Origin of the sequence: Streptomyces flaveolus (assembly GCF_014648815.1) — a bacterium.
GTDB classification, from domain to species: Bacteria; Actinomycetota; Actinomycetes; order Streptomycetales; family Streptomycetaceae; genus Streptomyces; species Streptomyces flaveolus.
Window position 1 is genome coordinate 56,662 of the sequence record NZ_BMRV01000002.1, and the last position, 55,430, is coordinate 112,091.

Here is a 55,430-nt window from a genome sequence, read left to right on the forward strand (position 1 = left end):
GAGGGCGCCGGTGACGAGGCGGGCGTCTGGACCGTCGTCAACAAGGCGGGCGAGAAGCTCATCATCACGATGGAGGAGATCCTCCACGACTCCTCGCACGAACTGGGCGTGGACCCCGGCCTGATCAAGGACGGCGTGGAAGCGCACCTCCAGGAGCTGCTCGCCGACCGCATCGAGACCCTCGGCGAGGGCTACACCCTGATCCGCCGCGAGTACCCGACGGCCATCGGGCCCGTCGACATCCTGTGCCGGGACGCCGAGGGGAGGACCGTCGCCATCGAGATCAAGCGGCGTGGCGAGATCGACGGCGTGGAGCAGCTCACCCGGTACCTGGAGCTGCTGAACCGCGATCCCCATCTCGCCCCCGTGCGCGGCGTCTTCGCCGCCCAGGAGATCAAGCCGCAGGCCCGGGTGCTGGCCACCGACCGCGGCATCGGCTGCCAGGTGCTGGACTACAACGCGCTGCGCGGCATCGAGGACGACAAGCTGCGGCTGTTCTGAGCGGTACGGGCGTCGAGCCCGCGTGCGGGAGGGGCCGGGTCCGCGGTGCGGACCCGGCCCCTCCCGTGTCACCGCCTCAGATGATCTGCCCGGCCGCCGGAGCGGATCCCGTGCCGCCGGTCGCGGTGCCGCTCTGCGTGGCGGTCGCGGGGCTGCTGACGGGAGCGCTCGCGGTGGTCGGGGTGGTACCGGGGCCGGTCGCGCTGTTGGAGGTCTCCGGGGTCGACGGCGGGGGCGGCTCCGACGTCGGCGACTCGGAGGGCGGCTCGGACGTGGGCGTCTGCGACGGCGGGTCGGTGGGCGGCTTGGACGACGCCGACGGCTTCGGCGACGTGGACGGCCCGGGCGACGTCGGCGGCTGCGTCTTCGTCGGCCCGCCCGAGGCGCTCGGTTCGCCGGAGCCGCTCGGGCGTCCGGGCCCGCTGCTGCCGCCCGCGCTGCCCGACGGCCGGGGCGTCTGGCTCGGCGTCGGGTCGTCGGAGGTGCCGAGGGTGCCGTCCGGGCCGGGGTCGGTCGGCCGGGCGGTCGCCTCGCCGGTGTCCGCGGAGCCGTTGCCGTCGTCCTTCGGCCGGTCGGCGCCCAGGCTGCCGTCGTCGACGCCCTGGCTGGCCGACGGGTTGACGCCGACCTGGTCGGAGGGCGTGCCCGCGTCGTTCTCGGAGGTGGCGCCCAGCGTCACCACCGTGCCGAGCACGGCGACGAGCAGCGCGCCCGCGCCGGCGGCCACCAGATTGCGCCGCGCGAGCCCCTTGATGCCGCCTCCCGCCTTGCGGGAGGGCCCGGGGGACGCGTCCCGGCGCACGACGAGCGTCGGGGACTGCGGGGACGGCTGGAGCGGCGGGAAGGGCGCGGGCACACCGGCCGGCGGCGACGCCGACTCCTCGTGCCGGGCTTCGGGCACCTCCTCGCCCGCGGTCGGGCCGAAGGCGGTGCCGAGTCCCGCGCCGACGGCCCCGGGCGCGGCCCCCGCGGCGGGCGTGCCCGCGCCGGTACCCAGGCCGGGTGTGTCCCCGGAGCGGTCCGCCACCAGGGCGAGGGCACGGCGGCCCGCGACGGCGCCGCGCTTGTCGGAGAGCGCGCCGCGCAGCCCGATGGACGCCTCCAGCTCGGCGCGGGCCCGGTCGAGCTGCCCCTCGCACAGCGCGAGGACGCCGAGTTCGTGGTGGAAGTAGGCCTGTTCGGCGACGTCACCGGCGAGCCGGGAGGCCTCGGCGCCGGAGCGCAGGGCACGTTCCCAGGCGCCCCAGTGCAGCCCGGCGGCGAACGCGGGGGCCGCGGTGCGGGCCAGCTGGACGGCGGGGCTCTCCTCGTCCTCCCCGGGCGGGGCCGTCGCCGGCACCAGCACGGCGAGGGCGGCCAGGACGGCGTCGGCCTCGGCGCAGACGCGCTCGGGGGTGACCGAGGGGTGACCGGCCCACCAGGCGTAGTGCCGGGCGGTGGCCGGGGCCTTGTCCCGTGCGTCGTCGGCGTATCCGGCGCTCTCCAGCTGGGCGAGCACCCCGGCGGCGAGCCGGTAGCGGGAGCCGACCGGCGAGACCAGTCCGCAGTCGGCCAGCTCGCCGAGTGCGGCGTCCGCGTGGGTGTCGCCGACCAGCGCGGGCAGGTGCGCCTGGTGCGGCACCTCGCCGCCGAGGGCGACGGCGAGCTGGAGGGCGGCGCGGGCGGAGGCGCTCAGCCGGGCGGCGAGCAGCGGCGCGGGCGCGGCGGCCTCACCGACGGACGGCAGCGGTACCTCGTCGCTCTCGGCGGCGTCGTAGGGCGCCTCGTCGGCCGGGCGGGCGTCGGTGAAGACGCCGAACTCGTCGACGGCGTCGGCGCCGGCCCGCAGCCGGTCGCGCCGGCGCAGCAGCGCACCGGCCTGCACGAAGCGCAGCGGCAGGCCCTCGGACTCGAACCAGAGGTCGCCTGCCCAGTTGGCCTCCTCGTCGGTGAGGGGCCGTCCGGCGGCGCGCTCCAGCAGCTCCACGCCGTCCGAGCGGTCCAGGCCGGTGAGGAAGACCTCCTCGACGGCGGAGCCGGCGGAGGGGGCGGGCACGTCCGGCGTCGCGGCGATGAGGAAGGCGCACTCGGGGGTGGCGTCCAGCAGTTCGTCGAGGGCGGTGCCGCCGAACTCCGCGTCGTCCAGGACGACGACCGCGCCGACCTCGCGGACGAGGCCGAGCAGTTCCTCCCGTTCCGGCCGGTGCAGGGGTGCGCGGTACACGGCGTGGAAGAGGTCGTACAGCAGGTCGTCGGCCGTGCGGCGGAAGCCGTTGAGGCGGACCACGCCGTCGGGCGCGAGGTCGGCGCAGTCCTCGGCGACGACGTCGAGGAGGCTGGTGCGGCCGGAGCCGGCGGGGCCGGTCAGGCGCACCGACCGGCCGCGGGCGAGCAGTCGGGCCAGGCGTTCGCGTTCGTCCTGACGGGCCAGCAGCCCGAGTGCGGGCCGCGCCGGTCCCGGGGGGACGGGCGGCCGTGCGGCGCGGTCCAGTTCGGCGCGTTCGGCCGCGGTGAGCTTCTCCGGCCGGCCGGGCCGCTCGGCGGGCGGGCAGACCTCGATCTCGCTGCCGTCGACGGGGTTGACGGTGAGCAGGAAGTCGCCGGAGACCAGCTGCACGGTGCGGGCGAGCGCGGGTGTGTGCTGTCCGAAGTCGGGTGTGAGGGGGTCCCTGGGCGGGCGCGGGCGCGGCGTGCTGCCGTCGTGGCCGTGCTCCTCGGGTCCCCGGTTGTTCGGGTCCATAGGTCCAAGCCCCCCAAAAGCGTCGTGTGCCGGGTCCCCGGTCGGGACCACCCCTCCCGGCCTTGCCGCACACCGCGCTGTCGCTTCTGGTCCGGGCCCGCCAGTGGGTTGCGATGCGGCGGGCAGCCAGACCCTAAACCTTCGCTCAGTATGTCCGACAGTCCGGGGTGCCGGCCCGTCCGAGACGTCACAGTCTCGTGAGGATTGCGCGCGTCGGGCGTTTCGCCGGACCGTGTCCCGCGGGTCCGCGGCCGCCGGGGCGCACCGGCTCCCGGGGCGTCACACCCTGGGCAGGGTCTCCACGCCGATGCCGCCCTCGATGGCCAGGATCCTGTGCAGCCGGGTGGCCACCAGCAGGCGCTGCATCTGCGGCGGTACGCCGCGCAGCACCAGGCGCCGGCCGCACCGCCCGGCCCGCCGGTGGGCCCCCATGATCACCCCGAGTCCGGTGGCGTCCCAGGAGTCCAGCTCTGACAGGTCCAGGACCAGGTCGCCGACACCGTCGTCGACGGCGGAGTGCAGGACCGTACGGGCGTCCGCCGCGCTGCGGACGTCGAGGCGGCCCCCGACGACCAGCTCGACGTGGTCGCCCCTGATGTGCATATGCGCTCCCCGGCGTGCGTCTCGTCTCGACGGTGTGTCTCACGGGGTGATCTCTCGTCCCGCGAGGTGGTCTCTCGGCGATATCAGGTCATGCAACCTCTGACTGACCGGAACGATCGGAGGTTGCCGCCTGTAAGCGAACCGATACCGAATTCACCCCGGCGTGTGATGTGGCCCGGGCCGGGGGTGGACTCGGTGCGGACTCAGTGCTTGTAGAAGCCCTGCCCGCTCTTGCGCCCGATGTCACCGGCGTCCACCATCCGGCGCATCAGCTCCGGCGGGGCGAACTTCTCGTCCTGGGACTCGGTGTAGATGTTGCTCGTGGCGTGCAGCAGGATGTCCACGCCGGTCAGGTCGGCGGTGGCCAGCGGCCCCATGGCGTGGCCGAAGCCCAGCTTGCAGGCGAGGTCGATGTCCTCGGCGGTGGCGACGCCCGACTCGTACAGCTTCGCGGCCTCGACGACGAGGGCGGAGATGAGGCGGGTGGTCACGAAGCCGGCGACGTCGCGGTTGACGACGATGCAGGTCTTGCCGGTGGACTCGGCGAACTCCCGGGCGGTGGCGAGCGTTTCGTCGCTGGTCTTGTAGCCGCGCACCAGTTCGCACAGCTGCATCATCGGGACCGGCGAGAAGAAGTGGGCGCCGACGACCCGCTCAGGGCGCTCGGTCACGGCCGCGATCTTGGTGATCGGGATGGCGGAGGTGTTGGACGCGAGGATCGCCTCGTCCTTCACCAGCTTGTCGAGGGCGCGGAAGATCTCGTGCTTGACTTCCAGCTTCTCGAAGACGGCCTCGACGACGACGTCCGCGTCGGCGGCGGCGTCCAGGTCGGTCGTCGCGGTGATGCGGGCGAGGGCCGCCTCGGCGTCCTCCGCGGCGAGCCTGCCCTTGGCGACGAACTTGTCGTACGAGGCCTTGATGCCGTCGGTCCCCCGCCGCAGCGCCTCGTCGGTCACGTCGCGCAGGACGACGTCCCAGCCGGCCTGCGCGGAGACCTGGGCGATGCCGGACCCCATGAGTCCGGCTCCGATGACGGCGAGCTTCCGTGCCACTGTGCGACTCCCCTGATACAGGCCGTTTGTGTCCTCTCGGCCGGAGATTAGCGGGCGTGAGCCGCTGTGTGACCGGTTAGTAACGCGCGTCACGTCTCAAATGACGGACGTCACACCGGGGGGTGCCATTCGGGTGTCAGTCCGCGCCTCGGACGGCGTAGTTGAGCACCCGGTCGCTCAACAGGTCCTCCATCTCGTCCAGCAGCACGAGGATGTCGCGGGACACTTCGGCGGGTTTCCCGCCGGCCATCAGACGGCGGCCGATGGTGGCCATCACCGTGCCGTGCAGCCAGCTGATCTGACCTGCCATCAGCGCGGGGACGGGGTCGTCGTCCGGTGCGCCGGTCTCCTCGCGAAGGGTGCGCTCGAGGTCGTCCTGCACCTCCTGGCCGATCGCCCAGAGCCGGGAACGCAGCGCGGGCGAGGAGTGGATGACCCCCATGAAGCGCGCGTATCCGTCCATGAGGCCGATCCGGGGCGAAACCGACTCGACCTCCTCGCGCAGTTCCCGCAGCACGGCCTGAGCCGCCGACTCCCCGTCACGCCGCCCGCGCACCCAGCGGGAGAGCCGGTCGACCACCCCCTTGGAGCGGTCGAGGAAGAGGTCCTCCTTGGCCGGGAAGTAGTTGTAGACGGTGTTGACGGAGACGTTCGCGGCGTCCGCGACCTCCGCGACCGTCACGGCCTCGAAGCCGCGTTCCAGGAACAGGCCCGTGGCGACATCCGAGATGTACTGCCGGGTCTGCCGCTTCTTCCGTTCCCTGAGTCCCTCGGCCATGTCCGCATCCTAGCTTCGCTGGGGCCGCCCAAAACTTGGGGTCATTGCAAAAATACAGTGCCTCTGTTTTTCTGGACGCATGGCAATCATCAGTACGGCCGGTCTGGCCCGTACCTTCGCGACGAAGCAGGGCCCGGTCGAGGCCGTGCGCGGCATCGACCTGACCGTCCGCGAGGGCGAGATCCTCGGCTTCCTGGGCCCCAACGGCGCCGGCAAGACCACGACCCTCCGGATGCTCACGACCCTGCTCGCCCCCACCGGCGGCGCGGCCACCGTCGCGGGCCACGACCTGGCGACCGACCCCGCCGGAGTGCGCCGGGCCTGCGGATACGTGGCGCAGTCGGGCGGCGTGGACCCGCAGATCACCGTGCGGGAGGAGCTGGTCACCCAGGGGCGCCTGTACCGCCTGCCGAAGGCGCGGGCGGCCGAGCGCGCCGAGGAGCTGGCCCGCGACCTGGACCTCGGCGGGCTGCTCGACCGCAAGTGCGGTGCGCTCTCCGGGGGGCAGCGGCGCCGGCTGGACATCGCGATGGCGCTCACCCACGGCCCGGAGGTGCTCTTCCTGGACGAGCCGACGACCGGCCTGGACCCCGGCAGCCGCGCCGACCTGTGGCACCTGGTGCGCCGGCTGCGCGACGAGCACGGCACCACGGTCTTCCTGACCACCCACTACCTCGACGAGGCCGACGCGCTCTCCGACCGCCTGGTCGTCGTCGACCGGGGCGTGGTGGCGGCCGAGGGCACCCCCACCGCCCTGAAGCTGGAGTACGGCGGCTCGCTCGACGCCTCGCTCCAGGACACCTTCCTCGCCATCACCGGCCGCGGCGCCGCACCCGCGGACGCCGCCCCCGTAGCCGTATAGAACTCCGAGGATCCGAGGACCCCCGATGCTGCTCCACGACACCGGCCTCATCTACGGCCGCTATCTGCGCCAGTCCCTGCGCTCCCGCTTCGCGCTGCTGTTCGGCGTCCTGATGCCGCTGCTGTACCTGCTCTTCTTCGGCCCGCTGCTGACCGACCTGCCGCTCGGCGGACAGGGCAGCTCATGGCAGGTGCTCGTGCCCGGCCTGCTGCTCCAACTCGGACTGTTCGGCGCCTCCTTCGCCGGTTTCTCGGTCATCATCGAGAACGGCCAGGGCGTCGTCGAGCGTATGCGCGTCACCCCCGTCAGCCGCCTCGCGCTGCTGCTGGGCCGGGTACTGCGGGACGCCACGGTGTTCGCCTTCCAGGCGGTGCTGCTGGTGCTGGCGGCGGTGGTGATGGGCCTGCGGGCGCCGCTGCCCGGCATCCTGATCGGCTTCGCGTTCGTCGCCCTGCTCACGGTCTCGCTGGCCTCGCTGTCGTACGCGCTGGCGATGAAGGTGCGTACCCCGCAGGAGTTCGGGCCCACGATCAACGCGCTCACCATGCCGTCGATGCTGCTGTCCGGCCTGATGCTCCCGATGACGCTGGGGCCGCGGTGGCTGGACGTGCTGTCGCACCTCATGCCGTTCCGCTATCTGGTCGACGCGGTCCGGGACGCCTACGTCGGCAGCTACGCGACGGCGCACATGCTGTACGGCGCCCTCGTCGCCGTCGCCTTCACCGCGCTGGCCGTGACGGTGGGCACACGCGTCTTCCGGACCGCCGGAGCGTAACTACGCTGGCCCCATGGTCAACCTGACGCGCATCTACACCCGGACCGGAGACCAGGGCACCACCGCCCTCGGTGACATGAGCCGGGTCCCCAAGACCGACCTCCGGATCTCCGCGTACGCCGACGCCAACGAGGCGAACGCGGTGATCGGCACGGTGATCGCCCTCGGCGGCCTGCACGAGGAGGTCGTCAAGGTCCTCGTCCGCGTCCAGAACGACCTGTTCGACGTGGGCGCGGACCTGTCGACGCCGGTGGTGGAGAACCCGGAGTACCCGCCCCTGCGGGTCGAGCAGTTCTACGTCGACAGGCTGGAGGCGGACTGCGACCGCTTCCTGGCCGAGGTGGAGAAGCTGCGGTCCTTCATCCTCCCCGGCGGCACGCCCGGCGCGGCCCTGCTGCACCAGGCGTGCACGGTGGTCCGGCGGGCCGAACGCTCGACGTGGGCGGCGCTGGAGGTCCACGGCGAGACGATGAACCCGCTCACCGCGACCTACCTGAACCGCCTGTCGGACCTGCTGTTCATCCTGGCCCGCACCGCCAACAAGGAGGTGGGGGACGTGCTGTGGGTGCCGGGCGGGGAACGCTAGACGCTCCGCTGGGTGTGCCGGGGACCGGTGCCGTCGTTCGTCCGCGGCTCCGTCGTGGCGGGTCGCGCAGTTCCCCGCGCCCCTTCGGGGGCGCCCTTGCCTGCCCCGGTCACCGACGTGCCCGCCGGGGCCTTCTTCGGCCAGATCGCGTAGGTCAGCGCGATCAGGCCGTGGATGCCCACCACCCTGATCGCCGCCCACTGGAAGGCCCTCAGGGACGAGACGTCGCCCTCGTCGCCGACGTACCAGACCGCGCCCTGGAGGAGCGCGCACGCCACGGCCGCGCCCAGCAGGGTGCGCAGCCACAGCCGGCCCTCGTGGGCGGCCCGGGCCCTGCCGTGGCGCGGGGGCTTCACCGGGGGCGGGCCTCCGCCCAGGCGGTGGGCGGCGTGGCCGTCGAGCCAGCGGATCGTGTAGTGGCCGTACGCCACGGTGTAGCCGATGTACAGCGCGGCCAGACCGTGCTCCCAGCCCGGCTCGGCGCCGCTCCTCAGGTCGACCGCCGTGACGGCGAACAGCACCAGTTCGAGGAGCGGCTCGCACAGCAGCAGGACCACACCGGTGCGGCGCCACTTCAGCAGGTAGCGGGCGGCCAGCCCGAGCGCCAGCAGCACCCAGAAGCCGACCTCGCAGGCGATGATCAACGCGACGACCACGACGCACTCCCTTCGTTCACCCTTCCAGGCTCCCGTGGGAATCCGCCGCCTTCGTCGTCGCCGGTGACGAACCCGCGGTACATCGAAAGATGCAGTGCCGGACCCTTCCCGGGCATCAGGCGGGCGGGGCGCGGGCCGTGTTGGATGGTGGCATGGCCGTACGACTCCCCCGCCCGCGCCGCTTCGACGTGTACGCCGCGTCGGCCGGTCTGCTCGGCGGGCTGCTGCTGTGGGGCATCGGCCTGGGCGTCCGGCCGGCCGACGAGCCGATCGTGCTGTTCGACGGCCGCTGGCCGCTGCTGGTCCCGCTCGCCGTCACGGCGGGCTGCGAGCTGCTGCGCCGGGCCGCGCCGCGCACCGGCCTGCTGATCGGCACGGCCGCGCTGGTCGCCGACACGCTCACGCAGGGCAGCCTGGTCACGGTGATCATGTACACCGACCTGATGTACGCCGCCGTGCTCTACGGCCCGCCCGCCTCGGCCCGCCGCATCCCGTGGATCACCGGGCTGCTCACGGTGGCCGGCACGATCGTGCCGTTCGCGCTGTGGCGAGTGCCCGAGGCGCTGCTGATCGGCGTCGCCGTCGGCATCGTGTCGTTCGCGCCCGCGTCCACCGGCCTGATCGTGCGCAACCACCGCGAGGCCGCCGACGCGGCCCGGCTGCGCGCCGAGCAGACCGCGCTGCTGGCCGAGATGGACCGCGTCCAGGCGGTGACCGCGGAACGCTCGCGGATGGCCCGCGAGTTGCACGACATGGTCGCCAACCACCTCTCCGCGATCGCCATCCACTCCACGGCCGCCCTGTCCCTGGACGACCCGGCGACCACCCGGCAGGCGCTGGGAGTGATCCGGGAGAACAGCGTCGAGGGGCTGGCCGAGATGCGGCGGCTGATCGGCATCCTGCGGGACACCGGCGGCGACACCGGGCCGGCCGCCGCGCCCACCCTCGACGGCCTCGGCGCCCTGGTCGACGGGGCCCGCGCCAACGGCCTCGACGTCACCCTGGAGGCGGCGCCCGGCGACGGAGTCCCGGCGCCGGTGGAGCTGGCCGCGTACCGCATCGTGCAGGAGTCGCTGACGAACGCCCTCAAGCACGCGTCGAAGGGACCGGTCGGGGTGGCCGTCACCCGCGACGGGCACCTTCTGCGGGTCCGGGTCACCAGCCCGTACGGTGACCGGGACGCCCCGCGCGCCCCCGGCTCGGGCGCCGGTCTGGTCGGCATGCGGGAGCGGACCGCGCTGCTGCACGGCACGTTCGAGGCCGGACCCGAGACGGCGGACGGCACGAAGGTCTGGGCCGTCCGCGCCACCCTGCCCCTGACCGAAGGAGACCCCGCATGATCCGCGTCCTCGTCGCCGAGGACCAGTCCGCCGTCCGCGCGGGACTGGTGCTGATCCTGGGCAGCGCCCCGGACATCGAGGTGGTCGGCGAGGCTGCGGACGGGGAGCGGGCGGTGGAACTGGCCCGGGAGCTGCGCCCCGACGTGGTCCTGATGGACGTGCAGATGCCCCGCCTCGACGGGGTGTCGGCGACCCGGCGGGTGGTCGGCGAGGGGCTGGCCGACGTGCTCGTGCTGACCACGTTCGACCTCGACGAGTACGTCTTCGGGGCGCTCAGGGCGGGCGCCGCCGGGTTCCTGCTGAAGAACACCGAGGCGAGGGATCTGATCACCGCCGTGCGCACGGTGGCGGGCGGCGAGGGGATCGTCGCCCCGGCCGTCACCCGGCGCCTGATCGCCGAGTTCGCGGCGCGGCCGGTCCGGGAGGCCACCGTCGACCCGGCCGTCCTCGACAGCCTGACCCGTAGGGAGCGGGAGGTCCTGTCCTGTCTCGGCGAGGGGCTGTCCAACGCCGCGATCGCCGGGCGCCTGGAGATGGCCGAGGCCACGGTGAAGACGCACGTCAGCCGTCTGCTGGGGAAGCTGGAGCTGCGCAGCCGGGTGCAAGCGGCCGTGCTGGCTCAGGAGTTGGGGATCTAGCCACCTTGGCGAGCACTGGTCCAGACCTATTGACCTCTGGTCCAGACCTTTCTATTCTCGCGGCACTGCGGGCATGAGGCTCAGTCATGCCCACAACAACATCCCCACATAAGGAGGCGCAGCATGCGCTTCAGACACAGAGCCGCGGCCCTGGCCGCGACCCTGGCCCTGCCCTTCGCCGGACTGGTCGGGCTCGCGAGCCCCGCCCAGGCGGCCACATGGGGGTCCCCCCGCTCGAGCGCAGTCGAGAGTGGGGGAGCCACGGCCACCTTCACCAAGACCTCGGACTGGGGCACGGGCTTCGGCGGCAGCTGGACCGTGAAGAACACCGGCACCACGACCATCAACTCCTGGACCGTCGAGTGGGACTTCCCCTCGGGCACCAAGGTCACCTCCGCCTGGGACGCCACCGTCACCAACTCCGGTGACCACTGGACGGCCAAGAACGTCGGCTGGAACGGCACCCTCGCCCCCGGGGCGTCCGTCTCGTTCGGCTTCAACGGCACCGGCTCCGGCTCCCCGTCCGGCTGCAAGCTCAACGGCGGCAGCTGCGACGGCACCTCCGTCCCGGGCGACGCGGCCCCCTCCGCGCCGGGCACCCCGACCGCCTCCGGCATCACCGACACCTCGGTGAAGCTGTCCTGGGCCGCGGCGACCGACGACAAGGGCGTCAAGAACTACGACGTCCTGCGCGACGGCGCCAAGGTCGCCACGGTGACCGGCACCACCTACACGGACACCGGCCTCACCAAGGGCACCGACTACTCGTACACCGTCCAGGCCCGCGACACCGCCGACCAGACCGGCCCGGCCAGCGGTGCCGTCAAGATCCGCACCACCGGCGGGGGCGACGGCGGCAACCCGGGCGGCGGCGACGAGGTCAAGCTCGGCTACTTCACCAACTGGGGCGTCTACGGGCGCAACTACCACGTGAAGAACCTGGTCACCTCCGGCTCCGCCGAGAAGATCACGCACATCAACTACGCCTTCGGCAACGTCCAGGGCGGCAAGTGCACCATCGGCGACGCCTACGCCGACTACGACAAGGCGTACACCGCCGACCAGTCCGTCGACGGCGTCGCCGACACCTGGGACCAGCCGCTGCGCGGCAACTTCAACCAGCTGCGCAAGCTGAAGGCCAAGTACCCGCACATCAAGGTCATCTGGTCCTTCGGCGGCTGGACCTGGTCCGGCGGCTTCCCCGACGCGGTCAAGAACCCGGCCGCCTTCGCCAAGTCCTGCCACGACCTGGTCGAGGACCCGCGCTGGGCCGACGTCTTCGACGGCATCGACCTGGACTGGGAGTACCCGAACGCCTGCGGCCTCAGCTGCGACACGACCAGCACCAAGAACGCCTTCAGCTCCATGATGAAGGCGATGCGGGCCGAGTTCGGCAACGACCTGGTCACCGCGGCCGTCACCGCCGACGCCTCCGCCGGCGGCAAGATCGAGGCCGCCGACTACGGCACGGCCGCGCAGTACATCAACTGGTACAACGTGATGACGTACGACTTCTTCGGCGCCTGGGAGAAGAACGGCCCGACCGCTCCCCACTCGCCGCTGACCTCGTACGCCGGCATCCCGCAGCAGGGCTTCAACTCCGCCGAGGCGATCGCGAAGTTCAAGGCGACGGGCGTGCCGGCCGCCAAGCTGCTGCTCGGCATCGGCTTCTACGGCCGCGGCTGGACCGGCGTCACACAGGCGGCGCCCGGCGGCACCGCGACCGGCCCGGCGGCCGGTACGTACGAGGCGGGCATCGAGGACTACAAGGTCCTCAAGAACAGCTGCCCGGCCACCGGCACCATCGCCGGCACCGCGTACGCGCACTGCGGCACCAACTGGTGGTCCTACGACACCCCGGCGACCGTGAAGTCCAAGATGGACTGGGCCGAGAACCAGGGCCTGGGCGGCGCCTTCTTCTGGGAGTTCAGCGGCGACACCGCGAACGGCGAGCTGGTGAGCGCCATCGACAGCGGCCTGAAGTAACTCTCACGGGCCTGCGGGCCTAAGCGACATTGACGCTCCCCCAGACTTCGTCCGGGGGGACCCCCACCCAGCGAGTGAATGTGGCTACGCCACATTCACTCGCTGTCCGGGCGGGGCTGCTTCCAGCCACGCGAGGAATCCGGTCAGTGCGTCTTCGCTCATCGCCAGTTCGAGCCGGGTGCCCCGGTGCAGACAGGCCAGGACGACGGCGTCGGAGAGCAACGCCAGCTCCTCCTCCCCGTCCGGGAGACGGCGGCCGGCCACCTCGATCGCGGAACGCTCCAGGACCCGCCGCGGCCGGGGAGAGTACGAGAAGACGCGATACCACTCGACCCGGTCGCCGTTGTAGCGGGCCACCCCGTAGGCCCAGCCCTTGCCGCCGCCGTCGCCCTCCTCGGGCGCGTCCCAGCGCAGGGAACAGTCGAAGGTGCCGCCGGAACGCTGGATCAGTCTGCGGCGCAGACCGAAGACGAACAGTCCGACCACCACCAGGGCGACGACAATTCCGCACACGGTCAGAGCGAGGACCATCGGCACCGACCTCCTCGTCTCCTAGGTAACGGAACGGAAAAATCACCCTGATCTGCCTCAGCCGCGGCCGGGTCCGGATCGCTCCGGTCCCAGCCGCGGCTGAGTGACGTCATAGCACAGCGCCGTGGGTCAGCGCCCCGCCGCCGCGCGCAGTCGGACGTCCGCGCGGCGCTCGGCGTGGGCGTCGCCCTCCGCCTTCGCGCGCTCGAGCTCCCGCTCCGCGCGCTGGACGTCGATCTCGTCCGACAGCTCGGCGATCTCGGCCAGCAGCGACAGCTTGTTGTCGGCGAACGAGATGAAACCGCCGTGCACCGCGGCGACGACCGTCCCACCATCACTCGTACGGATGGTCACCGGGCCCGACTCCAGCACACCGAGCAGCGGCTGGTGACCGGGCATGACGCCGATGTCGCCGGACGTGGTGCGCGCGACGACCAGGGTGGCCTCGCCGGACCAGACCTCTCGGTCGGCCGCGACCAGCGCGACGTGCAGCTCAGCAGCCAAGGTGGCTCCTCGGGTCACCACCCGGCGGGAGAGCCGGGTGTTGGTTACAAGTCTAAGGGGCGTGCCGGAGGGGGCGGGACGTGCCCGCCCCCTCCGGTGTGAGCCCTGGGGCTCACGATGAGCACGAGGCTCAGGAGACGCCCAGCTCCTTGGCGTTGTTCTTCAGGTCCTCGATGCCACCGCACATGAAGAACGCCTGCTCCGGGAAGTGGTCGTACTCGCCGTCGCAGATCGCGTTGAACGCGGCGATCGACTCGTCCAGCGGCACGTCCGAACCGTCCACGCCGGTGAACTGCTTGGCGACGTGGGTGTTCTGGGACAGGAAGCGCTCCACGCGACGGGCACGGTGGACGACGAGCTTGTCCTCCTCGCCGAGCTCGTCGATACCGAGGATCGCGATGATGTCCTGCAGGTCCTTGTACTTCTGCAGGATGTTCTTCACGCGCATCGCGGCCTGATAGTGGTCCGCCGCGATGTACCGCGGGTCGAGGATGCGGGACGTCGAGTCCAGCGGGTCCACGGCCGGGTAGATGCCCTTCTCGGAGATCGGACGGGACAGAACCGTCGTCGCGTCGAGGTGGGCGAAGGTGGTGGCCGGGGCCGGGTCGGTCAGGTCGTCCGCGGGGACGTAGATCGCCTGCATCGAGGTGATCGAGTGACCACGGGTCGAGGTGATGCGCTCCTGGAGGAGACCCATCTCGTCGGCCAGGTTCGGCTGGTAGCCCACCGCGGAGGGCATACGGCCGAGCAGGGTCGACACCTCGGAACCCGCCTGGGTGAAGCGGAAGATGTTGTCGATGAAGAACAGCACGTCCTGCTTCTGGACGTCGCGGAAGTACTCGGCCATGGTCAGGCCGGCCAGCGCGACGCGCAGACGGGTGCCCGGCGGCTCGTCCATCTGACCGAAGACCAGCGCGGTCTTGTCGATGACGCCGGACTCGCTCATCTCGTCGATGAGGTCGTTGCCCTCACGGGTGCGCTCACCGACACCGGCGAACACGGAGACACCGTCGTGGTTGTTGGCGACGCGGTAGATCATCTCCTGGATGAGCACCGTCTTGCCGACGCCGGCGCCGCCGAACAGACCGATCTTGCCGCCCTTGACGTACGGGGTCAGCAGGTCGATGACCTTGACGCCGGTCTCGAACATCTCGGTCTTCGACTCGAGCTCGTCGAAGTTGGGCGCCTTGCGGTGGATCGGCCAGCGCTCACCGGTGTAGGTCTCGTCGACGTTCAGCACCTCACCGAGGGTGTTGAACACCTTGCCCTTGGTGAAGTCGCCGACGGGGACGGAGATGGCCGAGCCCGTGTCGGTCACGGGGGCCTGGCGGACCAGACCGTCGGTGGGCTGCATCGAGATGGTGCGGACCAGGCCGTCACCCAGGTGCTGGGCGACCTCCAGGGTCAGCGTCTTGAGTTCACCCGCCTGCGCCGGGTCGGCGACCTCGACGTGGAGGGCGTTGTAGATCTCCGGCATCGCGTCGACGGGGAACTCCACGTCGACGACCGGGCCGATGACCCGCGCGACGCGGCCGGTGGCCACGCCCGACGCAGCGGTCGGCTCAACAGTGGTGGTCATTAGTTGTCACTCCCCGCGGTCGCGTCGGCCAGTGCGCTCGCGCCACCGACGATCTCGCTGATTTCCTGGGTGATTTCGGCCTGGCGGGCCGCGTTGGCAAGACGGGAGAGCGTGTTGATCAGCTCGCCCGCGTTGTCGGTGGCCGACTTCATCGCGCGCCGCGTGGCGGCGTGCTTGGAAGCGGCCGACTGAAGCAGCGCGTTGTAGATGCGGCTCTCGACGTAGCGCGGCAGCAGGGCGTCGAGGACGTCCTCCGCCGACGGCTCGAAGTCGTACAGCGGAAGGATCTCGTCCTTCGCCGTCGACTCCTGCGCGACCTCTTCGAGGCGCAGCGGAAGCAGCCGGGAGTCGACCGCCGTCTGCGTCATCATCGAGACGAACTCGGTGTAGACGATGTGGAGCTCGTCCACGCCGCCCTCGGCCGTCGCCTTCTCGATGGTCTCGATCAGCGGCGCCGCGACCTTCTTGGCGTCCGCGTACGTCGGCTCGTCGGTGAAGCCCGTGAACGACTCCGTGACCTTGCGCTCACGGAAGTTGTAGTGGGCGAGACCGCGCCGGCCGACGATGTACGTGTCGACCTGCTTGCCGTCGCGCTCGAGGCGCTCGGTCAGCTGCTCCGCCGCCTTGATGGCGTTGGAGTTGAAGGCGCCGGCCAGACCGCGGTCGCTCGTGAGGAGCAGGACCGCGGCACGGGTCGGGTTGTCCGCCTCCGTGGTCAGCGGGTGCTTCGTGTTCGACCCGGTACCGACCGCCGTGACCGCGCGGGTCAGTTCCTGCGCGTACGGCGTGGAGGCCGCCACCTTGCGCTGCGCCTTGACGACGCGCGAGGCGGCGATCATCTCCATCGCCTTGGTGATCTTCTTGGTCGCGGTGACGGATCGGATGCGACGCTTGTAGACCCGGAGCTGGGCTCCCATGAGTCAGGTCCCTTCCTTACGTCACTTGGCGGTGGACGGGGCGTCCTCGCCGAGCAGCTTGCCGTCCGAGGTCTCGAACTGCTTCTTGAACGACGTGATCGCCTCGGCGACGGCCTGCAGGGTGTCGTCGGACATCTTGCCGCCCTCGCGGATGGAGGTCATGAGGCCCTGCTCCTGGCGGTGCAGGTACTCCAGCAGCTCCTTCTCGAAGCGGCGGATGTCGGCGACGGGCACCTCGTCCATCTTGCCGGTGGTGCCGGCCCAGACGGAGACGACCTGGTCCTCGGTGGACATCGGCTGGTACTGGTCCTGCTTCAGCAGCTCGACCATGCGCTGACCGCGCTCCAGCTGCGACTTCGACGCGGCGTCCAGGTCGGAGCCGAAGGCGGCGAACGCCTCGAGCTCACGGAACTGGGCGAGGTCCACGCGCAGTCGGCCGGAGACCTGCTTCATGGCCTTGTGCTGGGCGGAGCCACCGACGCGGGAGACCGAGATACCGACGTTCAGGGCCGGACGCTGGCCGGCGTTGAACAGGTCGGACTCCAGGAAGCACTGGCCGTCGGTGATGGAGATGACGTTGGTCGGGATGAACGCCGACACGTCGTTGGCCTTGGTCTCGACGATCGGCAGACCCGTCATGGAACCGGCGCCCATGTCGTCGGAGAGCTTGGCGCAGCGCTCCAGCAGACGGGAGTGCAGGTAGAAGACGTCGCCCGGGTAGGCCTCGCGGCCCGGCGGGCGGCGCAGCAGCAGCGACACGGCGCGGTAGGCGTCGGCCTGCTTCGACAGGTCGTCGAAGATGATCAGGACGTGCTTGCCCTCGTACATCCACTGCTGGCCGATGGCCGAGCCGGTGTACGGCGCCAGGTACTTGAAGCCGGCCGGGTCGGACGCCGGGGCGGCCACAATGGTCGTGTACTCCAGCGCGCCGTTCTCCTCCAGCGCGCGGCGGACCGACGCGATGGTGGAGCCCTTCTGGCCGATGGCGACGTAGATGCAGCGGACCTGCTTGTTCGGGTCGCCGGTGCGCCAGTTGTCGCGCTGGTTGATGATCGTGTCGACGGCCAGGGCGGTCTTGCCGGTCTGGCGGTCGCCGATGATCAGCTGACGCTGACCGCGGCCGATCGGGGTCATGGCGTCGACGGCCTTGTAGCCCGTCTCCATCGGCTCGTGCACCGACTTGCGCTGCATGACCGTGGGTGCCTGCAGTTCGAGGGCGCGGCGACCGCTGGTCTCGATCTCGCCGAGGCCGTCGATCGGGTTGCCGAGGGGGTCGACCACGCGGCCGAGGTAGCCCTCGCCCACGGCGACCGACAGGACCTCGCCGGTGCGGGTGACCGGCTGGCCCTCCTCGATACCGCTGAACTCACCGAGGATGACGCAACCGATCTCGCGCTCCTCCAGGTTGAGGGCGAGGCCGAGGGTGCCGTCCTCGAACTTCAGCAGTTCGTTGGCCATGGCCGAGGGAAGACCCTCGACCTTCGCGATGCCGTCGCCGGCAAGGGTGACCGTACCGACCTCCTCGCGCGAGGCCGCGTCCGGCTTGTACGACTGGACGAAGTTCTCCAGTGCGTCCCGGATCTCCTCCGGCCGGATCGTGAGCTCCGCCATCTGAGTTCCCTGCTCTCCTTGTTGGGCCCGAAGTTTCACTTGGGGGGTATTCCACGAGTCGGGACTCCCCCCAGTAAGAGGTGAATCCTCTGCACGGCCCAACCAGGGCCGTCGTAAGTACGTACTGCTTGTTGTGCTGTGCCGTCGGCCGCCGGCGACGTGTCGCCGTGGCCGCCGTGGCCGCTAGCCCGCCAGGCGGCGGCCGGCGTCCTCCAGGCGGTCCGCGATGGAGCCGTTGATGACCTCGTCACCGACCTGCACCCGGATCCCGCCGAGGACCTCGGGGTCCACGTCGAGGTTGAGGTGCATCGGACGGCCGTAGATCTTCGCGAGGGCGGCGCCGAGGCGCTGCTTCTGCGTGTCGCTCAGCGGCACCGCCGAGGTGACGACGGCGACCATCCGGTCTCGCCGGTCGGCGGCGAGCTTGGACAGGGACTCGAGTCCCGACTCCAGGCTACGTCCCCGCGGCGCGGTCACAAGGCGCGTCACCAGACGCTCCGTGGTCCGCTCCGCCCGGCCGCCGAGCAGGCTGCGCAGCAGCTCGCCCTTGGCCGAGGTGGTGGCCGACCGGTTGGTCAGCGCGGCGCGCAGCTCGGTGTTCGAGGCGACGATCCGGCCGAACCGGAACAGCTCGTCCTCGACGTTGTCGAGCCGGCCCCGCTTCTGCGCGGCGGTGAGGTCGGCGGTGTTCGCCAGCTCCTCCAGCGCGTCCACCAGGTCGCGGGACTGCGACCAGCGGGAGCGCACCATGCCGGACACCAGGTCGGCGGCGGGGCCGCTGATCTGGGTGCCGAGGAGGCGCTGGGCGAGCTCGGCCTTGGCCTCGCCGGCCTGCGCCGGGTCGGTCAGGACCCGACGCAGCGACACCTCGCGGTGGAGCAGCGCGGTGACGGAGGCCAGCTCGTCGGCGAGCGAGCCGGCGTCCACGGACGTGGAGTCCGTCAGCGCGTCGAGACGCTCACGTGCGGCGGCCAGGGCCTCGCGGCTCGCTCCGTTCATCGCGTGGCCTCGGCCTTCGTCGCCTTGTCGTCGAGCTCGTCCAGGAAGCGGTCGATGACGCGGCTCTGCCGGGCGTGGTCCTCGAGGGACTCGCCGACGAGCCTGCCGGCCAGGTCGGTCGCCAGCTTGCCGACGTCCTGGCGCAGCGCCGAAGCGGCGGCCTTGCGGTCGGCCTGGATCTGGGCGTGACCGGCGGCGATGATCTCCTCACGCTGCCGCTGGCCTTCCGCGCGCATCTCGGCGATGAGCGTGGCGCCCTGCTCCTGCGCCTCCTGGCGCAGTCGCGCGGCCTCGTGCCGGGCCTCGGCGAGCTGGGCCTTGTACTGCTCGAGGACGCTCTGGGCCTCGGTCTGCGCGGCCTCGGCCTTCTCGATACCGCCCTCGATGGCCTCGCGACGCTCTTCCAGAACCTTGTTGATGTTCGGGAGGAGCTTCCAGGCGAGGAAGCCGAAGACGATGACGAAGGCGATGAGGCCGATGACGAGCTCGGGGATCGGCGGGACGAGGGGGTTCTCTGCCTCCCCCTCAGCCGCCAGAATGAGCAGCTGGCTCATGTCGTTGCCTTTCGTCTGGGTTGCTGGTCGTCAGCCTGAAGTGATCAGGAGCCGTAGACGAACGGCATAACCAGACCGATCAGGGCGAGCGCCTCACAGAAGGCGAAGCCGAGGATCTGGTTGGCGCGGATCAGGCCGGCAGCCTCGGGCTGGCGGGCGAGGGCCTGCGTGCCGTTACCGAAGATGATGCCGACGCCGACGCCGGGGCCGATGGCAGCGAGGCCGTAACCGATGGAGCCGAGAGCCTTCAGGTCACCGGTGACAGCGGCAAGGGTCTGGGACATGCCAGTTCTTCCTTTTCTTTACGGACCGGTGGGGGTTGGCCACCGGACGACCAGGTGTTGGGGGTACGGGACGCTCAGTGGTGCTCGGCGAGGGCGCCCTGGATGTAGGTGCAGGTCAGGAGCACGAAGACGTATGCCTGCAGTGCCTGGATGAAGAGCTCGAAGGCCGTCATCACGATCGTCATGATGAACGAGACGCCGGCGTAGGCGATGCCGATGCCGTTCAGCAGGTACCAGCTGGCGATCGTGAAGAGCAGCAGCAGGGTGTGACCCGCGAACATGTTCGCGAACAGCCGGACGGCGTGGGTGAACGGCCGGACGAAGAGGTTCGAGAAGAACTCGATGGTCATGGCCAACGGCAGCACTGCACCGAGCGACTTGTCGTAGCCGGTCACGTTCTTGAAGAAGCCGACGAAGCCATGCCGCTTGAACGTCAGCGAGACCCACAGGATGTAGACGATCAGGGCCAGCACCAGCGGGTACGAGATGATGCCGGTGACGGGGAACTGGGCGACCGGGATGATCGACCAGAGGTTCATCATCCAGACGAAGAAGAAGAGCGAGACGACCAGCGGGACGTACTTCTCGCCTTCCTTCTTGCCGATGGTCTCGTACACGACGCCGCGCCGGATGAAGTCGTAACCGGCCTCGGCGACCATCTGGAGCTTGCCCGGGACGACCTTCGGCTTGCGGAAGGCGGCCCAGAAGAAGCCGATGATGACGACCGAGCCGAGCAGCGCCAGCAGCATCGTCTTGTTGAAGTAGACGTTGCTGTCCGCGTCGCCCCAGAGGGGCTCGAACAGGAACGAGTGCAGGCCGGGAGCCGGGAAGCCACAGCCGTCGAAGATGTGGCAGTCGGTCTCGAAGGCGAGCACCTGCGTCGGGTCAGCACTCACCGCGGGCTCCTTCAGCGTGGCGCATGGATACGGCAACCTCGTTGTGTCGGCGCGGCGCGGGGCCGCAGTTCGGCACGGGACTGGTGTTACGGATGTGGGGGCGGCTGTGGGGCATCTCGCCTCGCGATTGAGCAGGCGTCAGCGCGAATGCCCGCGCCCGCGATGCCGCAGTTGGCACCGGACGATAGCAGGACTTCACATGCCTCTTTATCCCGGCCCTACCCCTCACGACGAGTGGCCCGTCTTTTCGGGCTTTTTGCCCGACGGTTCAGGCTCGACGTAGAGAATCTTGGACTTCATGTGGGCCCGCGTCTGCGCCGCGATCCATGCCAGCGTGACGGCGACCAAGGTGATCGCGAAGGACCGGGGGTTGAACAGCGTCGTGTTCTTGAAGACGGCGAGGAAGACGAACAGCAGCAGGATCTGTGCCGCGTAGAGCATCAGGCCCATCGCCTGGAAAAGGTGCGGAAGCGATTTGGCGGTGCGCTGCAGAACGTAGAGACCGATACCCATGAAGAGCATCGCCACCACGGTCGCGACGACGGCTCCGACCGCCCCCTTGCCGCCGGCGACCACGGCGCTGACGACGGCGGCAACAGCGCCGACGGCAGCCGTGGGCACGGCAGCCTGAAGCAAGATCCGGACGTCATTGGACGGCATGGCGGCAACTCCGCTTTTCGCAGGGGGCAGTGTGTCGTCATGGACGAGCGTAGTCCCGGGCCGAACGGAGTCCTGACGGCCAAGAGACCGTCGCACTACGGTCCTTAGGCTCTACCCGGGGGTTCTCGTGAACCGTATCACAAACTATTTGATGAGGTCTTTACCTGAGGGTGTGCTTGCTGTCACACATGAGAGTGACAGTGCGCGTCTGTGCAATTACCGCACCGACTTGTCTGGTATTACGGCGCTTTGTTCCACCACGAGTTGGCAATGCTCTCGTCAGATTCTTACCTTGTGCCCGAGCGGGGGCCGACGGCGGTCGCGCCGTTGACACCCGAGACACCGGCGGCGACGGGGACGCGGTCCTCCGCCTCGTCCGCGGCGGCCGGCGCCTCGGCGGCCGCCTTCCTGCGGCGCCGGTAGCGCGGCGGCACGAAGTGCTCGGCCCAGCGCGGGGCGCGGGGGGTGAAGCGGGGCAGCAGGAGCAGCACCAGGCCGATCGCGCTGAGGAAGACGACGCCCAGCACGATCCACATCGACGCCGAGTTGACGGAGTAGGCGAGCGCGCCGAAGGCGATCAGCGCCGACCAGAAGTACATGATCAGCACCGCGCGGCTGTGGGAGTGCCCGACCTCCAGCAGCCGGTGGTGCAGGTGCCCCCGGTCCGCGGCGAACGGCGACTGGCCGCGCCAGGTGCGCCGCACGATCGCGAGGATCAGGTCGGCGGCCGGGATGGCGATGATGGTCAGCGGCATCAGCAGCGGGATGTACACCGGCACCATCTGGTGCACGGCGTTGCGCTCGGAACCGGAGAACAGCTTCATCACGTCCGGGTCGACCTGCCCGGTGACCGAGATGGCGCCGGCCGCGAGGATGAGCCCGATCAGCATCGAGCCGGAGTCGCCCATGAAGATCCGGGCGGGGTGCATGTTGTGCGGCAGGAAGCCCAGGCACATGCCCATGAGGATGGCGGCGAACAGCGTGGCCGGGGCGGCGGCCTCGATGCCGTACGAGTACCAGATCCGGTAGGCGTACATGAAGAACGCGGCCGCCGCGATGCACACCATGCCGGAGGCCAGCCCGTCGAGGCCGTCCACGAAGTTGACCGCGTTGATGGTGATGACCACCAGCGCGACGGTGAGCAGCGTGCCCTGCCACTGGGTCAGGGCCACCGTCCCCACGCCCGGCACCGGGATCCACAGGATGGTCAGACCCTGCACCACCATCACACCGGCGGCGATCATCTGGCCGCCCAGCTTGATCAGGGCGTCGATCTCGAACTTGTCGTCCAGGACGCCGATCAGCCAGATCAGGGCGGCCCCGGAGAGCAGGGCCCGCGGCTCGTTGGACTTCTCGAAGACCTCGTTGAGGTTCGTGAGGTGGTCGGCGACCAGCAGGCCCGCGCACAGCCCGAAGAACATCGCGATCCCGCCGAGCCGCGGAGTGGGTTCCCGGTGCACGTCACGCGCCCGGATCTCCGGCATCGCTCCCGCCACGATCGCGAACTTCCGTACCGGCCCTGTCAGCAGATACGTCACCGCGGCCGTGACGCAGAGCGTCAGCAGGTATTCACGCACGGGCTTCCCCACAGGTCTCGCTGGCCATTCCCAGCCCCACACCCTAGCGATGCGCGCATATGAGTGAGGACTTCCGGGTAGCGACGATGGTTGCACGAGTGGCTGTGCACAGGTGTGCCCCTACCCCGCCTCAGCCCGGATACGGCGGGAATTCCGCGGTGAGGTCCCGCACGCCGTCCCGCGCCGCGGCGGGGTCCGTGGCGCCCCGCACCACCCCCGCGACCAGCGTGGCCACCGTCCGCATCTCCCGCTCCCCCATGCCCTGCGTGGTCAGCGCCGCCGTGCCCAGGCGCAGGCCCCGGACGTCCGCGTGCGGCAGCGCGCAGCAGTCCAGCACGATCCCGGCCGCCGCCAGCCGCCCCCGCGCAGCCCTGCCGTCGACGCCGAGCGGGGCGGGGTCGACGGTGAGCAGGTGGGTTTCGGTGCCGCCGGTGGTGACGACGAACCCCTCCGCGGCGAGGTGGGCGGCGAGGGTGCGGGCGTTGGCGACCACCTGATGGGCGTACGCGGCGAAGGCCGGGGTCGACGCCTCGCCGAACGCGACGGCCTTCGCGGCGATGGTGTGCATCTGCGCGCCGCCCTGTGTGAAGGGGAACACGGCCCGGTCGACCCGCTCGGCGAGTTCGCTCCCGCAGAGGATCATGCCGCCGCGCGGGCCGCGCAGCACCTTGTGCGTGGTGGCGCAGACGATGTCGGCGTACGGCACCGGGCTGGGCGCCGCTCCCCCGGCCACCAGGCCGATCGGGTGCGCGGCGTCCGCGATCAGATAGGCGCCGACCTCGTCGGCCACGTCGCGGAAGAAGGCGTGGTCCAGGTGGCGGGGGTAGGCGATCGACCCGCACACGATCGCCTTGGGCCGGTGCGTGCGGGCCAGGGTGCGCACCTGGTCGTGGTCGACGAGCCCGGTCTCCGCGTCGACGCCGTAGCCGACGAAGTCGAACCAGCGGCCGGAGAAGTTGGCGGGCGCACCGTGCGTGAGGTGACCGCCGTACGGCAGGCCGAGCGCGAGGACCGTGTCGCCGGGGCGCAGCAGTGCGGCGTAGGCGGCGAGCACGGCGGAGGAGCCGGAGTGGGACTGCACGTTGGCGTGCTCGGCGCCGAACAGGGCCTGGGCCCGCTCGACCGCGAGCCGCTCGGCCACGTCGACGATCTCGCACCCGCCGTGGTGCCGGGCGCCCGGGTAGCCCTCGGCGTACTTGTTGGCGAGCGGGGAGCCGAGGGCGGCCAGCACGGCGGGGGACGTGAAGTTCTCGGCGGCGATCAGCTGGAGCGTCGTCGACTGCCGGCGGCGTTCGGCGAGCAGGACCTCGGCCAGCTCGGGATCCTGCCGCAGCAGTTCCTCGAAGATGCTGCGACCGGCCTCGAGGGCGTGGGTGACCGACATGGTGAGCTCCGGGCGTGCGTCGACGGTGACGTACGACCAATGTAGGCCCGGAAAGTCGTGAATGCCCGAGTTACTGCGTCACGTCCGCGCGGCGACCCCGGTCAGGGCCGTGACCACCGGGTCCAACGCCTGGTGTATCTCGTCCCCGATCGACCGGAAGAACGTCAGCGGCGCCCCGTACGGGTCGTACACCTCGTCCGCCTCCGCCGTCGGCGCCAGAAGCCACCCGCGTAGAGCCGCCGCAGCGCGCACCAGCGCGCGCGCACGCGCGACCACGCCCTCGTCCAGGGACGGCAGGGTCGCGGGGTCGATGGCGTTCACCAGGCGGGTGAACTCCTTGAGCGTGAAGGTGCGCAGCCCCGCCGAGTGCCCCATGGAGATGACCTGCGCCCGGTGGTCCCGCGTCGCCGTCAGCACCAGGTCGGCCCGGATCACGTGCTCGTCGAGCAGCTCACGCCCGGTGAAGCCGGCCGTGTCCGCGCCGAACTCCGCGAGGACCGTCTCCGCGTTCGCCTCCATGGGCGCGCCTTCGTGACCCCAGGTGCCCGCGCTCTCCACGACGAGGCCGCCGCCCAGGACGCCCAGCCGCTCCGTCACGAAATGCCGGGTCAGCCGCTCGGTGATGGGCGAGCGGCAGACGTTTCCCGTGCTGACGTGGAGGATGCGGAAGCTGTCGCGCGGAAAGCCGAAGGTCGTCGTCACCTCCGCGGCGCGTTCCCCGATGCCTATGCCACGCCCCGTCCCAGGGGCCGTCAATTCGCCACCTCGAGGTCGGGTACCACCTTGCGCAGCTCCTCCGCCGACAGCGCGCCCGCGCGCAGCAGCACCGGCACCTCGCCGGTGACGTCGACGATGGACGACGGGACGTTGCCGGGGGTGGGGCCCCCGTCGAGGTAGACGGAGACGGAGTCGCCGAGCATCTGCTGGGCGGCGTCGCAGTCCTCCGGCGCCGGGTGACCGGTCAGGTTGGCGGAGGAGACGGCCATGGGGCCGAACTCGGTGAGCAACTCGATGGCGACGGGGTGCAGCGGCATCCGCACGGCGACCGTGCCGCGGGTCTCGCCGAGGTCCCACTGCAGCGAGGGCTGGTGCTTGGCGACGAGGGTCAGCGCGCCCGGCCAGAAGGCGTCGACCAGCTCCCAGGCCTTCTCCGAGAAGTCGGTGACCAGGCCGTGCAGGGTGTTCGGGGAGCCGATCAGGACGGGGCTGGGCATGTTGCGGCCGCGGCCCTTGGCCTCCAGCAGGTCACCGACGGCCTCCGACGAGAACGCGTCGGCGCCGATGCCGTACACCGTGTCCGTGGGCAGCACCACGAGCTCGCCACGGCGGACGGCGGACGCGGCCTCACGCAGACCGGTCACACGGTCGGTCGCGTCGTTGGTGTCGTATCGCCGAGCCATTTAGCGGGCCTCCTCGTACACGTACTGCGGGGTCGAAGTCATCGGGGCGTTCACGGCAGCGCCTTGCGGGCGGTCGCGAAGCGGGGGCGCTTGTTGAGGTCGGGATGGTCGGCCGCGTCGGCCCAGCCCCGCTCCTCGGTGAAGATCCACGGCACCTGGCCGCCCTGGGTGTCGGCGTGCTCGACGACGACGACCCCGCCGGGGCGCAGCAGGCGGTGCGCGGTGCGTTCCAGGCCGCGGATCAGGTCGAGGCCGTCCTCGCCGGAGAACAGGGCCATCTGGGGATCGTGGTCGCGGGCCTCGGGGGCGACGTACTCCCACTCGGTGAGCGGGATGTACGGCGGGTTGGAGACCACCAGGTCGACCTGCCCGTCGAGGTCCGGGAAGGCGGTCAGGGCGTCGCCCTGGCGCAGCTCGACCCTGGACCCCTCCATGTTCTTGCGGGTCCACACCAGGGCGTCCTCGGACAGCTCCACGGCGTACACGCGGGAGCGCGGCACCTCCTGGGCGAGCGCCAGCGCGATGGCGCCCGAGCCGGTGCACAGGTCGACGATGCACGGCTCGACGACGTCCATGGCGCGCACGGCGTCTATGGCCCAGCCGACGACGGACTCGGTCTCGGGGCGGGGCACGAAGACGCCGGGGCCGACCTGGAGCTCCAGGTAGCGGAAGTAGGCGCGGCCGGTGATGTGCTGGAGCGGCTCGCGCGCCTCGCGGCGGGCGACGACCTCCCAGTAGCGGGCGTCGAAGTCCGCGTCCGGCACGGTGTGCAGCTCGCCCCGCTTGACACCGTGCAGGTACGCGGCGAGCTCCTCCGCGTCGGTGCGCGGCGAGGGCACGCCGGCGTCGGCCAGCCGCTGGGTGGCCTGGGCCACCTCCGCGAGCAGCAGGTTCACGCTGGTCCTCCGGGGCTGAGCTGTGGTCCGGTGCGGGTGGTGCGGCGGTGCTTAGGCGGCGGCGAGCTTGGCCGCCGAGTCCGCGTCGACGCAGGCCTGGATCACCGAGTCGAGGTCGCCGTCCAGGACCTGGTCCAGGTTGTACGCCTTGAAGCCGACGCGGTGGTCCGAGATGCGGTTCTCCGGGAAGTTGTACGTACGGATCTTCTCGGAGCGGTCGACGGTGCGGACCTGGCTGCGACGGGCGTCCGCGGCCTCCTTCTCCGCCTCCTCCTGCGCCGCCGCGAGCAGCCTGGAGCGCAGGATACGCATCGCCTGCTCCTTGTTCTGCAGCTGGCTCTTCTCGTTCTGGCAGGAGGCGACGACTCCGGTCGGAAGGTGCGTGATGCGCACGGCGGAGTCGGTGGTGTTGACGGACTGGCCGCCGGGGCCGGAGGACCGGTAGACGTCGATGCGCAGGTCGTTGGGGTTGATCTCGACGTCGATCTCCTCGGCCTCGGGCGTGACGAGCACGCCGGCCGCGGAGGTGTGGATGCGCCCCTGGGACTCAGTGGCGGGCACGCGCTGCACGCGGTGCACGCCGCCCTCGTACTTCAGCCGGGCCCAGACGCCCTGGCCGGGCTCGGTGGCGCCCTGGCCGCCCTTGGTCTTCACGGCGACCTGGACGTCCTTGTAGCCGCCCAGCTCGGACTCGGTGGCGTCGATGATCTCGGTCTTCCAGCCGACCCGCTCGGCGTAGCGCAGGTACATGCGCAGCAGGTCACCGGCGAACAGCGCCGACTCGTCGCCGCCCGCACCGGCCTTGATCTCCAGGATGACGTCCTTGTCGTCGCTGGGGTCGCGCGGGACGAGCAGCAGGCGCAGCTTCTCGGTGAGCTCCTCGCGCTGCTTGTCCAGCTCCTTGACCTCGGCGGCGAAGTCGGGGTCGTCGGCGGCGAATTCGCGTGCGGTCTCGATGTCGTCGCCGGTCTGCTTCCAGGAGCGGAACGTGGCGACGATCGGGGTGAGCTCGGCGTAACGCTTGTTCAGCTTGCGCGCGTTGGCCTGGTCGGAGTGGACCGACGGGTCGGCGAGCTTCTTCTCCAGGTCGGCGTGCTCGGCGACGAGTTCCTCGACGGCCTCGAACATCTTGGGCTCCTGCTACTGCGGTGAAGGGGAAGGCGGGCGACCAAAAACGCCGGTCCCGGCGCCCCCCGCCCGGGGGTGCGGCCGTGGACCGGCGATCGGTGGCTCGCTACTTCTTGGAGCCGGCGGCAGCCTTGCCGAAGCGGGCCTCGAAGCGGGCCACGCGGCCACCGGTGTCGAGGATCTTCTGCTTGCCCGTGTAGAACGGGTGGCACTCGGAGCAGACCTCGGCACGGATGGTGCCGGAGTCGATGGTGCTGCGGGTCGTGAACGACGCGCCACAGGTGCAGCTGACCTGCGTCTCGACGTACTCGGGGTGGATGTCGCGCTTCAAGGTGTCTCCTAGGTTCGGGAGGGCGCCGGGTCGCCGCCGCGGGATGCGGGAGCGTGAACCGGGGCCGACGTACCAGTCTGCCAGGACCGGCCGCATCTCCCAAAACCGGGGGGCCGGGGGATCTATTCCCCGGGTGCCGTCGGCCGCCTGCGGGTGCCGGGCGGCTCAGGACGCCGACACGACGTCCTTGGCCTGGCCGGTGGCCGTGTCCGCGGTCGCGCTCGCCGGGATCGGCCGGTCGTCCTTCAGCGCGTCCCACACCTGCCGGGACTTGGCCTCCTCGACGAGGACGCGGTTGGCGTCGGCGGGGTCGTAGATCACCGGCATGGTGACCATGTGCATGTTGCCGGGGCCGATGCCCTTGAGGCCGCTCGCGAAGGACATCAGGGAGTTCACCGAGCCCAGGTCGGAGTCGGTGGTGACGGTCTTGGTGGCGGTGTCGGCGACGTCGTACAGCTTCTTGGGGTTGCCGAGCAGGCCGATGTCCTTGACCTGGTTGACGAGGGCCTTGACGAAGGCCTGCTGGAGCTGGATGCGGCCCAGGTCGGAGCCGTCGCCGACGCCGTGCCGGGTGCGGACCAGACCGAGGGACTGCTCGCCGTCGAGCCGGTGCGTGCCGGCTTTCAGGTCGAGGTGGCTGTCGGGGTCCTTGATGTCCTCGGTGGTGGTGACCTCGACGCCGCCGAGGTCGTCGATGAGCTGCTGGAAGCCGCTGAAGTCGACCTCGAGGTAGTGGTCCATGCGCAGCCCGCTGACCGATTCGACGGTCTTCACGGCGCAGGCGGCGCCGCCGGTGGAGTAGGCCGAGTTGAACATCACGTCCGTCGCGGCGGGGTGCTCTTCGCCGTCGGTGCCGGTGCACTCGGGCCGGTCGATGAGGGTGTCGCGGGGGATGGAGACCACGCTGGCCTTCTTGTGGCCCTTGTGGACGTGCACGACCATCGCCGTGTCGGAGCGGGCGGTGCCGTCGTCGGCGCCGCCGCCCAGCTGCTTGTTGCCGCCGGAGCGGGTGTCCGAGCCGAGGACGAGGATGTTCTCGGAGCCGTTGTCTGCCTTCTCGGGCCGGTCGGTGCCGAGGGCCTGGTCGATGTCGACGCTCGTGAGGTTGCCGTTGAGCTTGAAGTACAGGACTCCGGCGCCGGTGCCGCCCAGGACGACGATGCCCGCGGCGGTCCAGGCCATGGCGAGCAGCGCCTTGCGCCTTCTGTCGCGGGGCTTGCGGCGGCGCCCCTTGCCCCGGCGGCGGGGCCCGTCGGCGCGGGACTCTCCGGGGCCGGGTATGGCGGGATCCGGCATGCTCTCGGCGGACATGTGCTCCTCGGTTCTCGTCCGGTCGGCTACCCCCTGCTTCTCAGGGTCGGGTCGGTGCGGCTCCGACGGTTTTCCGCCGGTACCTCACCATCGTCCCTCCGTACGTCAGACGGCGGAACTCGGGACAGGGTTGCACAACGCACTGTGCCCGGCGCGTGGCGCGCCGGGCACAGAGAGTCGCCTGCGGAACCGCGAATTCCGCGGTCACCTGCGATTTCAGCTGACGATGTCGTAACTGTTGTAGCCGCTGCCGACCTTCACGGCTGTGGCGAAGATCGCGGTTCCGGCCTTGCCGGTGCCGGCGTACAGGTACGCGTTCCCGTACTTCGTGACGGCCACGACGTCGGCCTTGCCGTCGCCGGTCACGTCGCCGGGCGAGACGACGGTCTTGACGTCGGGCCAGGCCCGCAGCTTGACCCGGGGCGAGAAGGCGCTGGTGGCCGACCCGCGGCCCGGGTACAGGTAGAGGTCGCCGTTGCCGGCGCGGGCGAGCAGGTCCGCCTTGCCGTCACCGGTGAAGTCGCCGTGCCCGCGGAGCTGGTTGTAGGCGGAGAAACCGGTGGTCACCCGGATCGGGCTGCCGAAGGTGCCGTTACCGCGGCCCGGGTAGAGCAGCAGGGTGTTCGCGGAGTCCAGCGACAGCAGGTCGGTCAGGGTGTCCCCGGTCAGGTCGCCCGGCACGAGGATCTGCTTGCGGCTGCCCCAGCCGGTGGCGAGGGTCTTGTGCGCCCAGGACTGGCTGGAGGGCTGGTAGTGCGACCAGACCAGGCTGCCGTCGGTGTCGCGGCTGACGAGGTCCTGGTAGCCGTCCCGGTCGAGGTCGGCCTGGACGACCAGGTTGACGCCGCTCCAGTCGCCCCACGCCTCGCGGGCGGCGAAGGAGGTGCCCTTGGAGTTCTGGGAGTAGCCCACCTTGGTGGAGGCCTGGCGCAGCCACAGGTCGGCGCGGCCGTCGCCGCTGAGGTCGGTGTCGTCCACCCGCGGGTAGGTGACACCGGCGTAGGTGCTGACCTTGGCGAAGACGCCGTACGCGCCCTTCGCGACGCAGTCCTCGACGCCCCAGGAGACGACGCCGACGATGCGGCCGCCGACGACCAGGGGGCCGCCGGAGTCGCCGTTGCACGGCGTGACGGTGCCCGCGTCGGAGCCGGTCGCGGGTGCGCCGGCGCAGAGCATGTGGCCCTTGACATAGTCCGCGCCCCAGGCGCCGGCGCAGGTGGCGTCCGACTGGATCGGCAGCGTGGCCGTCTTCAGCACGTCGGAGATGTCGTCGGAGGTGGAGCTGGTGCGGCCCCAGCCGTACACCTTGGCGGCGGTCCCGGCCTGGTAGGAGGCCGTGTCGTTCGCCGTCGTCATCGGGATCGGCTTGGCCGTGACCGGGTTCGGCAGGGTCAGCAGGGCCATGTCGTTGTCGATGGTCACCGCGTTGTACGACGGGTGGTTCCACTGCCGCCACACGCCGGACACGGTGCCGCCGTGCAGGTCGCTGCCCGTGGCCAGCTGCGCGGTGCCGGTGACGACGGCGCCGTTGGCGTACCAGTTGTAGCCCTTGACGCAGTGCGCGGCGGTGAGGATCTTCGTCGGGGCGACGACGGCGCCGCCGCAGAAGAAGCCGATGTCGTCGCTCTCGCCCGCGGTGCCGCGGTCGTCGTAGTACCAGAGCTGGGCCATCCACGGCGCGGTGGAGATGCCGGTCTGCGTGCCGCCGATGATCTTCGGGTCGATCGCGGCGGCGTCGCCGGTGGTGTCACTGCGCTGGGCCCGGCCGGCGTGCTCGCCGGCCTTGTCGTCGCCGGCCACGGCGCCCGCGATGCGCCGCTGCAGCTCGGCCTGCGGCACCGTCCTCGGGGCGGGCCGGACCGTCGGGTCCGGCGCGGTGGGGGCGGCGGTGGCGGACGACGTCGTCAGCGTGGCGGCCACGAGCCCGGCGAGGCCGGCGGCGAGCGTGGGCAGCGCGAGACGCGTGCCGCGTCTGCGGCGGCGGGTCCGTCCGGACGCGGGCAGGGATGTAGGCACTCAAGTCCCCCCAGGAGATGAGAAATTGGTGAGGCGAGCGGCGTGGCGCCCGTTGATCCCCCCGGGCGCCGCACACTCGCGAAGGCGTGATCGTACATCTGTTCACAGAAAACGCACAGAGCCGCCCCCGTCACCGGTGTGACGGGGGCGGCTCTGTGCTGTGCGAAGACGTCAGTCGCCGTTGCCCGGCGTCGGGGTCGTCTTCTGGATCTGCAGCAGGAACTCGGCGTTCGACTTGGTCTGCTTCATCTTGTCGAGGAGCAGTTCGATCGCCTGCTGCGAGTCGAGCGCGTGCAGCACCCGGCGCAGCTTCCAGACGATGGCCAGCTCGTCGCTGCCGAGCAGGATCTCTTCCTTACGGGTACCGGACGCGTCCACGTCCACCGCCGGGAAGATGCGCTTGTCGGCGAGCTTGCGGTCGAGCTTGAGCTCCATGTTGCCGGTGCCCTTGAACTCCTCGAAGATCACCTCGTCCATGCGGGACCCGGTGTCCACCAGGGCGGTGGCGAGGATGGTCAGCGAGCCGCCGTCCTCGATGTTGCGGGCCGCACCGAAGAAGCGCTTCGGCGGGTACAGGGCGGTCGAGTCGACACCACCGGACAGGATGCGGCCGGAGGCCGGGGCGGCGAGGTTGTACGCACGGCCCAGACGCGTGATCGAGTCGAGCAGCACGACGACGTCGTGGCCCAGCTCCACCAGTCGCTTGGCGCGCTCGATGGCGAGCTCGGCGACCGTGGTGTGGTCCTCGGCCGGGCGGTCGAAGGTCGAGGAGATGACCTCGCCCTTCACCGACCGCTGCATGTCGGTGACCTCTTCCGGACGCTCGTCGACGAGGACGACCATCAGGTGGCACTCGGGGTTGTTGTGGGTGATCGCGTTGGCGACCGCCTGCATGATCATGGTCTTGCCGGTCTTCGGCGGGGCCACGATCAGACCGCGCTGGCCCTTACCGATGGGCGAGACGAGGTCGATGATGCGGGTGGTGAGCACCCCGGGGTCCGTCTCCAGGCGGAGGCGGTCCTGCGGGTACAGCGGCGTCAGCTTGTTGAACTCCGGCCGTCCGCGGCCGTGTTCGGGCGCCATGCCGTTGACGGAGTCCAGGCGGACCAGCGCGTTGAACTTCTCGCGCCGCTCGCCTTCCTTCGGCTGCCGCACCGCACCGGTGAGGTGGTCGCCCTTGCGCAGGCCGTTCTTGCGGACCTGGGCGAGGGAGACGTACACGTCGTTCGGACCGGGCAGGTAGCCGGAGGTCCGGATGAACGCGTAGTTGTCGAGGATGTCGAGGATGCCCGCGACCGGGATGAGGACGTCGTCCTCGTTGATCTGCGGCTCCTGCTGGATGTCGTCGCGCCCGCGACGGCCCCGGCGGTCCCGGTAGCGGCCGCGACGGCCACGGCGGCCGCCGTCGAAGTCGTCGTCGTCCTGCTGCTGGCGGTCGCGGTCCTGGCGTCCGCCGCCCTGCTGCTGGCGCTGCTGACCGCCGCCCTGGTTCTGCTGCTGGTCGTCGCCCTTGCCCCGGCGGTCGCGGTCACGCCCGCGGTCGCGGTCACGATCGCGGCGGTCGCGGCGGCGGCCCTCGGCGCCGTCACCGGCGTCGCCCTGGTTCTGCTGCGACTGCTGCGCGGAGGAGTCGTTCCTCGGCTCGCTCCTGACCTCGGCGACGGCCGTGTCGGTGGCGGCCGGGCTGCCGGCGTCGGCGGTGGCCCGGCGACGGCGGCGCTCGGAGGGGGCGTCGTCGGCGGGGGCGCCCGACTGGTCGGCGGAGGGCGCGACCTTCGGGGACGGCTGGCCGGGAATCTCGATCTGCTGCTGGGCCACGGCCTTGTCGGCGGCCGTCTTGTCCGCCTTCTTGTCGGCCTTGCCGGCCTTCGCCGCCTTCTCGGCGGTGGCGCTCTCGTCGCCCGTACGGGACCGGGAGGTGGCGCGGCGCTTCGGCTTGGTCTCGCCGGCGGCGTCCGCGGCGGGCGCGGCCTTGGCGGGGGCGCCCCCGGCGGACTGCGCTTCCTTGATGACCTCGATCAGCTGGCTCTTGCGCATCCGCGCGGTGCCCCTGATGCCGAGGCCGGATGCGACCTGCTGCAGCTCGGCCAGCACCATGCCCTCGAGGCCGGTACCGCGGCGCCGCCGGGAGCCGGCACCGGTGGCAGGCGCGGAGGCGTCCGTGGCGGGCGCGGCAGCGGTCTCCTCGACACGTGCGCCCATCAGATCGGTGGTGTCGCTCACGAAGGGTCCTTCCCTGGAGCGGACGTCGGCCTGTCTGGCTCGGCGACCGGTTGTGCTGTCCGGCTTCGGTCCTTGCTGTGTGAACCGTGCCGGGGCGGTGGTCCGCCTAAGCGGCGGAAGAGATATCTGGTGATGGCGCTCCCCCTGGCCGTGGCACCCAGTGTCTGTGTCACGCGGTGTGGTCGCACCGGTTCCGAAGCGTGCCCGGCGGGCCGCTCAGTGTCCGTGTCGGCCGTACTGATGACGTACGACGTCGAGCACACAATGCGGCTTGGGGGGCTCCCGGAAGAATGTCTGTCCCGGACGGGGACACGAGGCACCTCGCCATGGTGGGGTCGGGTGCAGACTTGAGATTAACACTACCGGATCCAACAAACATTCCCCCTCTCGAAATCCGGCAACCGTCCGCGTCTAGAGGTCACCGGAGGTCGCCAGTGGCAGGACGCTGGCGCCCTGCTGGTCCAGGCTCAGCCGGTTGGCCGCCCAGTCCGTGCCCGCCAGCGCCTCGACCTTGTCGGCCGTGCCGGCGTCGGCGAGCGCCATCACCGTGGGGCCGGCACCGGAGATGACCGCCGGGATGCCGTCCCCGCGCAGCCGCTCCACCAGTGCGGCGCTCTCCGGCATGGCCGGCGCGCGGTACTCCTGGTGGAGGCGGTCCTCGGTGGCCGGCAGCAGCAGCTCGGGGCGCCTGGTCAGGGCCTCGACGAGCAGGGCGGCGCGGCCCGCGTTGGCGGCGGCGTCGACGTGCGGCACGGTGCGCGGGAGCAGACCGCGCGCGGTCTCCGTCAGGACCGGCTTTCCGGGCACGAAAACCACCGGAACGATGGAATCGGAGGGCTCCATCCTGATGGCCCGGGCGGCGCCGGCCTCCATCCAGGACAGGGTGAAGCCGCCCAGCAGACAGGCCGCCACGTTGTCGGGGTGGCCCTCGATCTCGGTGGCGAGGTCGAGCAGCGCGGCGTCGTCGAGGCGGGCCTCGCCGCCTATGGTCACCGCGCGCGCGGCGACGATGCCGGCGCAGATGGCGGCGGAGGAGGAGCCGAGTCCGCGGCCGTGGGGGATGCGGTTGGCGCAGACGATCTCCAGGCCGCGCGGCTGTCCGCCGAGGAGGTCGAAGGCGGTGCGCAGGGAGCGTACGAGGAGGTGTTTCTCGTCGCGCGGCAGCGTCTCGCTGCCCTCACCCGCGATGTCGATGTGCAGCCCGGAGTCGGCCACCCGGACGACCACGTCGTCGTACAAGCCCAGCGCGAGGCCGAGGGCGTCGAAGCCCGGGCCGAGGTTGGCGCTGGTGGCGGGGACGCGCACCCGGACGGCGGCGGCGCGGAACGCTGGACCGGCCATCGCTCGATGACTCTCCTTGAGCTGCGTGGTGGTCGAATGACGTTCGATCGGCATTCGGTGACGTACAGGAACCCCGGGGCGCCGCTTCCTGCCGAACGGGCGACCGCACCGCTGCCGCTTGCCGACCGCGGAGACAGCGCGGTTCCGCGGCATATGCGGCGGGCGGGTTCGGTACAGCCTATCGAAGGAAGGTTCTGTGGCGACACAGGGCGCACAGGAGGCGCACGATGCGTGTCGTAAGCCCCCTGTGCACCCCCCGCTAAGGGCTTTCCCGAATGGGCGTCGCTTACGCCCGTTCGCGCCGGTGGGAGGGGCGCGTTTTCCCGTCGGCGGGACGGCCGGGCCGTCCCGCCGCGTGCCCGGCACGCGCCCGGCCGGGCGCGTGCGCGGACGAGGCCGGGCGCGTGCTCAGACGAGGCCGAGGCGCTCGGCCGCGGTGGCCGCGTCGACCGGGACGGTGACCGGCTGGGGAGCGCCGGCGACGGCCCAGTCGGGGTCCTTCAGCCCGTTGCCGGTGACGGTGCACACGATGCGCTGACCCGGGTCGACCTTGCCCTGCTCGGCGGCCTTCAGCAGACCGGCCACCGACGCGGCGGACGCGGGCTCGACGAAGACGCCCTCCTGGGAGGCCAGCAGCCGGTAGGCGCGCAGGATCTCACGGTCCGTCACCTCGTCGATGGCGCCGCCGGACTCGTCCCGCGCGGCGAGCGCGAAGTCCCACGAGGCGGGGTTGCCGATGCGGATGGCGGTGGCGATGGTCGACGGGTCCTTGACTACCTCGCCGCGCACGATCGGGGCGCTGCCGGAGGCCTGGAAGCCCCACATCCGGGGCGTCCTCGTGCTGATCGCGTCGGCGGCGTACTCCTTGTAGCCCTTCCAGTACGCGGTGATGTTGCCCGCGTTGCCCACCGGCAGGACGTGGATGTCGGGCGCGTCGCCGAGCATGTCCACGATCTCGAAGGCGGCCGTCTTCTGCCCCTCGATACGTACCGGGTTGACCGAATTGACCAGCGCCACGGGGTAGTTGTCGCTCAGCGCGCGAGCGAGCGTGAGGCAGTCGTCGAAGTTTCCGTCGACCTGGAGGATCTTCGCGCCGTGCACGAGGGCCTGGCCCATCTTGCCGAGCGCGATCTTGCCCTGCGGCACGAGGACGGCGGAGACCATCCCGGCCCGCACGCCGTAGGCGGCGGCGGAGGCGGACGTGTTGCCCGTGGACGCGCAGATCACGGCCTGCGCACCCTCCTCCTTGGCCTTGCTGATGGCCATGGTCATGCCGCGGTCCTTGAAGGACCCGGTCGGGTTCGCACCCTCCACCTTGAGGTGGACCTCGCAGCCCGTGCGCTCGGAGAGCACCTGCGCGGGCACGAGCGGCGTGCCGCCCTCACGGAGCGTCACGACCGGCGTGCTGTCGGAGACCGGCAGCCTGTCCCGGTACTCCTCGATGATTCCGCGCCACTGGTGGGTCATTGCTGGTTACTCTCCTTCAACCCGCATGATGCTGGCGACACCCCGCACGGTGTCGAGCTTGCGCAGCGCCTCGACCGTACCGCCGAGGGCGGCGTCGGACGCTCGGTGGGTGACGACGACGAGGGAGGCCTCGCCGTCCTTCCCCGACTGCCGGACGGTGTCGATGGAGACACCGTGCTCGGCGAACACGGTCGCCACCTGGGCGAGGACGCCCGGTTTGTCGGCGACGTCGAGGCTGATGTGGTAGCGCGTGACGACGTCGTCCATCGGCGAGACGGGCAGCGCGGCATAGGCGGACTCGCCGGGTCCGGTGGCGCCGCCGATCCGGTTGCGGCAGACGGCGACGAGGTCGCCGAGCACGGCGGACGCGGTCGGCGCACCGCCGGCGCCGGGCCCGTAGAACATCAGCTGCCCGGCGGCCTCGGACTCCACGAAGACGGCGTTGTAGGCCCCGCGCACGCTCGCCAGCGGATGGCTGAGCGGGATCATCGCGGGATGCACGCGCGCGGTGACCGACGCCCCGTCCGCGGCCCGCTCGCAGATGGCGAGCAGCTTGATGGTGCAGCCCATCTCCTTGGCGGAGGCGAAGTCGGCCGCGGTGACCTCGGTCATGCCCTCGCGGTGCACGTCGTCGAGGCGCACGCGCGTGTGGAACGCGATCCCGGCGAGGATGGCGGCCTTGGCGGCGGCGTCGAAGCCCTCGACGTCGGCGGTCGGGTCGGCCTCGGCGTAGCCCAGGGCGGTGGCCTCGTCGAGGGCCTCCTGGTACCCGGCGCCCGTGGTGTCCATGGCGTCGAGGATGAAGTTGGTCGTGCCGTTGACGATGCCGAGCACCCGGTTGACCTTGTCACCGGCGAGGGACTCGCGCAGCGGACGGATCAGCGGGATGGCGCCGGCGACGGCGGCCTCGTAGTAGAGGTCCTTGCCGTTCGCGTCCGCCGCGGCGTGCAGGGCGGCGCCGTCCTGGGCGAGGAGGGCCTTGTTGGCGGAGACGACGGAGGCGCCGTGCTCGAAGGCGGTGGTGATGAGGGTCCGGGCGGGCTCGATGCCGCCGATGACCTCCACGACCACGTCGATGTCCCCGCGCTTGACGAGGGCGGTGGCGTCGGTGGTGACCAGGGCGGGGTCGATTCCCTCACGCACCTTGTCGGGCCGGCGGACGGCGACCCCGGCGAGCTCCACCGGGGCCCCGATGCGGGCGGCGAGGTCGTCGGCGTGCGTCGTCATGATGCGCGCCACCTCTGAGCCGACCACTCCACAGCCCAGCAGCGCCACCTTCAGCGGACGCGTACGCATCATCCGACCTCGTTTCCTTCATACCTTCTACGGTGGGACCAGTCTCATGCACCGGACGGGATTTTCTGCGTTTCGTCCGGATCGTGAGACATTTATTTCATTTTCGCAGGGGTGGAGGACGGAAGATCTTCCACCCCGGCCTCGTCCGACGCCCGGTCAGGCGCGTCGCCCGACGTCTCAGCCGACGTCGAGACGCAGCAGATCCTCCTCCGTCTCACGCCGGACGATGACTCGTGCCTCACCGTCCCGCACGGCGACGACGGGCGGCCGCAGCACGTGGTTGTAGTTGCTGGCCATGGACCGGCAGTACGCCCCGGTGGCGGGTACGGCGATGAGGTCACCCGGTGCCAGGTCGCCCGGCAGGAAGGCGTCCTTGACCACGATGTCGCCGCTCTCGCAGTGCTTGCCGACGACCCGGACGAGCATGGGCTCCGCGTCGGAGGTGCGGGAGACGAGGGCGACGCTGTACTCGGCGTCGTACAGCGCGGTGCGGATGTTGTCCGACATGCCGCCGTCGACGGAGACGTACGTACGCAGCGCCTCCAGCGGCTTGATGGTGCCGACCTCGTAGAGCGTGAAGGCGGTGGGCCCGACGATGGCCCGGCCGGGCTCGACGGAGATGCGGGGGGTGGCGAGCCGGGCGGCCTCGCACTCCCTCGTCACGATCTCGGTCAGCGCCTTGGCGATCTCGTGCGGCTCGCGGGGGTCGTCGTCGCTGGTGTACGCGATCCCGAGGCCGCCGCCGAGGTCGATCTCGGGCAGCTCGACGCCGTGCTCGTCGCGGATGTCCTTGAGCAGCCCGACGACGCGGTGCGCGGCGACCTCGAAGCCCGACATATCGAAGATCTGCGACCCGATGTGGGAGTGGATCCCGATGACCTCGAGCCCGTCGAGCTGCAGCGCCCGCCGCACGGCCTCGGCGGCCTGCCCGCCGGCCAGCGGGATGCCGAACTTCTGGTCCTCGTGGGCGGTGGCGATGAACTCGTGCGTGTGGGCCTCGACGCCGACGGTGATACGGATCTGCACGCGCTGGCGCCTGCCGAGTTCCTGCGCGATGTGGGCGACGCGCACGATCTCCTGGAAGGAGTCGAGCACGATCCGCCCGACACCGGCCTCGACGGCCCGCCGGATCTCCCGCTCGCTCTTGTTGTTGCCGTGGAAGGCGATGCGGTCGGCGGGCATCCCGGCGGAGAGCGCGGTGGCCAGCTCACCACCGGAGCACACGTCGAGGTTCAGCCCCTCCTCGTCCAGCCACCGCACGACGGCGCGGGACAGGAAGGCCTTGCCCGCGTAGAAGACGTCGGCGTCGGCACCGAAGGCGGTGCGCCAGGCCCGCGCCCGGGCCCGGAAGTCGGCCTCGTCGAGGATGTAGGCGGGGGTGCCGTACTCCTCGGCGAGCCGCGTGACGGGAATCCCGCCGACGGTGACGGCGCCGTCCGCGTCGCGGGCGACGGTCTGGGCCCAGACCTTGGGGTCGAGGGCGTTGAGGTCGGCGGGCGGTGCCGAGTAGTGCCCCTCGGGGAGGACGTCGGCGTGACGGGGCCCGGCGGGGTGGGCGGAACGGCTCATGGCGTCTTCAGGGCTCTCTCAGAGATGGTCGGGTGCGTCGATACCGAGCAGGGACAGGCCGCCGGCCAGCACCGTCCCGGCGGCTTCGGCGAGCGCGAGCCGGGCGCGGTGGGCGGCCGAGGGTTTCTCCGCCCCGCGCGGGAGCACGGCCGGCAGGAAGGGCAGCGCGGCATCGGCGACGGTGACGAGGTGCCGGGCGAGCCGGTCGGGGGCGCGGTGCTCGGCCGCGGCGGCGAGGACGCGAGGGTGGTCGGCGAGGGCGGCGAGGAGGTCCTGGGGTGTGGACTCGGCGGGGACCGCTGCGCGACCGGCGGGCTGGGCGAGGGGGCCCGGCTCGGCGGTGAAGCCCAGGTCGGCGGCGTTCCGGGTGAGCGCGCGGGCGCGGGCGTGGGCGTACCGGACGCGGAAGAGCGGGTTGCTCTCGCGCTGGACGAGGTGCTCGTCGCCGGTCCGGGGCCGGTCGTGGGGGGCGGGGTGGAGCAGGGCCCAGCGGCCGGCGTCGCGACCGAGGCGGAGGGGATCGGGATCGCCGGGGGCGGGCACGGGCCGGATGTTCACGGCGAGCCCGGCCGGCGCCGGTCCGGCGGCGTCGACGCGGACACCGAGGGCGGCGGTCCACTCGGGGGCGAGGGGAGCCTCGCAGCTCGTGCGGACGAGGGCGCCCTGGGAGCGGAGGATGCGGGCGGCTGCCTCGGCGACGACGACGGCACGGAGGTCGCGGGAGCAGTGCAGCTGCACGACCCGGCCGTCGGGTCCGTCGGCGTACCCGTAACGGGTGTCGCGCCGCAGGATCTCCTCGACGAGGGCGGCGGGGGCGGTGCCGTGGAGGCTGATGTTGAGGAAGCCGGGCCCGGTGAGGACGACGTCCGTGATGCCGTCGACGTCGGCGAGATACGGCCGCAGCACCTCGGCGACACGGCGAGGGGGCTGCCCGGCCGGCCGGGCGAGCTGGAGCGCGATGTTGGTGGCGTAGTCGCCACACCCCCCGGGCCCCGGCGGAGCGACCACGGCCCGCTCGGGAACGGCCACCTGGAGCTCACCCGCGTCGACAGCGCGACGCACCGCGTGCAGCACGGTGCGGGAGAGCTCTACGGGGGTCACGGGTCAAGCGTAGGGGAGGAGGGGGGTGGGTAAGCGAACCGGTTTACGGCAATCCCGGGATGTGGACGCAAGCCCGCGTGATCGGCGATGCCGGACGGACTACCCGGCCGACTCGGCCTGAGCGGAGGCCTCGCTCTCCCCGGCGGCACCGGCCCCGAAGACGTCGCTCCGCCCGTCGACCAGCTGCCGTACGAGGGCGACGAGCTCGGCGGGCTCGAACGGCTTGGACAGAAAGGCGTCGACGCCACCATCGACAGCGACAGCGACAGCGACACCGCCTTCTCCCCCGGCGCCGACCTCGTACTGAGAGGTGGCGCTGACGATGGCGAGGGGAAGATCCCGGGTCCGGGGATCCGCGCGCAGCCGCGCGGCGGTCCGGAGACCGTCCAGCCGCGGCATGACCACGTCCAGCGTGACGGCGTCGGGCCGCACCTGATGGATCACTTCCAGACATTCGACACCATCGGCCGCGGTCACGACCTCGAAGCCCTCCAGCTCGAGATTGACCCTGATCAGCTGCCGGATGACCTTGTTGTCGTCCACAACAAGAACTCGGCCAGACGCCCTAGGCACAACTCGAGAGTAGGTCCGGCCCGGCCATCGCGTCCGGGTTTTCCCCACTTCCACCCCACGCGGGGGACATCGCCGCCCGGCCCCCTGACGCCGACGCTCCGCTTCGGCCCCGGCGGGGAGGGGCAGTCGGCGGTGAAAACCCGTTCATGACCACCCCGACCGAGCTGGTAGTGTTCTACCCGTCGCCGCGAGCAACAGCTCCCCGGCCGACACGCCCCCGTAGCTCAGGGGATAGAGCAACGGCCTCCGGAGCCGTGTGCGCAGGTTCGAATCCTGCCGGGGGCACCCTGTATGAGGTGCCCAAAGACCCCGTCACCAGCGGAAACGCTGAGGCCGGGGTCTTCGCGTGTGTGCAGCCGTATGCCGGGCGTGTGCGGGGTGACGTGGTGGTCGCCGTCAGTAGCCCTGGGTGCCTGCGGTGTGCCGTCGGCCGGGAGCCAACCGTGCTGCGAGGGCCGTGCGGGCAAAAAACAGTCCCCGGTAGTGCTGCACGTGTCCTGGGGCTCCAGTCGTCACTGTCGCTCCGGTATCGCGCCGGCTTGCCGGGGGCCTGGACCACATCCTGTCCAAGTCACTCCGCCGACTAGACGTCCTCATCGACTTTGTGACTCTTCCGGTTTTGTGGCTTATTAACCAGGTTAGGCAGGCTATCTGCCGAGTCAATAGGCTTCGGGAAAGTTTCTGGGTCGATCACGCCTGGTCCTCGACGGTGAAGGGCCGGCCAGGGCCGTGCCGCGAGGTCGCACAGTGACTAGCTGGTTTGCCCTGGTCACCGTCCGTCAGGGTGTCGTTCGGGACAGTTCGATGCCCTCGCGGAGGCGGGTGGGGGCTCCGTCGCTGAGGGTCCAGCCGTGTGGGGCCGCGATCTCCAGGAGGGTGCGGGCTCCGACGCAGCGGTGTTTGTGGGTTCTGATCAGCGTCGTGCGCTGTTTGGGCTTCTGCTTGCGGAGGTGCTTCTCTATGCGCTCCCGGTGGAAGGCCGGGTCGTCCTCGCGTTGCAGCTCGCCCCACGAGGTCCACCAGCGTGGGCGCGCGGGGAAGCGGCCGACGGTCAAGGTCCAGGACCTTCATCACCGGGCGTTCGAGGAAGGGGAGGATCCCGCAGACGAGTTCCATCGCCAGCCCGTAGGCCACCACGAAAGCCATGATGATCAGCCACAGCACCACGTGGAGCGGGAAGTACAGCACCGTCAGGACGAAGCGGAACCGTCGTCCGGCCTTCGAGCGCGGTGGTTGTGGCTCCCACAGGCCGGACAGTTCCGCCGGCGGCACGACGGGCTGGGGCGTCGGCTGGGCGTAGTACGGGGTGGGCTGTGCGTACGGGCCGTACGGGCCGTACTGGGGCTGTTGAGGCGGCTGTTGCACCGTGTCACCCAATCACCGGCGCGGTCGGCATGGCAACGTCACGTCATTCCGTTCCGCTGCGGGACAGCGGGGGCAGTGACGCGCACAGTCGGGTGGGGAACGCGGGCTCCCTCTGCTGTACGGCCTCGCAGCCTCCTGTCGCGGTGCGGAAGAACGGGTCCCAGCCCGTCTTCTCCGCGCGGTAGAACCAGCGGTCGCCCAGGCGGGACGTGCACGCGGGGTTCGTCGTGTCGCCGCAGATCGGTCCCGTGCGCCAGGAGAAGTCCAGGACCAGCCACTTGCCGTCGCAGTGTTCCGCGTTGCGGTACGTGTGCATGGGGGCGTCGGCCGCCTTCAGTGCCTGTTCGTAGGACGGGGCGGTGCAGCCCGTGGCCGGTGGGGTGCAGCCCAGTTCCCCGCACAGGCGCAGCGCGGGTGGGGTGGCGCCGTCGGCGGTGAAGCGGGTGTAGTTGTCGACGATCACGTCGCGGTCGCCCAGCGGTTCCGGCAGCCTCACCCGTGCGGTGGCCGTGCCCTCCTCGGTGCATCCGGACGCCCTGTCCCCGGCCGGCGACGTGAAGGTGACCTGCACCCGGGCGAGGTCCGAGAGGGGTTTGGTGAGCACCGCCTTCAGCTCCCGCACGCACGGGTGCGGGCCGCTGGGCACCTGGGTGTCGAGGAGCAGGGTGCGGTGGTCCTCGCCGACACGGACTCCGGTGACCGCGGACGGCTGCATCGTCGTCCACGGGATCGGTTCGGTCGCCCTCGGTGACGGTGACGTTCCGTTCCCCCGGCCGGCCACCTCGGTCCCACACGCGCCGAGGAGCAGGACGGCTGCGGCACAGAGCATGGCGGTGAGGAGCGTCCGGGTCGGTCCGGATGATCGCATGCGTGCTCAATTCCCCTGTGTGGCTGTGCTGTTGGCTCGGGCCACTGTACGGCCCTCTCAGCCGCCGACCAGGGCGACCAGCTTGATGAAGATCAGGGTGGGGGCCGGAGCCAGGTCCACCACCTCGTCCAGGGCCTCCAGCTGGCGGTCGCCGGACAGGACGAAGAAGCCGTTGGTCAGGAAGGCGTGTTCGGCTGCCTCCGTCCGGCGGGCCACATCGACGGGGTGGGCGTTGTGACGGGCGGCCTCCTCTCGGACCCTGAGGGCTATCAGCTCTCGTACCGTCATGCGGTCGGGCAGGCCGGTCAGTTTCCACTCGGTGAGCTGCTTGCCCGTCGGCGTCTCGTCCCGGAAGGTCACGTCGGCCATCAGGCACCTCGTTCGATCTGGCGGAGGATGGTCTCGTCGGTGATGTCGGTGTCGGCGGCCAGCAGGAACGCCTTGCTCAGGATCAGGGCGAGCCGTTCGTCGTCGAAGGGGAGGAAGACCGTGCGGTCCACCGGGCGTCGGGCCGCGACGACGCACAGGTAGCTGTCGTCCGGTTCCATCAGGACGTTGGCCGAGAAGAGGTGGATCTTGTAGGCGCGCAGGTCGCCTCGGACGCGCAGGAAGCGGCCGTCGAGTGTGCAGCGGTCGGCGATCTTCAGGCGGGGCAGGAGCCGTTCCAGTACGTCGCGGCGTGCCAGGGCGCTCTCGGTCAGCTCGCCGAACGCGGTCCGCTCCCAGTAGGCGCGCCGGTCGCCGCCGTCGGTCCAGTCGGGGTCGGTGGCGATCGAGGTCACTCCGACGAAGAGGTCCACGTCGCGCATGGCCTCGCTGAACACCAGCGGGGGCACGTCGGCGAGCGGTGTCTCGCGCCAGGCGTCCTCCTGCCGGTGGTCGAAGCGCACCTGGTCGGTCGTGGCCAGGTCGTCGTCGCCCGTGGAGTCGGACCAGGTGTGGTGGAAGCGGACCCGCCACTCCCCCGCCGCGAGGGTGCGCTCGGCCTCGTCGCCGTCCCCGTCGTCCCAGGGGCCGAGCAGGCGGCTCTTCCATCCCCGGGCGCGGAACAGGGCGAACAACGTGCGGTAGTGGACGAGGTGGGCGGCGAAGCGGTGGGAATAGAGGCCGGTCTGTTCCTCGGCCGGGGTGAGGAAGTAGATCTCGCGGAACGCCTGCTTGAAGGGTTGCCGTATGCGCCGTTCGCTGAGCAGGTCCCGCCAGGCCCCTACGGCGTCGGGGTCGGAGCGGAGCGGGTGCCAGAGCCGTACGGATGCGTCGTCGGGTGCGTCGGGGAGGGGCTCGTCCGTCTCGGGGAGTACGGCCCGCCACTCGTCGGGCGCGACCTCGATCTCCCAGATCAGCCGGCCTACGAGGGTCCGGGCGAGGGGGTGGCCGGCGAGTTCGGTGCGCCACCAGCCGTACGGGTGGACGGCGTCGACGGTGAAACCGCCCTCCAGGGCCCGCAGGAGGGTGGCCAGTTGGGCGTTGAGCCGCTTCACCAGGTCGCGGAGTTCCTTGACCAGGGCGGGGTGGTCGCGGCGGACCGGGGCCGGGACGGTGCGCAGCGGGCGGCCGTCCTTCTCCCAGGTGAGGGTGGCGGTGTCGGTGACCCTGACGACCGCCCGGTAGGCGCCGGCCGGCCGGTGCAGGACGCCGTCGCCGTCGAAGTCCAGCCTCGGCAGCCGTAGTGCCACGTCGGTGCGTTCGGCCAGGGCCGCGTCCGCCTTCTTGAGCATCTTGTCCAGTTGCTTGGGCACCCCGGCGTGCCGGACGGTCCGGCGCACGGTGCGGATCGCGGTGACCAGCTCGGGTGTCGGGTAGTCCTGGGCGGCGCGGACCACCTCGTACAGCAGGGCCTGTGACGGGAGGGTCTTCGCCGCCGTGGGGGCGAGCGCGATGCCGGGCAGCAGCCGGTCGAACAGCTCGGGCAGCCAGGGTTCGTCCCGCAGCAGCGCGACCCGCAGGGCCTGGCCGAGCGAGGTGACCTCCCGGTCGGTGAACGCCTTGTCCGCCCGGTAGGGGATCTCGCCGGCCCGGATGGCGTCGGTGCGGTCGGCGGCCGCTTCCAGCGCGCGGCGGGTGAACGCCACGTACGCCGGGTTCGCGGAGGATCGGCGCCAGGTGTGGGCGAGCGGCGAGACGAATCTGTGCTCCCGGTCCATCTCGGACAGTGCCGCCTGTTCGGCCGTGGGGAGTCCCGCGATGGCTGTCATCTCGTCGGCGACGATGGGGCCGGCGTCGCGGGAGAGCCGCTCCACGACTGTGCTCAGTGTCCCGTCCCCGGCGAGGCCCGCGACGGCGAGCAGCGCGTAGGGCTGGCGTACGACGTCCTTGGCCAGCCACAACCCGACCAGGGCGCGGGCCGGTTGGGTCACGTCGGGCAGCGGTCCCGTGCAGTGCTGCAGTGCGTCCAGGCCCAGGGTGAGGTCGGCCCAGCCGTGCTCCTCGCACTCCTCGACGAGCAGCTCGAACAGCCGGCGGCATGCGGCGGGCGTGTAGCGCGGCTGCCGTTCCCCGGCCGCGGCCCGGACCGTGAAGGCTGCCGCCCGCATCGAGGCGGTGGCCGAGGCGTCCAGCCGGTAGGCCGCGACGAACAGGCTGCCGAGCTCCTCGTCGGTGACCTGTGACGGGTCGTGGCGTCCGTCCCCGTCCGTGAACGCCGGGTCGGTCAGCGCGCGCATCAGCCGGGCGGCGGGGCTCGTCGGGGGCGAGTCGTGGCCGGGAAAGCCGGTCACCGAGGCGTCGTTCAGCATGGCGGGATGATGGCAGGGGGGACTGACAACACCGCTTCCCGGACGCCGGTCAGCCGGCGGTGGGCAGGCGGCGCAGCAGTTCCTCTTCCGAGATGTCCTCCAGGTGGGTCAGGAAGACCCACCGGTGACCCGACGGGTCCTTGAGGATGACGGTGCGGTCGCCGTGGAACATGTCCGTCGGCGGCTGGAGGATCTCCGCGCCGGCGGCCTCCGCGCGCCGCGCCAGGCCGTCGACGTCCGGCACGAAGACGTGCAGCATGACGGAGGTGCCGCCGCCGAGCGAGGCCGGCGCGGCGAAGGCGTCGGTCTGCGCGCCGCCCGCGCCCGCGTCGCCGAGCATCAGGACCGACCGCCCGACGGTGATCTCGGCGTGCAGGATCCCGCCGCCCGGAGCGTCGATCCTGAAGGCCTCGCGGGCGCCGAACGCCCGCTGGTAGAAGTCGATCGCCGCGGCGGCGTCGTCGACCATGATGTGCGGGATCACGGCGTAGCGGTAGCGGTCGGGGATCTCGGTCGAGGCCGGGTGCTCGGTGGGGGCCGGGTGCTCGGTCATGGTGAACCTCCTCGGTAGCCGCCGCCGGTCGGCTCCTGCGGCTCCGGAACGAACCTAGAAGCTCAAGTTTGGTTCAGGTCAAGCGCCAAAATACCCCCGGGGGTACCCGTGCTACGGTGGATACCCCGGGGGGTAATTGTCTGTGAAGGAGTTCCCGATGTTCTTCGTCGACACCCTCGAGCTGGAAGGGCTCGGCAACCGTTCCTACCTGGCCGGCGGCGCCCGGCGCGCGGTCGTGGTGGATCCGCCGCGCGACATCGACCAGGTCCTGGCGGTGGCCGCCCGGCGCGGGGTGCGGATCTCGCACGTGGTGGAGACGCACCTCCACAACGACTACGTCAGCGGCGGTCTGGAGCTGGCCCGGGTGACGGGCGCCGTGTACCTGGTGCCGGCCGGGGCCGGCGTCTCGTTCTCGCGGGTGCCGGTGGCGGACGGTGACGCGGTCGACGTCGACGCCGGGCTGGAGCTGCGGGCGGTGGCCACCCCGGGGCACACCCCGCACCACACGTCGTACGTACTGCGGGAGGACGGCATGCCAGTGGCGGCGTTCACCGGTGGCTCGCTGCTGATCGGCACCGTGGGGCGTCCGGACCTGGTGGAGCCGCGGCTGACCGCGGAACTGGCCCGGGCCCAGCACGCCTCCGCGCACCGGCTGGCCGCGGAGCTGCCGGACGAGACGTCCGTCCTCCCGACGCACGGCTTCGGAAGCTTCTGTTCCTCCGCGCAGGCCGAGGGGGACGCCACCACGATCGGCCGGGAGAAGGCCGTCAACGCCGCGCTCACCGAGGACGTCGACTCCTTCGTGGCCCGGCTGCTGGCCGGGCTGGACGACGTGCCCGCGTACTACACCCACATGAGCCCGGCCAACGCCGGCGGCCCCGCCCCGGTCGACCTGACCCCGCCGGCCGTCGCCGACGCCGAGGAGATCGCCGCCCGGCTGGCGGCCGGTGAGTGGGTCGTGGACCTGCGCAGCCGCGTGGCCTTCGCCGAGGGGCATGTCGCCGGGTCGTACAACTTCGAGGCGGACGGCAAGCTCGCCACCTACCTGGCCTGGATGATCCCGTGGGGCAAGCCCGTCACGCTGCTCGCCGAGTCCCCGGAGCAGGTGGCCGCCGCACAGCGGGAGCTGGTCCGGGTGGGTATCGACCGGCCCGCGAGCGCCGCGACCGGGGCGCCCGAGGCATGGGTGCCCGAGGGCGGGCGGCCGGTGTCGTTCCCGAGGTCGACGTTCGCCGGACTGGCCGAGCGCGGTACGGACGGGGTGGTCGTCCTCGACGTACGGCGGGACTCCGAGCGGGCCGCCGGGCGCATAGCGGGCTCCGTGCACATTCCGGTCCACGAGTTGCCCAAGCGGCTGGGCGAGGTGCCGGCGGGCACGGTGTGGGTGCACTGTGCGGGTGGCATGCGGGCCGCGATCGCCGCGTCGCTGCTCCACGCCGCCGGACGCGACGTCGTGGCCGTCGACGACGGTTTCGGCGCCGCCGACGCGGCCGGGCTGACGGTGACCGGCCTCGGCGACCCGGACGACCCGGGCCACCGCGCCGACCGCGCCGACCGCTGAGCATGACCGCTCTGATCGCCGCGCTCGTCGCCGGTGCCGTCGTCGGCCTGGCCCTGGGGGGTCTCGGCGGGGGCGGCAGCGTCCTCGCCGTACCCGCCCTGATCTACCTGCTCCACTTCGGCCCGGCCGACGCGACGACCGCCGGCCTCGTGATCGTCACCCTCACCTCCGTCACCGCGCTGAGCGGGCACGCCCGGGACGGCAACGTCGCCTGGCGCACCGGGCTCCTGTTCGCCGCCGCGGGCGTCGTACCGGCGATGCTCGCCGGAACGCTGGCCGACCGGGTGCCGGCGACGGCGCTGCTCGTGGCCTTCTCGGTCGTCGCCGCGCTGGCCGCGGCGCGGATGCTGCGCTCCCCGGCCACCGACCCGTCCGGCCGTCCCGGTCCCCCCGTCCGTCCCGCGAAGGCCGGTGCCGTCGGTGCCGGGCTCGGCGCGGTGACCGGGTTCCTGGGCGTGGGCGGCGGCTTCCTCGCCGTTCCGGCGCTGGTGGGCGTGCTGGGTCTGGCCATGCGCCGGGCCGTCGGTACGAGCCTCCTCGTCATCACGGTCAACTCCCTGGCCGCGCTCGGCGCCCGGGCGGGCACCGGGATGCACCTGGACTGGGCCGTCGTCGGCCCCTTCACCGCGGCCGCCGTGCTCGGCGCCTGGGACGGCAGACGCCTGGCCGAGAAGGTCAGGGGCCGGACGCTGCAGACCCTTTTCGCCTACGCACTCCTCGCGGTGGCCCTCTTCATGCTCGCCGACGCGCTCGTCCCGTGAGCGGCCACCCCGGCACGACCCATGTCCACAGGAAGGACCTCCCCATGACCACCCCCGCCACCCTCGACCCCCGCCAGGCCCACTCCCGCCTGCACGAACTCACCGTCATCGACGTCCGCACCCCCGGCGAGTACGCCGGCGGTCACCTGCCCGGCGCCCTCAACGTGCCGCTGGACCGGCTCCGGCAAGCCCTGCCCGCCGTCCGGGCCGCCGCCGAGCGCGGGGACGTGCTCGTCGTCTGCGCCTCCGGCAACCGCTCCGCGAACGCCTGCAGCGTCCTCGCCGAGCACGGCGTCCACGCCGCGACCCTCGTCGGAGGCACCGGCGCGTGGGCCGCGCAGGGGCACGAACTCGTCCGGCCCGCGGGGACCGCGAAGGCCACCTGGGGCATGGAACGGCAGGTCCGTCTCACCGCCGGACTCATCGTGCTGCTGGGCCTCCTGCTCGGCGTGCTGGTGCACCCGGCCTTCCAGTTGCTGTCCGCGGGCATCGCGGGCGGACTGGTCTTCTCCGCCCTCACCGACACCTGCGGCATGGCGGCCGTGCTGGCCAAGATCCCCCGCAACCGGCCCCGGCCCGCCGACCTCGACGCCACGCTCGCCCGGCTGCGCGGCCACTGACAGCGCCCGGCCCCGTCCTCAGACCTGGCGGAGCACCACGAGGACGACCAGGAGCACCGTCGCGCCCGCGCTCATGCCGTGCGCGACCACCCCGGTCAGCGGGAAGTGACGTTCCGCCGTGCCGGTGGCCTGCGCATGGCGGCCGGAGCTGGGCAGCCAGCGCAGCAGCATCATGAAGCCGAGGGCGGCCACGACGAGGACCGCGGCGCAGGCCGCCCACGCCGTGCCCCGGAGCCCGCCCACGAGGTACACGGCCCAGGCGGCCAGGCCGCTGACGGCGAGCACCACGTGACCGACCACCAGCCACAGCGGCAGCCGCGTCACGCCGGGCGTGCGCTGGCGCAGGCCGCCGTGGCGGATCCAGACGGTGGCGAGGTAGGCGCCCAGGGCCGCGGTCAGCAGCCAGGCACCCAGGACGACCATGTCCATGTGTTCCGTTCCCCCTGCCCGGTGACGCGCGCTGTGTCTCAGGGGATTCAGCACAGCGCACCCGGCGGGGGCGGACCGGACGTCCATTCAGGGATTCACCCGTTGGCGTGAACCATGCCGCTCGGGACTGGTCAAGCGAGGCCCCGAGTGTCAGGCCAGGGACAGGACCGACGTCAGCACCTGACGCAGCATCGCCGCGGGGTCCGGCGCCGGTCCGGGGGCGCGCCACGCCACGAAGCCGTCCGGGCGCACCAGGACCGCCCCGCCGCGCGTCACACCGTGGGACTTCGCCCAGTCGGTGTCGTCGTCCTCGGGCAGCAGTTCGGCGTCCGGGGACTTGCCCACCCGGTACGGCGTCAGCGGGACCCGCATCTCGTGGGCCAGCCGCGTCGCGGCCTCGTGCCAGCCGCTGGCCTCCGTCGCGTCGCTGAGCAGAACGAGGGTGCGTTCGTAGAGGTCGAGGGTGGAGACGCGGTCGTCGCCGCGGCGCAGCCACAGGTGCGGGGCCCTGCTGCCGGGTTCGCCCGTCAGCGAGAGCGCGTCCGGGACCACCGGCGTCGCCGGGTCCGCGCCGACGACCGCACCCTGGGGGTAGCGGTAGCCGAGGGCGACGTTGAGGATGCCGCGCTGCGGTCCGCCGCCGCCTCCGGCTGCCGGGGGCGGGGCGAAGCCCGGGTGGCTGTGTTCGGCGGAGCGGGCGGCGGCGCGGGCGCTGGTGGCCTCCGCGACCGGGCGGCGTTCGGCGTCGTAGGTGTCGAGGAGGCCGTCACCGGCCCAGCCGTCGAGGACGGCGGCCAGTTTCCAGGCGAGGTTGTGGGCGTCCTGGATGCCGGTGTTGGAGCCGAACGCGCCGGTGGGGGACATCTCGTGGGCCGAGTCGCCGGCCAGCAGGACGCGGCCCGAGCGGTAGCTGCGGGCGACGCGCTGGGCGGCGTGCCAGGGGGCCTTGCCGGTGATCTCGACGTCGAGGTCCGGGTCGCCGACCGCGCGGCGGATGTGGGCGGCGACGCGCTCGTCGGTGAAGTCCTCCACCGTCTCGCCGTTCTCCGGGTGCCAGGGGGCGTGGAAGACCCAGTTCACGCGGTTGTCCACCGGGAGCAGGGCGCCGTCCGCGTCCGGAGCCGTGAGGTAGCAGACGATGAAGCGGCGTTCGCCCACGACGTCGGCGAGCCGGCGGGAGCGGAAGGTGATGCTGATGTTGTGGAAGAGGTCGCCGGGACCGCTCTGACCGATGCCGAGCTGCTCGCGGACGGGGCTGCGGGGACCGTCGGCGGCCACCAGGTAGTCCGCGCGGATCGTGGTGTGCTCGCCGGTCTCCCGGTTCTCGACGACCGCCGTGACGCCCTCGGCGTCCGTGTCGAACGACAGCAGTTGCGTGCCGAAGCGCAGTTCGCCGCCGAGTTCGCGGGCGTGGGCGAGCAGTTCGGGCTCGAGGTCGTTCTGGCTGCACAGGCACCACCCGCTGGGGCTGAACCGGGCGAGTCCGTTGCCGGGATCGATCTGCTTGAACAGCCACTCCCCGGCGTCGCCCACCAGCGTCGGCGTCTGGAGGATGCCGTGGTTGTCGGCCAGCGTGGCGGCGGCCCGCCGGATGTGCGGCTCGGTGCCCGACACCCGGAAGAGCTCCATCGTGCGGACGTTGTTGCCGCGTCCCCGGGGGTGGATGGAGGTGCCGGCGTGGCGCTCCACCAGCGTGTGCCGGACGCCGAGCCGACCCAGGAAAACCGAGGTCGACAGGCCGACCAGGGACCCTCCGACGATCAGCACCGGGACGCGGTGGATCCCGGGTCCCGATCGATCGGCTCTTTCGTTCATCGCTCGTCCTCCATTGCGTCGGGCCCCGGTCGGGCCGTCGTCGAGTGGCAGGTCCCGTGACATGCAGGGGCCGGGCCTTCATGCATGCCCCGTGACGCCTGCGGCGGCTCAGGCTTCACCCGCTTAACCCGTCTGGTTCGCGGTCCCCGGGGGCACGGCACACGATCGTGCTTACGCGACCGGCGCACCCCGCCGCACACGGCGCGCGCAGCGACGGTCGTACTCCCCCCGTCCACGAGGAAGTTCCCCCGAGAAGAGGTGGGCCGGATGACGGTCTCTCCCGTCGTGTCGTCGGATGCCGGATCGACGGATGCCGCAGCCATGGGTGCCGGGGCGACGGCCGCCGTGTCCGCGGACGCGGGCGGCGTCTCGATATCCGCGTTCGACGGATCCCGCGTGCGGGTCGTGCTGATGCTGGACATCCACGACGGCATGCAGCAGGAGTTCCTCCACGCCTACGAGCGCATCCGCCACCGGGTCGCGGCCGTGCCGGGACATGTCAGCGACCAGCTGTGCCAGTCCCTGGAGAACCCGACGCAGTGGCTGCTCACCAGCGAATGGGAGAGCGCGGCACCCTTCCTGGCGTGGGTCAACAGCGACGAGCACCTGACGGCCGTCGAGCCCTTGCAGGACTGCGTCCGAGACACCCGCTCCCTGCGCTACAGCGTGCTGCGGGAGACCACGGCCGACGGTGCCGCGCCGTCCACCGCGGCCGGTGAGGCGCTGCGGGCCGCTCCCCGGGTGGGGGGCAACGTCGTCCGGCACGCCCTGACCTTCACCGTGCGGCCGGGCAGCGAGGCCAAGGTCGCCGAGCTGCTGTCCAACTACGCGTCCCCCGAGGCCCAGGTCGACGAGACCACCCGGCTGCTGCGCACCTCGCTCTTCATGCACGGCAACCGGATCGTGCGGGCCGTGGAGGTGCGGGGCGATCTGCAGACCGCGCTGCGCCATGTCGCCCGGCAGCCCGGGGTGCGGGCCGTCGAGGAGGCCCTCAACCCGTACCTGGAGCAGGACCGCGACCTGAACGACCCGCACTCCGCCCGCCGGTTCTTCACCCTGGCCGCGATGCCGGCCGTCCATCACGTGGCGTCCGCGACCGGGGCCGAGGCGCGCCCGCAGCGGTGTGCGCTGCTGTATCCGGTCCGGGCAGGCGCGGGGCCGGAACTCGCCCGGCTGCTGGCCCGGCAGGACGCGTCCGCCGTGTACACGCCGGACGGTCCGGTTCTCGCCGCCACCGTCTTCCACCGCGACGACCTAGTCGTACGGCTGGTCGACGTGGCCGGTGACCCGGACGAGGCGCCCGCGTTCGTCCTGGGGCTGCACGACCGCGCCGGGTCCGACGGTGCGGCCGGTGTCGCGGTGGCCGAGCGGCTGCTGGACATCGCCTCCGTCGGCATCGACGGGCCCCTGACGGACGCCGGCACGCTGTCGCGGCTGCTCGCGCGGGCCCGCATGACGCCGCTGACCGACCGGCGTTCGCTCCCCTCCTGATCCGTCGGCGCGCACCGGCCCGCCGGCCGGGCCGCGCTCCGTCCTCCCCCACCGCCTTCCGTCCTTCCGGAGTGACCGACATGACAGACCAGCAGGTACGCATCGTCTCCCTCGGCGACATCGCGCCCAACACGCGCCGCGGCGGAGACCTCCGCGCCCTTCTCACGCCCACCACCGCCGGGTCGACCAGCGGTTTCATGGGCGTGGCCATCGTGCAGCCCGGCGACCGCATCGCCGAGCACTACCACCCGTACTCCGAGGAGTTCGTGTACGTCACCGACGGCACCCTCGAGGTGGACCTGGACGGGGCGCCGCACTCGCTCTCCGTCGGGCAGGGAGTGCTGATCCCGCAGAACGTGCGCCACCGCTTCCGCAACGTGGGCAGCGTGGAGGCGCGGATCGTGTTCCACCTGGGGCCGCTGGCCCCGCGGCCGGAGCTCGGCCACGTCGACACGGAGGACGCGGAGGGCAACGCCCTGCCGCACGAGGGCCACGCGGGGTGCGCCGGGCACGAGCGTCCCGCCGCCGCGGCCGAGGCGGTGTCATGACGCGGCGACGGGTCGCCGTCACGGGCATAGGCGTCGTCGCCCCCGGCGGGATCGGCGTGCCCCAGTTCTGGGGGCTGCTGTCCGACGGCCGTACGGCGACGCGGCGCATCTCCCTCTTCGATCCGGCCGGCCTGCGTTCCCAGATCGCCGCCGAGTGCGACTTCGACGCCTCCGCGCTCGGGCTGGACCTCGCCACCGTGCAGCGGTGCGACCGGTACGTGCAGTTCGCGCTCGTCGCCGCCGCCGAGGCGGTGCGCGACGCGGAGCTCGACCTCGGCCGGCTGGACCCGTGGCGGGCCGGTGCCACGCTGGGCACCGCGGTCGGCGGCACGACCCGGCTGGAGCACGACTACGTCCTGGTCAGCGAGCGCGGCTCGCGGTGGGACGTGGACGAGCGGCAGGCCGAGCCGCATCTGGAGCGGGCCTTCACCCCGGCGACGCTCGCGTCGGCCGTGGCCGAGGAGTTCGGCGTCCACGGGCCGGTGCAGACCGTGTCCACCGGGTGCACGTCCGGGCTTGACGCGGTGGGGTACGCCTACCACGCCGTCGCCGAGGGACGTGTCGACGTGTGCCTGGCGGGCGCGGCGGACTCGCCGATCTCGCCGATCACCATGGCCTGCTTCGACGCCATCAAGGCGACCTCGCCGAACAACGACGACCCGGCGCACGCCTCCCGGCCCTTCGACGCCGACCGCAACGGTTTCGTCATGGGCGAGGGTGCGGCGGTGCTGGTCCTGGAGGACCTGGAGCACGCCCGGGCCCGCGGCGCGGACGTGTACTGCGAGATCTCCGGCTACGCGACGTTCGGCAACGCGTACCACATGACGGGGCTCACCAAGGAGGGCCTGGAGATGGCGCGGGCCATCGACACGGCGCTCGACATGGCCCGGCTGCACGGCTCCTCGGTCGACTACGTCAACGCGCACGGTTCCGGCACCCAGCAGAACGACCGGCACGAGACCGCGGCCGTCAAACGGTCGCTGGGCGAGCACGCCTACAAGACGCCGATGAGCTCGATCAAGTCCATGGTGGGCCACTCGCTCGGCGCGATCGGCTCGATCGAGCTGGCCGCATGCGTGCTGGCGATGCACCACCAGGTGGTGCCGCCCACGGCCAACTACACGACCCCCGACCCCGAGTGCGACCTGGACTACGTGCCGCGCGAGGCCCGGGAGCGTTCGCTTCGGCACGTGCTGTCGGTGGGCAGCGGCTTCGGCGGCTTCCAGTCCGCCGTCGTACTCAGCGGTTCCGGTTCTGGTTCCGGCACGGAAGGAGGGCCGCGATGAGCGGACGACAACGGCCCCGGCGGGCGGTCGTCACCGGCCTCGGCGTGGTGTCCCCGCACGGCATCGGGGCGGAGGCGCACTGGAAAGCCGTCGCGGACGGCACCAGCAGCCTCGGGCCCGTCACCCGGGAGGGCTGCGAGAACCTGCCGCTGCGGGTGGCGGGCGAGGTGCGCGGCTTCGACCCGTCGGAGCTGATCGAGGAGCGGTATCTCGTCCAGACCGACCGGTTCACGCACTTCGCGCTGACCGCCGCGCAGCTCGCGCTCACCGACGCGCGGTTCGGCCGTGCCGACGTCGAGTCGCCGTACTCGGTGGGCGTGGTCACCGCGGCCGGTTCGGGCGGCGGCGAGTTCGGGCAGCGGGAGCTGCAGAACCTGTGGGGCCAGGGGTCGCGGTACGTCGGCCCGTACCAGTCGATCGCCTGGTTCTACGCGGCCAGCACGGGCCAGATCTCCATCAGCAACGACTTCAAGGGCCCGTGCGGTGTCGTCGCCGCCGACGAGGCGGGCGGTCTGGACGCCCTGGCGCACGCGGCGCTGGCCGTGCGGAACGGTACCGACACGGTGGTGTGCGGCGCGACGGAGGCGCCGCTCGCCCCGTACTCGATCGTCTGCCAGCTCGGTTACCCCGAGCTGAGCCGGGCCACCGAGGCGGACCGCGCCTACCGCCCGTTCACGCAGGCGGCCTGCGGTTTCGCACCGGCCGAGGGCGGGGCGATGCTCCTGCTGGAGGAGGAGGGCGCGGCGCGCGAGCG

The 55,430-nt window shown here is 71.6% G+C and carries 52 protein-coding genes and 1 tRNA gene (2 of these 53 only partly in view); 15 read left to right on the forward strand and 38 right to left on the reverse strand.

Annotation, left to right across the window (positions count from 1 at the left end):
• Positions 1-501 carry the 3' portion of an endonuclease NucS gene (gene nucS / locus IEZ05_RS04140; protein WP_189228620.1) on the forward strand. 171 nt of this gene lie to the left of the window's left edge, so only the last 501 of its 672 coding nucleotides appear in the window; its start codon lies off the left edge, out of view; the stop codon is at positions 499-501.
• A 76-nt stretch (positions 502-577) separates the two neighbouring features.
• On the opposite strand, the gene IEZ05_RS04145 is transcribed toward nucS, so the two are convergent.
• The 4 genes from IEZ05_RS04145 to IEZ05_RS04160 form a co-directional block, all read right to left on the reverse strand.
• Positions 578-3,220 (reverse strand): ATP-binding protein, encoded by a 2,643-nt coding sequence (locus IEZ05_RS04145; RefSeq protein ID WP_189228621.1) that lies wholly within the window; start codon positions 3,218-3,220, stop codon positions 578-580.
• Between the two features lie 279 nt (positions 3,221-3,499).
• The gene (locus IEZ05_RS04150) at positions 3,500-3,823 is read right to left on the reverse strand and encodes an STAS domain-containing protein (RefSeq protein WP_003973611.1); all 324 of its coding nucleotides are present in this window, start codon (positions 3,821-3,823) and stop codon (positions 3,500-3,502) included.
• A 203-nt stretch (positions 3,824-4,026) separates the two neighbouring features.
• Complete coding sequence (locus tag IEZ05_RS04155; RefSeq protein WP_189228622.1) at positions 4,027-4,875, reverse strand: 3-hydroxyacyl-CoA dehydrogenase family protein; 849 nt, start codon at positions 4,873-4,875, stop codon at positions 4,027-4,029.
• 136 nt (positions 4,876-5,011) lie between these two features.
• On the reverse strand, positions 5,012-5,653 hold the full coding sequence (locus IEZ05_RS04160; protein WP_189228623.1) for a TetR/AcrR family transcriptional regulator: 642 nt from the start codon (positions 5,651-5,653) through the stop codon (positions 5,012-5,014).
• A 79-nt stretch (positions 5,654-5,732) separates the two neighbouring features.
• Here IEZ05_RS04160 and IEZ05_RS04165 point away from each other — a divergent pair, with 79 nt between their 5' ends.
• From IEZ05_RS04165 to IEZ05_RS04175, 3 genes are read left to right on the forward strand one after another with little or no spacing between them, the layout of a single operon-like run.
• Positions 5,733-6,515 (forward strand): ABC transporter ATP-binding protein, encoded by a 783-nt coding sequence (locus tag IEZ05_RS04165; protein WP_189228624.1) that lies wholly within the window; start codon positions 5,733-5,735, stop codon positions 6,513-6,515.
• 25 nt (positions 6,516-6,540) lie between these two features.
• Positions 6,541-7,290, forward strand: a complete 750-nt coding sequence (locus tag IEZ05_RS04170) for an ABC transporter permease (protein ID WP_189228625.1) — start codon at positions 6,541-6,543, stop codon at positions 7,288-7,290.
• A gap of 13 nt (positions 7,291-7,303) precedes the next feature.
• Positions 7,304-7,876, forward strand: a complete 573-nt coding sequence (locus IEZ05_RS04175; RefSeq protein WP_189228626.1) for a cob(I)yrinic acid a,c-diamide adenosyltransferase — start codon at positions 7,304-7,306, stop codon at positions 7,874-7,876.
• On the opposite strand, the gene IEZ05_RS04180 is transcribed toward IEZ05_RS04175, so the two are convergent.
• The gene (locus tag IEZ05_RS04180) at positions 7,873-8,532 is read right to left on the reverse strand and encodes a hypothetical protein (protein ID WP_189228627.1); all 660 of its coding nucleotides are present in this window, start codon (positions 8,530-8,532) and stop codon (positions 7,873-7,875) included. The genes IEZ05_RS04175 and IEZ05_RS04180 overlap by 4 nt on opposite strands.
• Before the next feature lie 152 nt (positions 8,533-8,684).
• Between IEZ05_RS04180 and IEZ05_RS04185 the strand changes: the two genes are divergently transcribed.
• The 3 genes from IEZ05_RS04185 (at position 8,685) to IEZ05_RS04195 (ending at position 12,496) form a co-directional block, all read left to right on the forward strand.
• Positions 8,685-9,872: a sensor histidine kinase gene (locus tag IEZ05_RS04185; RefSeq protein ID WP_189228628.1), complete on the forward strand. Its 1,188-nt coding sequence runs from the start codon at positions 8,685-8,687 to the stop codon at positions 9,870-9,872.
• Complete coding sequence (locus IEZ05_RS04190; RefSeq protein WP_189228629.1) at positions 9,869-10,510, forward strand: response regulator; 642 nt, start codon at positions 9,869-9,871, stop codon at positions 10,508-10,510. Before IEZ05_RS04185 ends, IEZ05_RS04190 begins: the two co-directional genes overlap by 4 nt.
• A gap of 123 nt (positions 10,511-10,633) precedes the next feature.
• On the forward strand, positions 10,634-12,496 hold the full coding sequence (locus tag IEZ05_RS04195; protein WP_189228630.1) for a glycoside hydrolase family 18 chitinase: 1,863 nt from the start codon (positions 10,634-10,636) through the stop codon (positions 12,494-12,496).
• An 84-nt stretch (positions 12,497-12,580) separates the two neighbouring features.
• Here IEZ05_RS04195 and IEZ05_RS04200 read toward each other — a convergent pair whose 3' ends face one another.
• The 26 genes from IEZ05_RS04200 to IEZ05_RS04325 all read right to left on the reverse strand — a co-directional run bounded on the left by IEZ05_RS04200 (position 12,581) and on the right by IEZ05_RS04325 (position 40,644).
• Positions 12,581-13,027 carry a DUF2550 domain-containing protein gene (locus IEZ05_RS04200; protein ID WP_189228631.1) on the reverse strand — a complete coding sequence of 149 codons (447 nt, stop codon included), beginning with the start codon at positions 13,025-13,027 and terminating at the stop codon, positions 12,581-12,583.
• Positions 13,028-13,156: 129 nt separating this feature from the next.
• On the reverse strand, positions 13,157-13,531 hold the full coding sequence (locus IEZ05_RS04205) for a F0F1 ATP synthase subunit epsilon (protein WP_019326852.1): 375 nt from the start codon (positions 13,529-13,531) through the stop codon (positions 13,157-13,159).
• A gap of 130 nt (positions 13,532-13,661) precedes the next feature.
• Positions 13,662-15,110, reverse strand: a complete 1,449-nt coding sequence (gene atpD / locus IEZ05_RS04210; RefSeq protein ID WP_189228632.1) for a F0F1 ATP synthase subunit beta — start codon at positions 15,108-15,110, stop codon at positions 13,662-13,664.
• Positions 15,110-16,027 (reverse strand): F0F1 ATP synthase subunit gamma, encoded by a 918-nt coding sequence (locus IEZ05_RS04215; RefSeq protein ID WP_189228633.1) that lies wholly within the window; start codon positions 16,025-16,027, stop codon positions 15,110-15,112. Before IEZ05_RS04215 ends, atpD begins: the two co-directional genes overlap by 1 nt.
• A gap of 21 nt (positions 16,028-16,048) precedes the next feature.
• Positions 16,049-17,638, reverse strand: a complete 1,590-nt coding sequence (atpA, locus tag IEZ05_RS04220) for a F0F1 ATP synthase subunit alpha (RefSeq protein ID WP_189228634.1) — start codon at positions 17,636-17,638, stop codon at positions 16,049-16,051.
• Between the two features lie 183 nt (positions 17,639-17,821).
• On the reverse strand, positions 17,822-18,637 hold the full coding sequence (locus tag IEZ05_RS04225) for a F0F1 ATP synthase subunit delta (RefSeq protein ID WP_189228635.1): 816 nt from the start codon (positions 18,635-18,637) through the stop codon (positions 17,822-17,824).
• Complete coding sequence (locus tag IEZ05_RS04230; protein ID WP_189228636.1) at positions 18,634-19,191, reverse strand: F0F1 ATP synthase subunit B; 558 nt, start codon at positions 19,189-19,191, stop codon at positions 18,634-18,636. The genes IEZ05_RS04225 and IEZ05_RS04230 overlap by 4 nt, the downstream gene beginning before the upstream one ends.
• A gap of 44 nt (positions 19,192-19,235) precedes the next feature.
• On the reverse strand, positions 19,236-19,475 hold the full coding sequence (locus IEZ05_RS04235; RefSeq protein WP_005311859.1) for an ATP synthase subunit c family protein: 240 nt from the start codon (positions 19,473-19,475) through the stop codon (positions 19,236-19,238).
• 74 nt (positions 19,476-19,549) lie between these two features.
• Entirely contained in the window at positions 19,550-20,371 is an 822-nt protein-coding gene (gene atpB / locus IEZ05_RS04240) for a F0F1 ATP synthase subunit A (RefSeq protein ID WP_189228637.1), read from the reverse strand.
• Between the two features lie 225 nt (positions 20,372-20,596).
• Positions 20,597-21,031, reverse strand: coding sequence for a hypothetical protein (locus IEZ05_RS04245; RefSeq protein WP_189228638.1), 435 nt, complete (start codon positions 21,029-21,031; stop codon positions 20,597-20,599).
• Between the two features lie 287 nt (positions 21,032-21,318).
• Entirely contained in the window at positions 21,319-22,608 is a 1,290-nt protein-coding gene (locus tag IEZ05_RS04250) for an MraY family glycosyltransferase (RefSeq protein ID WP_189228639.1), read from the reverse strand.
• Between the two features lie 130 nt (positions 22,609-22,738).
• A complete protein-coding gene (locus tag IEZ05_RS04255) occupies positions 22,739-23,992 on the reverse strand; it encodes a serine hydroxymethyltransferase (protein ID WP_189228640.1) in 1,254 nt (417 codons plus the stop codon).
• A 78-nt stretch (positions 23,993-24,070) separates the two neighbouring features.
• On the reverse strand, positions 24,071-24,748 hold the full coding sequence (locus IEZ05_RS04260) for an arsenate reductase/protein-tyrosine-phosphatase family protein (RefSeq protein WP_189228641.1): 678 nt from the start codon (positions 24,746-24,748) through the stop codon (positions 24,071-24,073).
• Positions 24,745-25,392, reverse strand: coding sequence for an L-threonylcarbamoyladenylate synthase (locus tag IEZ05_RS04265; RefSeq protein WP_189228642.1), 648 nt, complete (start codon positions 25,390-25,392; stop codon positions 24,745-24,747). Before IEZ05_RS04265 ends, IEZ05_RS04260 begins: the two co-directional genes overlap by 4 nt.
• A gap of 50 nt (positions 25,393-25,442) precedes the next feature.
• Positions 25,443-26,288, reverse strand: a complete 846-nt coding sequence (gene prmC, locus IEZ05_RS04270) for a peptide chain release factor N(5)-glutamine methyltransferase (RefSeq protein WP_161168806.1) — start codon at positions 26,286-26,288, stop codon at positions 25,443-25,445.
• A 51-nt stretch (positions 26,289-26,339) separates the two neighbouring features.
• Complete coding sequence (gene prfA / locus IEZ05_RS04275; protein WP_189228643.1) at positions 26,340-27,416, reverse strand: peptide chain release factor 1; 1,077 nt, start codon at positions 27,414-27,416, stop codon at positions 26,340-26,342.
• Positions 27,417-27,522: 106 nt separating this feature from the next.
• The gene (gene rpmE, locus IEZ05_RS04280) at positions 27,523-27,747 is read right to left on the reverse strand and encodes a 50S ribosomal protein L31 (protein ID WP_018571447.1); all 225 of its coding nucleotides are present in this window, start codon (positions 27,745-27,747) and stop codon (positions 27,523-27,525) included.
• A 165-nt stretch (positions 27,748-27,912) separates the two neighbouring features.
• Positions 27,913-29,058: an LCP family protein gene (locus IEZ05_RS04285; RefSeq protein WP_189228644.1), complete on the reverse strand. Its 1,146-nt coding sequence runs from the start codon at positions 29,056-29,058 to the stop codon at positions 27,913-27,915.
• A 216-nt stretch (positions 29,059-29,274) separates the two neighbouring features.
• Positions 29,275-31,074, reverse strand: a complete 1,800-nt coding sequence (locus IEZ05_RS04290) for a trypsin-like serine protease (protein WP_229869567.1) — start codon at positions 31,072-31,074, stop codon at positions 29,275-29,277.
• Between the two features lie 171 nt (positions 31,075-31,245).
• A complete protein-coding gene (rho, locus tag IEZ05_RS04295; RefSeq protein WP_189228645.1) occupies positions 31,246-33,297 on the reverse strand; it encodes a transcription termination factor Rho in 2,052 nt (683 codons plus the stop codon).
• Positions 33,298-33,708: 411 nt separating this feature from the next.
• The gene (gene thrB, locus IEZ05_RS04300) at positions 33,709-34,638 is read right to left on the reverse strand and encodes a homoserine kinase (protein ID WP_189228646.1); all 930 of its coding nucleotides are present in this window, start codon (positions 34,636-34,638) and stop codon (positions 33,709-33,711) included.
• A gap of 408 nt (positions 34,639-35,046) precedes the next feature.
• The gene (gene thrC, locus IEZ05_RS04305) at positions 35,047-36,105 is read right to left on the reverse strand and encodes a threonine synthase (RefSeq protein ID WP_189228647.1); all 1,059 of its coding nucleotides are present in this window, start codon (positions 36,103-36,105) and stop codon (positions 35,047-35,049) included.
• A gap of 6 nt (positions 36,106-36,111) precedes the next feature.
• Complete coding sequence (locus IEZ05_RS04310; RefSeq protein ID WP_189228648.1) at positions 36,112-37,404, reverse strand: homoserine dehydrogenase; 1,293 nt, start codon at positions 37,402-37,404, stop codon at positions 36,112-36,114.
• 174 nt (positions 37,405-37,578) lie between these two features.
• Positions 37,579-38,970 (reverse strand): diaminopimelate decarboxylase, encoded by a 1,392-nt coding sequence (gene lysA, locus IEZ05_RS04315; protein WP_189228649.1) that lies wholly within the window; start codon positions 38,968-38,970, stop codon positions 37,579-37,581.
• Positions 38,971-38,988: 18 nt separating this feature from the next.
• On the reverse strand, positions 38,989-40,071 hold the full coding sequence (gene nrtL, locus IEZ05_RS04320; RefSeq protein ID WP_189228650.1) for an ArgS-related anticodon-binding protein NrtL: 1,083 nt from the start codon (positions 40,069-40,071) through the stop codon (positions 38,989-38,991).
• 99 nt (positions 40,072-40,170) lie between these two features.
• Positions 40,171-40,644: a response regulator gene (locus IEZ05_RS04325; protein WP_308426873.1), complete on the reverse strand. Its 474-nt coding sequence runs from the start codon at positions 40,642-40,644 to the stop codon at positions 40,171-40,173.
• Positions 40,645-40,857: 213 nt separating this feature from the next.
• On the opposite strand from IEZ05_RS04325, the gene IEZ05_RS04330 reads away from it, so the two are divergent.
• Positions 40,858-40,929 (forward strand) — tRNA-Arg (locus IEZ05_RS04330).
• A gap of 494 nt (positions 40,930-41,423) precedes the next feature.
• On the opposite strand, the gene IEZ05_RS04335 is transcribed toward IEZ05_RS04330, so the two are convergent.
• The 5 genes from IEZ05_RS04335 to IEZ05_RS04355 all read right to left on the reverse strand — a co-directional run bounded on the left by IEZ05_RS04335 (position 41,424) and on the right by IEZ05_RS04355 (position 46,165).
• Positions 41,424-41,699 (reverse strand): hypothetical protein, encoded by a 276-nt coding sequence (locus IEZ05_RS04335; protein ID WP_189228652.1) that lies wholly within the window; start codon positions 41,697-41,699, stop codon positions 41,424-41,426.
• Between the two features lie 353 nt (positions 41,700-42,052).
• The gene (locus IEZ05_RS04340; protein WP_373298726.1) at positions 42,053-42,724 is read right to left on the reverse strand and encodes a hypothetical protein; all 672 of its coding nucleotides are present in this window, start codon (positions 42,722-42,724) and stop codon (positions 42,053-42,055) included.
• A gap of 210 nt (positions 42,725-42,934) precedes the next feature.
• Entirely contained in the window at positions 42,935-43,246 is a 312-nt protein-coding gene (locus IEZ05_RS04345) for a hypothetical protein (protein WP_189228654.1), read from the reverse strand.
• Positions 43,246-45,612 carry a DUF4132 domain-containing protein gene (locus IEZ05_RS04350; protein WP_189228655.1) on the reverse strand — a complete coding sequence of 789 codons (2,367 nt, stop codon included), beginning with the start codon at positions 45,610-45,612 and terminating at the stop codon, positions 43,246-43,248. The genes IEZ05_RS04345 and IEZ05_RS04350 overlap by 1 nt, the downstream gene beginning before the upstream one ends.
• A gap of 49 nt (positions 45,613-45,661) precedes the next feature.
• Positions 45,662-46,165, reverse strand: coding sequence for a VOC family protein (locus tag IEZ05_RS04355; RefSeq protein ID WP_189228656.1), 504 nt, complete (start codon positions 46,163-46,165; stop codon positions 45,662-45,664).
• 157 nt (positions 46,166-46,322) lie between these two features.
• Between IEZ05_RS04355 and IEZ05_RS04360 the strand changes: the two genes are divergently transcribed.
• From IEZ05_RS04360 to IEZ05_RS04370, 3 genes are read left to right on the forward strand one after another with little or no spacing between them, the layout of a single operon-like run.
• The gene (locus IEZ05_RS04360) at positions 46,323-47,726 is read left to right on the forward strand and encodes an MBL fold metallo-hydrolase (protein ID WP_189228657.1); all 1,404 of its coding nucleotides are present in this window, start codon (positions 46,323-46,325) and stop codon (positions 47,724-47,726) included.
• Positions 47,727-47,728: 2 nt separating this feature from the next.
• On the forward strand, positions 47,729-48,487 hold the full coding sequence (locus tag IEZ05_RS04365; protein ID WP_189228658.1) for a sulfite exporter TauE/SafE family protein: 759 nt from the start codon (positions 47,729-47,731) through the stop codon (positions 48,485-48,487).
• Positions 48,488-48,531: 44 nt separating this feature from the next.
• On the forward strand, positions 48,532-49,107 hold the full coding sequence (locus IEZ05_RS04370; RefSeq protein ID WP_189228659.1) for a rhodanese-like domain-containing protein: 576 nt from the start codon (positions 48,532-48,534) through the stop codon (positions 49,105-49,107).
• Between the two features lie 18 nt (positions 49,108-49,125).
• Here IEZ05_RS04370 and IEZ05_RS04375 read toward each other — a convergent pair whose 3' ends face one another.
• Both IEZ05_RS04375 and IEZ05_RS04380 read right to left on the reverse strand, forming a co-directional pair.
• Positions 49,126-49,536 carry a hypothetical protein gene (locus tag IEZ05_RS04375; RefSeq protein ID WP_189228660.1) on the reverse strand — a complete coding sequence of 137 codons (411 nt, stop codon included), beginning with the start codon at positions 49,534-49,536 and terminating at the stop codon, positions 49,126-49,128.
• Between the two features lie 150 nt (positions 49,537-49,686).
• Positions 49,687-51,351 (reverse strand): FAD-dependent oxidoreductase, encoded by a 1,665-nt coding sequence (locus IEZ05_RS04380; protein ID WP_189228661.1) that lies wholly within the window; start codon positions 51,349-51,351, stop codon positions 49,687-49,689.
• Positions 51,352-51,618: 267 nt separating this feature from the next.
• On the opposite strand from IEZ05_RS04380, the gene IEZ05_RS04385 reads away from it, so the two are divergent.
• The 4 genes from IEZ05_RS04385 to IEZ05_RS04400 all read left to right on the forward strand — a co-directional run.
• Positions 51,619-52,842 carry a SchA/CurD-like domain-containing protein gene (locus tag IEZ05_RS04385; RefSeq protein ID WP_189228662.1) on the forward strand — a complete coding sequence of 408 codons (1,224 nt, stop codon included), beginning with the start codon at positions 51,619-51,621 and terminating at the stop codon, positions 52,840-52,842.
• Positions 52,843-52,922: 80 nt separating this feature from the next.
• Positions 52,923-53,390 (forward strand): cupin domain-containing protein, encoded by a 468-nt coding sequence (locus IEZ05_RS04390; RefSeq protein ID WP_189228663.1) that lies wholly within the window; start codon positions 52,923-52,925, stop codon positions 53,388-53,390.
• Positions 53,387-54,676, forward strand: a complete 1,290-nt coding sequence (locus IEZ05_RS04395) for a beta-ketoacyl-[acyl-carrier-protein] synthase family protein (RefSeq protein ID WP_189228664.1) — start codon at positions 53,387-53,389, stop codon at positions 54,674-54,676. Before IEZ05_RS04390 ends, IEZ05_RS04395 begins: the two co-directional genes overlap by 4 nt.
• Positions 54,673-55,430, forward strand: the 5' portion of a protein-coding gene (locus IEZ05_RS04400) for a ketosynthase chain-length factor (RefSeq protein ID WP_189228665.1). Its footprint extends 490 nt past the window's final position; 758 of the gene's 1,248 nt are visible here — the first part of the coding sequence; the start codon lies at positions 54,673-54,675; the stop codon falls past the right edge of the window. The genes IEZ05_RS04395 and IEZ05_RS04400 overlap by 4 nt, the downstream gene beginning before the upstream one ends.

What these genes read in the sequence shown, in the direction of transcription:
- IEZ05_RS04145 (WP_189228621.1), bottom strand. Translation starts at nt 3,220, where the DNA reads ATGGACCCGAACAACCGGGGACCCGAGGAGCACGGCCACGACGGCAGC.
- IEZ05_RS04150 (WP_003973611.1), bottom strand. Translation starts at nt 3,823, where the DNA reads ATGCACATCAGGGGCGACCACGTCGAGCTGGTCGTCGGGGGCCGCCTC.
- IEZ05_RS04160 (WP_189228623.1), bottom strand. Translation starts at nt 5,653, where the DNA reads ATGGCCGAGGGACTCAGGGAACGGAAGAAGCGGCAGACCCGGCAGTAC.
- IEZ05_RS04165 (WP_189228624.1), top strand. Translation starts at nt 5,733, where the DNA reads ATGGCAATCATCAGTACGGCCGGTCTGGCCCGTACCTTCGCGACGAAG.
- IEZ05_RS04170 (WP_189228625.1), top strand. Translation starts at nt 6,541, where the DNA reads ATGCTGCTCCACGACACCGGCCTCATCTACGGCCGCTATCTGCGCCAG.
- IEZ05_RS04175 (WP_189228626.1), top strand. Translation starts at nt 7,304, where the DNA reads ATGGTCAACCTGACGCGCATCTACACCCGGACCGGAGACCAGGGCACC.
- IEZ05_RS04185 (WP_189228628.1), top strand. Translation starts at nt 8,685, where the DNA reads ATGGCCGTACGACTCCCCCGCCCGCGCCGCTTCGACGTGTACGCCGCG.
- IEZ05_RS04190 (WP_189228629.1), top strand. Translation starts at nt 9,869, where the DNA reads ATGATCCGCGTCCTCGTCGCCGAGGACCAGTCCGCCGTCCGCGCGGGA.
- IEZ05_RS04195 (WP_189228630.1), top strand. Translation starts at nt 10,634, where the DNA reads ATGCGCTTCAGACACAGAGCCGCGGCCCTGGCCGCGACCCTGGCCCTG.
- IEZ05_RS04200 (WP_189228631.1), bottom strand. Translation starts at nt 13,027, where the DNA reads ATGGTCCTCGCTCTGACCGTGTGCGGAATTGTCGTCGCCCTGGTGGTG.
- atpD (WP_189228632.1), bottom strand. Translation starts at nt 15,110, where the DNA reads ATGACCACCACTGTTGAGCCGACCGCTGCGTCGGGCGTGGCCACCGGC.
- IEZ05_RS04215 (WP_189228633.1), bottom strand. Translation starts at nt 16,027, where the DNA reads ATGGGAGCCCAGCTCCGGGTCTACAAGCGTCGCATCCGATCCGTCACC.
- atpA (WP_189228634.1), bottom strand. Translation starts at nt 17,638, where the DNA reads ATGGCGGAGCTCACGATCCGGCCGGAGGAGATCCGGGACGCACTGGAG.
- IEZ05_RS04225 (WP_189228635.1), bottom strand. Translation starts at nt 18,637, where the DNA reads ATGAACGGAGCGAGCCGCGAGGCCCTGGCCGCCGCACGTGAGCGTCTC.
- IEZ05_RS04230 (WP_189228636.1), bottom strand. Translation starts at nt 19,191, where the DNA reads ATGAGCCAGCTGCTCATTCTGGCGGCTGAGGGGGAGGCAGAGAACCCC.
- IEZ05_RS04235 (WP_005311859.1), bottom strand. Translation starts at nt 19,475, where the DNA reads ATGTCCCAGACCCTTGCCGCTGTCACCGGTGACCTGAAGGCTCTCGGC.
- IEZ05_RS04245 (WP_189228638.1), bottom strand. Translation starts at nt 21,031, where the DNA reads ATGCCGTCCAATGACGTCCGGATCTTGCTTCAGGCTGCCGTGCCCACG.
- IEZ05_RS04255 (WP_189228640.1), bottom strand. Translation starts at nt 23,992, where the DNA reads ATGTCGGTCACCCACGCCCTCGAGGCCGGTCGCAGCATCTTCGAGGAA.
- IEZ05_RS04265 (WP_189228642.1), bottom strand. Translation starts at nt 25,392, where the DNA reads ATGGCTCGGCGATACGACACCAACGACGCGACCGACCGTGTGACCGGT.
- prfA (WP_189228643.1), bottom strand. Translation starts at nt 27,416, where the DNA reads ATGTTCGAGGCCGTCGAGGAACTCGTCGCCGAGCACGCCGACCTGGAG.
- IEZ05_RS04285 (WP_189228644.1), bottom strand. Translation starts at nt 29,058, where the DNA reads ATGTCCGCCGAGAGCATGCCGGATCCCGCCATACCCGGCCCCGGAGAG.
- thrB (WP_189228646.1), bottom strand. Translation starts at nt 34,638, where the DNA reads ATGGCCGGTCCAGCGTTCCGCGCCGCCGCCGTCCGGGTGCGCGTCCCC.
- thrC (WP_189228647.1), bottom strand. Translation starts at nt 36,105, where the DNA reads ATGACCCACCAGTGGCGCGGAATCATCGAGGAGTACCGGGACAGGCTG.
- IEZ05_RS04310 (WP_189228648.1), bottom strand. Translation starts at nt 37,404, where the DNA reads ATGATGCGTACGCGTCCGCTGAAGGTGGCGCTGCTGGGCTGTGGAGTG.
- lysA (WP_189228649.1), bottom strand. Translation starts at nt 38,970, where the DNA reads ATGAGCCGTTCCGCCCACCCCGCCGGGCCCCGTCACGCCGACGTCCTC.
- IEZ05_RS04340 (WP_373298726.1), bottom strand. Translation starts at nt 42,724, where the DNA reads ATGCAGCCGTCCGCGGTCACCGGAGTCCGTGTCGGCGAGGACCACCGC.
- IEZ05_RS04345 (WP_189228654.1), bottom strand. Translation starts at nt 43,246, where the DNA reads ATGGCCGACGTGACCTTCCGGGACGAGACGCCGACGGGCAAGCAGCTC.
- IEZ05_RS04350 (WP_189228655.1), bottom strand. Translation starts at nt 45,612, where the DNA reads ATGCTGAACGACGCCTCGGTGACCGGCTTTCCCGGCCACGACTCGCCC.
- IEZ05_RS04355 (WP_189228656.1), bottom strand. Translation starts at nt 46,165, where the DNA reads ATGACCGAGCACCCGGCCCCCACCGAGCACCCGGCCTCGACCGAGATC.
- IEZ05_RS04360 (WP_189228657.1), top strand. Translation starts at nt 46,323, where the DNA reads ATGTTCTTCGTCGACACCCTCGAGCTGGAAGGGCTCGGCAACCGTTCC.
- IEZ05_RS04365 (WP_189228658.1), top strand. Translation starts at nt 47,729, where the DNA reads ATGACCGCTCTGATCGCCGCGCTCGTCGCCGGTGCCGTCGTCGGCCTG.
- IEZ05_RS04370 (WP_189228659.1), top strand. Translation starts at nt 48,532, where the DNA reads ATGACCACCCCCGCCACCCTCGACCCCCGCCAGGCCCACTCCCGCCTG.
- IEZ05_RS04375 (WP_189228660.1), bottom strand. Translation starts at nt 49,536, where the DNA reads ATGGACATGGTCGTCCTGGGTGCCTGGCTGCTGACCGCGGCCCTGGGC.
- IEZ05_RS04380 (WP_189228661.1), bottom strand. Translation starts at nt 51,351, where the DNA reads ATGAACGAAAGAGCCGATCGATCGGGACCCGGGATCCACCGCGTCCCG.
- IEZ05_RS04385 (WP_189228662.1), top strand. Translation starts at nt 51,619, where the DNA reads ATGACGGTCTCTCCCGTCGTGTCGTCGGATGCCGGATCGACGGATGCC.
- IEZ05_RS04390 (WP_189228663.1), top strand. Translation starts at nt 52,923, where the DNA reads ATGACAGACCAGCAGGTACGCATCGTCTCCCTCGGCGACATCGCGCCC.
- IEZ05_RS04395 (WP_189228664.1), top strand. Translation starts at nt 53,387, where the DNA reads ATGACGCGGCGACGGGTCGCCGTCACGGGCATAGGCGTCGTCGCCCCC.